The organism is Pseudorhodobacter sp. E13, assembly GCF_003991405.1.
GTDB lineage: Bacteria > Pseudomonadota > Alphaproteobacteria > Rhodobacterales > Rhodobacteraceae > Pseudorhodobacter.
The window spans coordinates 170,261-226,325 of record NZ_RPEN01000158.1 but is presented as its reverse complement, the minus strand read 5'-3'; the positions used below and the strand labels follow the sequence as shown (position 1 = coordinate 226,325).

The following is a 56,065-nucleotide window of genomic DNA, read 5'->3' as shown; positions in this document are numbered from 1 at the left end:
TCATGCTGCGACCTTGAACCTTGATCTGTGGTCCTCGGATACCGAGGCCTATCTGGTCGGGTTGTCGGCCAAGATCCCCAGCCTGATCGTCGTGATGCGAGAGGTGCCCAACAGCGCCTCGGGGATGCCGTTCGAACCCGTGATCGTCACCGCCTCGCCCTATGAGGGGCAGGATTATCTGGACAGCGGCGATGGGCTGATCGAATCCGTGCCGATGCCCTTGGGGCTGATTGGCTGGGTGCGCGATTTCGTGCAGGAGCATCACGTCGAAGAAGTGTTCATCAAGCGCAAGCGCGACAAGAAGCGCATGGATCTGGTGGAGGATGGCAAGGGCGATGCCCGTGTGCGGCAGCTTTCCGATGTCTATCGCGCGCCGCGCAGCACGCCGACTGAATCCGGGGGGGCGCTGTGATGCAGGGGGCCACTTCCTTCTGGGCGCGGCGCAAGGCGGCGGTGCAAGCCGAAGCTGCCGCCGAAGCTGCCGCCGTGGCCGCCGAAGCGCAGGCACGGGCAGAGGCCGCCGAGGCCGAGGCATTGGCTGCAGCCCAAGCCGAAAAGACCGATGCCGAGATTTTGGCCGATCTGGGCTTGCCGGACCCTGACAATCTGGCCATGGGCGATGATTTCAGCGGCTTCATGGCGCGCGCCGTGCCTGAACATCTGCGCCGCCGCGCGCTGCGCAAGCTGTGGGTCAGCAACCCGGTTCTGGCCAATCTGGATGGTTTGGTCGATCACGGCGAGGATTACACCGATGCCGCCACCGTCATTCCGGGGATGCAAACGGCCTATCAGGTCGGCAAGGGCATGATGCGCCATGTGATTGCGCTGGCCGAACAAGCCGCCGCGAAAGAGGCCGCCTTGGAGGAGGCCGAACAGATGCCGGATATGGCGCAGGATATGGCAGCGCCCGAGGCTGATATCGCAGAGGCGGATTGCACAGAGCCCACGATGGCGGCGCCGGAACTGGCGCCGACCGCGCATCGCCGCGCGGAACCCGAAGCCGATGCAGCACTACCGCCCCGCCGCCACATGCGCTTTGATTTTGCAAGTTAGGACGACCAGATGACCGATATCGCCACAGATCATCAGATTGCCGAAGAGGACGCGCTGCGCGCCGATCTTTACAGCTATCTGTCGGCCCTGCTTGCCAGCCCGCCCAACCGCGAGCTGATTGCGCGCACCGCCGCATTGACCAGCGATGACACCCCGCTTGGCAAATCCTTCGCGACCTTGGTCAAACTGGCCAAAGCCACCACCCCCGCCGCGGTGGAGCGGGAGTTCAACGCGCTGTTCATCGGTCTGGCTCGGGGGGAGTTGCTGCCCTATGCCAGCTATTACATGACCGGATTTCTGAACGAAAAGCCGCTGGCCCTGCTGCGTGCCGATATGGCCGCGCATGGGATATCGCGCGCGCCGAATGTGTATGAGCCGGAAGATAACATCGCCAGCCTGCTGGAAATGATGGCCGGCATGATCGAAGGCCGCTTTGGCCCGCCCGCCAGCCTTGAGGCGCAAAAGACCTTTTTCAACCGCCATCTGGCCCCTTGGGCGCAGCATTTCTTTACCGATCTCGAAGGGGCCAAGGGGTCTGTCTTTTATGCGCCGGTGGGGGCGATTGGCAAAATCTTCATGACGATTGAACGCGAGGCTTTCCGGCTGGGCGGGCAGTGACAAATCCGGCTGCGGGGCGCCCGTGGCCAAACCATCCGGCGCAGCGGCGCCAAAACACAAAAGGGAAACACAATGGTCAAGAAAACCGAAGCAGAGGCCGCAACCAACGAAGGCCGCCGGAATTTCCTGAAACTGGCAGGCACGGCGGCCCCTGCGGCTGTGGCTGCCGTCGCCCTGACGGGCAGCGCGACCGAGGCCGAGGCACAAGCCCCCGCCACCGGGTTGCAAGACACCGCGCATACCCGCGCCTATTTCGCCTCGGCCCGGTTCTAAGGCCATCTGATCTGGGGTCCGCATCACCGGACCCGCTTTGTGACACCCAAGGCCAGCCGGCCACCTGAGGGAGAGAGAGATGCTAAGAAAAAAGACAAACGGGATTGAACGGACGGGGCATCGCAGCCCGCTTCTGTCGGCCATGTCCAGCACCAGCGTGGATCGGCGCAGCTTTTTGCGTGGCTCGGGCCTTGCGGTGGGCGGCTTGGCGATGCTGGGGGCCACGGGTGGCACGGTAACAAAGGCCCATGCCCAAGCCGCCGTCGCCCGCGCCGTGGATACGGTGAAATCGGTTTGCACCCATTGCTCTGTCGGCTGCACCGTGGTGGCCGAGGTGGATAACGGTGTCTGGATCGGGCAGGAGCCGGGCTTTGACAGCCCGTTCAACCTTGGTGGCTATTGTGCCAAGGGGGCCTCGGTGCGCGAACATGCGCATGGCGAACGCCGCCTGAAATACCCGATGAAGAAAGAAGGCGGTGAGTGGAAGCGCATCTCGTGGGATCAGGCGATCACTGAGCTTGGCGACAAGATGATGGCCGTGCGCGACGAAAGCGGGCCGGATTCGGTCTATTGGCTGGGGTCGGCCAAGCATAACAACGAACAGGCCTATCTGTTCCGCAAGTTTGCCGCCTATTGGGGCACCAATAACGTCGACCACCAAGCCCGGATTTGCCATTCGACCACGGTGTCGGGTGTGGCGAATACCTGGGGCTATGGCGCCATGACCAACAGCTATAACGATATCCACAAATCTAAGGCGATCTTCCTGATCGGCGGCAACCCGGCCGAGGCGCATCCGGTGTCCTTGCTGCATATGCTGAAAGCCAAGGAAGAAAACAACGCGCCGCTGATCGTGGCCGACCCGCGCTTTACCCGCACGGCGGCCCATGCGGATGAATATATGCGCATCCGTCCCGGCACCGATGTTGCCGTGATCTGGGGCATGCTGTGGCACATCTTTGAAAACGGCTGGGAGGATAAAGAGTTCATCCGCACCCGCGTCTGGGGGATGGACCAGATCCGTGATGAGGTGAAGAAATGGACGCCAGAGGAAACCGAGCGCGTCACCGGCGTTCCCGGCAGCCAAATGGAACGCGTGGCCCGCACGCTGGTCAACAACCGCCCCGGCACGCTGATCTGGTGCATGGGGGGCACGCAGCACACCAATGGCAATAACAACACCCGCGCCTATTGCATCTTGCAACTGGCCTTGGGGAATATGGGCGTTGCCGGTGGCGGCACCAATATTTTCCGCGGCCATGACAACGTGCAGGGTGCCACCGATCTTGGCGTTCTCAGCCATGACCTTCCGGGCTATTACGGGCTTGCCCCCGGTGCCTGGGCGCATTGGGCGCGGGTCTGGGAGGAAGATCTGGATTGGCTCAAGGGGCGCTTTGTCACGCTGAAAGGGCCGGATGGTGCGCCCGTGCTGGACAAGGATGGCAATGAGCGCAGCCTGATGAATGAAAACGGCATTCCGGTGTCGCGCTGGATTGATGGCGTGTTGGAGGATAAGGCCAATATCGACCAGAATGACAATATCAAGGTCATGGTTCTGTGGGGCCACGCGCCCAACAGCCAGACGCGTATGACCGAGATGAAAACCGCGATGGAAAAGCTGGATACGCTGGTCGTGATTGACCCGTTCCCAACCGTTTCCGCCGTGCTGCATGACCGCACCGATGGCGTTTACCTGCTGCCTGCAACCACGCAGTTCGAAACGCGCGGCTCGGTCACGGCGTCAAACCGGTCGTTGCAATGGCGCGACAAGATCATGGAACCGCTGTTCGAAAGCAAAACGGACCATGAGATCATCACGCTCTTTGCCAAGAAGTTCGGTTTTGCCGACCGCCTGCTGCGCAATATCAGCATGGACAGCGAGAATGAGCCGAATGTCGAGGACATCACGCGCGAGTTCAACAAGGGCATGTGGACGGTAGGCTACACTGGCCAATCGCCGGAGCGGATCAAGCTTCACATGGCCAACCAGCACACCTTTGACAAGACGACCTTGCAGGCAATCGGTGGCCCTGCCGATGGCGATTACTACGGTCTGCCTTGGCCCTGCTGGGGCACGCCGGAAATGAACCATCCGGGCACGCCGAACCTCTATGATATGTCCATGCCAGTGTCCAAAGGTGGGCTGACCTTCCGCGCGCGTTTCGGGGTAGAGCGGGACGGCCAGAACCTGCTGGCCGAAGGCGTCTATTCCGTCAATTCGGAAATCAAGGACGGCTATCCTGAATTCACCATGCAGATGCTGATGGATCTGGGCTGGGACAAAGACCTGACCGATGCGGAACGCGCCGCGATTGACGCGGTGGGCGGCCCGACCGCTAACTGGAAAACCGACCTGTCGGGCGGCATCCAGCGCGTGGCGATCCTGCATGAATGTGCGCCTTACGGTAACGCCAAGGCCCGCACGGTTGTCTGGACCTTCCCCGACCCGGTGCCACTGCACCGCGAGCCGCTCTATACCAACCGCCGCGATCTGGTCGCCGATTATCCGACCTATAGCGACCGCAAACTTTACCGTTTGCCGACGCTCTATGCCTCGATCCAGTCCAAGGATTTCAGCAAGGATTACCCGATCATCCTGACCTCGGGGCGCTTGGTGGAATATGAAGGCGGCGGTGATGAAACCCGGTCGAACCCGTGGCTTGCGGAATTGCAGCAAGACATGTTCATCGAGATCAACCCGCGGGACGCCAATAACCTTGGCGTGCGTGACAAGTCGCAGGTCTGGGTGGAAGGCCCGGAAGGCGGCAAGGTCAAGGTGATGGCAATGGTGACAGAACGGGTGGGCGCGGGCGTGGCCTTCATGCCCTTCCACTTTGGCGGCCATTTCCAGGGTGAGGACCTGCGCAGCAAATACCCCGAAGGCGCCGATCCGGTTGTCTTGGGCGAAAGCACCAACACCGCGCAAACTTACGGCTATGACAGCGTGACCTTGATGCAGGAAACCAAGGCCACCCTTTGCAAAATCTCTGCGGCTTAAGGAGCAAACATCATGGCAAGAGCCAAATTTCTATGTGATGCCGAACGCTGCATCGAATGCAATGCCTGCGTAACGGCCTGTAAGAACGAACACGAGGTGCCATGGGGCATCAACCGCCGCCGGGTGGTCACGATCAATGACGGCAAGCCGGGCGAGCGTTCGATCTCGGTGGCCTGCATGCATTGTTCGGATGCGCCCTGCATGGCGGTTTGCCCGACCGATTGCTTTTACCAGACGGCGGATGGCATCGTTCTGCACTCCAAGGATCTGTGCATCGGCTGCGGCTATTGCTTCTATGCCTGCCCCTTTGGCGCGCCGCAATATCCGCAAGCGGGCAACTTCGGGTCGCGCGGCAAGATGGACAAATGCACCTTCTGCGCCGGTGGCCCCGAAGAAGACCATTCCACCGCCGAGTTTTCCAAATATGGCCGCAACCGGATTGCCGAGGGCAAATTGCCGATCTGCGCCGAGATGTGTTCGACCAAGGCGCTGCTGGCCGGGGATGGTGACACCGTTTCCGCCATCTACCGCGAGCGCGTTGTCGCGCGCGGCTTTGGTTCGGGCGCTTGGGGCTGGGGCACGGCCTATGAAAGCAAGGCAGGCTCTTTGTAAGGGCGGCGTGGTCCTTGCCGGACAGGGCAGGGGCCAATGCCTTTGATCGTCTGCCCGCAGTGTCCCCAGCGCTGCGGGCGGGCGTTTCCATTTCTTTAGAATTCAGGTGGCGGTGATGATCCCCAGACCCTTCTTCTTGCTGATCCTTGCCCTGCTGGCAGCCCCTTTCGCGCCGCTGGGCGTGCAGGCGCAAGAGGCCCCGGTGATCGACCGGTCAGCCACCGGCGGCGCCTCTACGCTAGAGGATATTCTGGCGCGGCAGGCCCAGCAAAAGCTGGATGACAGTTACCGCAGCGAGGATGTCGGCGACCCGGCACGCGCCGCGCCGGAAACCGCGCCCTTGGGCAGTCTGGGCGGCATTTCGCAAGCCGAGGATTGGCGCGCGCTGCGCTATAACAAGGCCGATGTAACGGTATCGTCGCGCAGCCCGGCGGCGGATGTGCTGATGCAGGATGGCGGCATGGCATGGCTGGCCTTTCGCGCAGGCCCCTTGATCACCTATGGCGGCTGGTTGCTGCTCGGCACTCTTGCGCTGCTGGCGCTGTTCTATGCGCTGCGGGGGCGGATTCGGACAGATGGCCCGTTGACGGGCCGGAAAGTGCTGCGTTTCCCCTCTATCGAACGCTTTGCGCATTGGCTTTTGGGCGGCTCGTTCATTCTGTTGGGGCTGACCGGTCTGTTCCAGCTTTTCGGGCGCAAATTCATCATTCCGTTGGTCGGGCATGAGGCCTTTGCCCCGCTGGCGGTTGGCGGCAAATGGGTTCACAACAATGTGGCCTGGGCCTTCATGCTGGGGCTGGTGATGGTGACGGTGTTCTGGCTGGTTCATAACATCCCCAACAAACACGATCTGAAATGGCTGGCCGTGGGCGGCGGATTGTTCAGCAAAGGCGTCCACCCGCCTGCCAAGAAGTTCAACGCCGGCCAGAAGATCATCTTCTGGGCGGTGCTGGTGCTGGGCATTTCCATCTCAGTCTCCGGGCTGTCGCTGCTGTTTCCGTTCGAATTGCCGATGTTTGCAGGCACGTTCGATCTGCTGAACGGCACCGGACTGCCGCAGGCGCTGGGGTTCGGCACCCTTCCCACCGCGCTGGCCCCGCATGAGGAAATGCAACTGGCGCAGCTGTGGCATGCCATCATTGCCTTTGTCTTTATCGCCATTATTCTGGCCCATATCTATCTCGGCTCTGTCGGGATGGAGGGGGCCTTTGATGCCATGGGCTCGGGCGAGGTCGATGAACAATGGGCCAAGGAACACCACGGGTTGTGGCTGGACGAGGTGAAGGCGAAAGCCGCCGATGCCAAGGCCGGTGCCAACAAAGCCGCGACCCCGGCGGAATAGGCCCTGCCTGTGCGCGGGCAAACCATTTCGGTGGCCATCCGGCTGCCCAAGGATAAAGGAATGATCTGAATGAAAAGCATGTATCTGGCTTTTCTGGCGATTGCTGTTGTGGCGGTTGTGGCCTATTTCGGGCTTGGCTATGCTGGGTTTTCCAGTCAAGAGGTCACAAGCAGCCCTGCTGTCCGGCTGAACTAGGCGCGGCCTTGTGCAGGGAATGACACGGGGCCGCCGGTGCTGTGACCGCTGTGATCCGAACCTGAAAGGCAAGCCGCGCTGATGACACCGGTTGAACACTCAGACCCCACCGCGGCCCCGGAACCGGCCGAGATTGACAGCATTCTGGCGCATATCTCGGTTCTGGTGGTGGATGATGAACCCGGCATGCGCAATTTTCTGCTGCGCATTCTGGGCCCGCGCTGCAAACGGGTGGAGGAGGCCGAGAATACCGAAGCCGCCACCAAACTGCTGGACGGCCATCACTTCGATCTGATCATTCTGGACAATGTGATGCCCGGAAAATCGGGGCTGGACTGGTTGTCCGAACAGCGCCGCGTCGGCCTGTTTGCCGATGCCATCCTGATGACAGCCTATGCCGATCTGGATACGGCCATCCATGCTTTGCGGGTGGGGGCGGCGGATTTCGTGCTGAAACCCTTCCGGTCCAACCAGATTTTGAACGCGGTCAGCCGCTGCATGGATCAACGCTATTTGCGGCGAGAGAATTTCTTGCTGAAATACGAATTGCGCGCCGATAGTCCGGGCGGGCGCGGACGGTTGATCGGCCATTCGCCGGGGCTGACGGCGGTGCGCAAAACGCTGGAGAAAGTGGCGCGGACGCCCACGGCGGTGCTGTTCACCGGCGACAGCGGCACAGGCAAGGAAATCGCGGCCCGCACGCTGCACGCCATGTCAGACCGCGCCGAAAAGCCCTTTGTGCCGATCAACTGCGCCGCCATCTCGCCCGACCGGATGGCCGCCGAATTGTTTGGCGATGTGGCCACCGGGCGAGAGGGGCTGTTGCTGCATGCCTCTGGCGGGACGCTGTTTCTGGATGAGGTGGGGGAACTGCCCTTGTCGGTGCAGGCGACCTTGCTGCGCGTGATCGAAGATAACCGCATCCGCCCCGGCGGGGCCGAACGTGAGGTGCCGCTGAACCTGCGTTTCGTCTTTGCCTCCAACGCTGATCTGGCGGCCAGCGTGGCGCGCGGCAGTTTCCGCAAGGATCTGTATCACCGCATCAATGTGCTGACGGTGCAGATGCCCAAATTGACCGAACGGATTGGCGATATAGCCGATCTGGCAGAGCATTTCATGGGGTTGTTTGCCCGCCAGCAGGCCCGCGCGCCCTTGCCCATCCCGGAATCGGTGCTGCTGCGCATGGCGCAATATGATTGGCCCGGCAATGTGCGCGAATTGCGCAACCTGATCGAACGCTCCATGATCCTTGGGGAATTCCCGCCCGAATTTTCGGGGGCCGAGGATGGCGCCCATGCCGAACCCGCGGAATCGCTGCACGCGGTAGAGCGGCGGCATATCCTGTCGATCCTTGAGGCTTGTGGCGGCAACCGGGCCGAGGCGGCGCGGCGGCTGGGGGTGTCGCGCAAGACGATTGATCGCAAATGTGCGCAGTGGAATGAATGAACCTGCCCGCAAACCTGATGTGACGCTTTGGGCCGCCGCGCGCCGCTCGGTCCGGGTGCGGATGCTGCTGATCGCGCTGTTGCCCTTGTTGATCGTGCTGCCCTTGCTGTTGGTCACAGCCGTCAAAAGCTGGACCACGCGCTTTAACGAGGTGTTGATCGCCAAGGTTCACACCGAATTGACGATTGCCAATCAGCATCTGGCAGGCTTGCTGGCCAACCGGGGCGCCGCGATTGAGGCGCTGGCCGCCTCTGCCGCGTTTCAGGCCACGCCTTTGGCCGAGCGGGAGATGTTTCTGGAAACCGCGCGCAAGAAGCTGGGTTTTGACTTTCTGTATTTCACCACAAAGGCAAAGGGGTGGCCCGTGATCGCCGGGGCCTTGGCCGGGCATACCCAAAGCGCGATTGATATTTTTGAGGCCGAGGACTTGGCCGCGATTTCACCGCTGCTGGCGGCACGGGCGCAAATCTCCTTGGTGGACACCAAAGCCGCCGTGGCCACCGACCGCTTGGGCGAAAGCCGGGGGATGCTGGTGCATGCGGCGGCACAGGCACCGGGGGGCGCGCTGGTGGGGGGCGTGCTTTTGAATCGCAACCTCGATTTCATCGACCAGATGAATGAACTGGTCTACCCCTCGGGCAGTTTGACCGAAGGCACCGCCACGCTGTTTCTGGAAGATGTGCGCATCAGCACCAATGTGCGCCTGTTTGAAGATGTGCGCGCCATTGGCACCCGCGTTTCGGCGGCGGTGCGCGCGCGGGTGCTGGACGAAGGGCGCATCTGGCTGGACCGCGCTTTTGTGGTGAATGACTGGTATGTTTCGGCCTATGAGCCGATTATCGACAGTTTCGGCAAGCGGGTCGGTATGCTCTATGTCGGGTTTCTGGAGGCGGGTTTCACCGAAACCAAGCGCCGCACGCTGTATCAGATTGCGCTGACCTTTCTGGTCGTGGTGTTGTTTTCGGCCCCGGTGCTGCTGCGGTGGGCGCGCGGCATCTTCAAACCGTTGGAGCGGATTGACGGTGTGATCCGCGCGGTGGAAAAGGGCGATCTGGGCGCGCGGGTGAACCTTGCGGCCAAGCAGGATGAGATCAGCCGCGTGGCGGCGCATCTGGATATTCTGCTGGATCAGTTGCAAGAGCGCGAAAAGCGGCTGCGCGATTGGGCGGATGTGTTGGAAAGCCGGGTGGCAGAGCGCACGGCAGACCTTGCGGCAGCCAATCTGCAACTGGAACAGACCACGCGGCAATTGATCCTGTCGGAAAAGCTGGCCGCGATTGGCGAGATCACAGCCGGCGTCGCGCATGAGATCAACAACCCGCTGGCGGTGATCCAAGGCAACTTCGACGTGGTGCGCGATGATCTGGGCCCGCGCGGCGACAGTCTGCGCACCGAATTCACCCTGATACAGGAGCAGATTCAGGCGATCCATATCCTTGTCACCAAATTGCTGCGCTTTGCCCGGCCCGAGGAATATGCCGATGCGGGCAGCGGGTTTGACCCCAACGCGCTGGTGCAGGAAACGCTGCCGCTGGTGCAGCATTTGCTGGGCGGGGCCGGGATTGATCTGGCGTTGGATTTGCAGGCGCGCGGCATGGTCGCGATGAACCAGACAGAGTTGCAGCAGGTGCTTGTCAACCTGATGGTCAATGCGATTCAGGCGATGCCAGAAGGGGGAAGCTTGCAAATCTCAACGCAGGATGCCGATGCCGCGACCGTGCGGATAGAGGTGCGCGACAGCGGGCGCGGCATCGCACCCGAGGTGTTGCCGCGGATTTTCGACCCGTTCTTCACCACCAAAAAGGCGCTTGGCACCGGGCTTGGCTTGTCGATCAGCAAAACCCTGATCACCCGGGCTGGGGGGCGGATAGAGGCGACAAGCGAACCAGGGCAGGGCAGTTGCTTTGTGATCGACCTGCCGATGATACAGGCCTGATCACGGGCTGACCTAGGCCGCCCAATCCGCACGATTGCCCAGATGCTGGATCAGGAAATCCATGAAAATCCGTGTCTTGGGTGTCAGCACATTCGACCTTGGATAAACGAGCCATAGCACCGCGCCATCGTTCATTTTCCACGTGGGCAACACCCGTTGCAACTGCCCCGAGGCAAGCTCTGCCGCGACATTCCACAGCGAATTGATCGACAGGCCCACCCCGGCAAGGCAGGCAACGCGCTGCGCATCACCATCGTCCAGTAAGGTGCGGCAGATCATCTGGGCCGGGTCCAGAACGGCAATTTGCCCATCGGGGCCGATCATTTCGCGCCTGTCCAGATTGGCCCAAGCGATCAGGCGGTGGCCGCGCAGGTCTGTCGGGGTGGTTGGGGTGCCTTGGCTGGCCAGATAGGCCGGGGCGGCGCATAGCACGCGCGAATCTGCGGATAGTTTACGCCCTTTCAGGCTGCTTTCCGTCAGCGGCGCAGAGCGCAGCGCCAGATCAAAACTGCCTTCAATCGCGTCAAACCGCGTGTCTGATAGCCGCAGGTCCAGCGTCAGATCGGGGAACTGCGCCTGAAACTGCGGCAGCAAGGGCATGATATGGCGCTGCGCAAAGCTGCTGGGTGCTGCAAAGCGCAGTGTGCCTTTGGCTCCGGCCTCTGCGCCGCCCAGAACCGCCTTGGCGGCATCGGCCTGTGCCAAAATCTCCCGCGCGTAGGGCAGGAAATCCGAGCCTTCGATGGATAGTGACACTTTGCGCGTGGTGCGGTGCAGCAGCTCTGCGCCCAGCTCTTGCTCCAGCTTCACAAGCCGCGCGCTGGCCACCGCAGGTGCCAGCCCCAGCGCTTGCCCCGCCGCCGAAATATTCAGCCGTTCGGCGGCCATGACGAAAAGGCGCAGATTGTCAGTGTCCATGGTGATTATATCGTAAACCCGAAAAATGAAATCCGAAAATCGCCAGTTTTATGGATTTTCGCAAGGGGTTAGGTGGGCAACAAGCGAAACTTTCTTGAGGATAGGCAAATGAAAGCGATTGGCTACAAAACCGCTGGGGCGGCTGATGTGTTGGACTGGATTGAGATGGACCGCCCCACCCTTGGCCCGCGTGATCTGTTGGTGGCGGTGAAAGGTGTGTCGGTCAATCCGGTGGATGTAAAGCTGCGGGCCGCCGTGACGCCCGAGGCAGGCGCGCGGATTCTGGGCTTTGATGCGGCGGGGATTGTGGTGGAAACCGGCGAAGCGGTGCAGCACTACAAGGTCGGTGACGCGGTGTTTTACGCCGGTGATCTGACCCGCGCCGGAACCAATGCCGAATTTCATGCGGTGGACGAGCGGATCGTGGGCCGCAAACCGCAACGCCTTGATTTCGCAGAGGCCGCGGGCCTGCCTCTGACGGCGATCACCGCTTGGGAAATGCTATTTGACTCATTCCGTCTGGTGGAAGGCGGCGGCGAAGGCCAAAGCCTGTTGGTGATTGGCGGGGCGGGGGGCGTGGGCTCTATCCTGATCCAATTGGCCAAGACCTTGACCAAGCTGACGGTTATCGCCACCGCCTCGCGCCCGGAAACGCAGGATTGGGTGCGCAAAATGGGGGCAGATCATGTGGTCGATCACCGGGGCGACCTTGTGGCGCAAATGGCCGATCTGGGCATCAGCCCGACCCATGTCGCGGCCCTGACGGCCACCGATCAGCATTGGTCCGCCATCATCGACATGATCGCACCGCGCGGTCAAATCGCCTTGATCGACGACCCGCAGGGGTTGAACATCGCCCCCGCAAAGCCCAAAGCGCTCAGCCTGCATTGGGAATTCATGTTCACCCGCTCCATGTTCGCAACTGACGATATCGCCGTGCAGCGCGACTTGCTGAACCGGGTATCCGCGATGATTGACGCAGGCGCGTTGCAATCGACCATGACCGAAAACGCGGGGCCCTTGGGGCTGGAGGCGCTGCGTGCCGCCCATATCCGGCAGGAAAGCGGCAGCGTGATTGGCAAGCAGGTGTTTGCGGGGCTATGACCCCCGCATACCCGCCAGAAGGGGGCAAGCGATGCAGGATGATCTGACATCCCAAGGCTTCCGGCCATTGAACCGGGCCTTCAATCAGGTGTTTCGTCCCGGGCGGTTAAGCTTGGGTCTGGTGCTGCCGCTGGAACGCTATGCCAGCAGTGCCGTGCCGGATATGGCCCACCATGTCGAGCGCGCGCAACTGGCCGAGCAATTGGGCTTTGCCGCGCTATGGTTACGCGATGTGCCGTTCAACGTGCCCTCTTTTGGCGATGCCGGTCAGGTGTTTGACCCCTTTGTCTATCTTGGCGCGCTGGCGGCGCTGACGCAGCAGATCGCGTTAGGCGTTGCCAGCGTGGTGCTGCCGTTGCGCCACCCCGCCCATGTGGCCAAGGCCGCGGCCTCGGCGGATGTGTTGTCGGGTGGGCGGTTGCTGTTGGGTGTGGCTTCGGGGGATCGGCCGGATGAATATCCGGCGCTGAACATGGGCTATGCGGACCGGGGTGCGCGGTTTCGCGACAGTTTCAGCTATATCCGCGCCATGGCCCAAAGCTTTCCGCGCGCTGACAGCGCGCAGGGCAGGCTTTCGGGGGGAATCGACATGTTGCCCAAACCGGTGGCGGGGCAATTGCCTTTGCTGATCACCGGGGGCAGCCAGCAAGCGCCGGACTGGTTGGCGCGGCATGGCGATGGCTGGATCACCTATCCGCGCGATCTGGCCGCGCAGGCCCGTGCGGTTGCCACCTATCGGCAGGGTATACAAGCAGCGGGGCTGGCGGACAGGCCCGTCATGCAATCGCTTTACGTTGATCTGGTGGCAGATCCAGAAGCGCCGCCCCGGCCCATTCACCTTGGGTTTCAATCCGGCACGGGGTATTTGCGGCGGTATCTGACCGGATTACAGGACATCGGAATAAACCATGTCGCATTGAACCTGCGATTCACCTCGGCCGAAATCTCGCCCAGCTTGCATCGTCTGGCCCAAGAGGTTTTGCCCGATTTCACGCGTTAGGACCAAAGCATGAGCAAGACAATTCTGATCACAGGTGCCACCGATGGTATCGGTTTGCTGACCGCCAAGACATTGGCGGCAGAGGGGCACAAGCTGCTGTTGCACGGGCGCAGCGCAGACAAGCTGGCGGCAGTGGCGGCGCAATTGGGCGGTGCGGTAGCACAGTTTCGCGCCGATTTGTCGCGCCTGACCGAGGTCAGGGCGATGGCCGCCGAAATCCGGGCGCAGGTGGATGTGCTGGATGTGTTGATCAACAATGCGGGCGTTTTGCGCACCGCACAGACCCGCACGCCTGAAGGTCTGGATATTCGCTTTGTTGTCAATACTTTGGCGCCCTATGTTCTGACGCAGCACCTGTTGCCGATCCTGCCCGCCGAAGGGCGTGTGGTGAACCTGTCTTCGGCGGCGCAGGCGCGGGTCGATCTGGTGGCGCTGCGCGGTGAGAGCCGGTTGGACGATATGGCCACCTATGCACAAAGCAAGCTTGCAATCACGATCTGGACGCAAGACATGGCGCGGGCGCATCCCGACGGGCCTGCTTTCATCGCGGTCAATCCAGGGTCATTGCTGGCCAGCAAGATGGTGCGCGAAGGGTTTGGCATTGCGGGCAATGATCTGGGTATCGGGGCCGATATACTGCGCAAAGCGGCGCTTTCCCCGGGTTTTGCCAAGGCCTCGGGCCGCTATTTCGATAATGATAGCGGGCAGTTCGCGGCGCCCCATGCCGCCGCCGCCGACCCGGACCACGTTGCGGCCGTGATGAAAACAATCCGCGCCCTTATTGCCGCGGGGGAGACTGCCTAAAGCGCTTGGCATTAAACCTGAGTCAGGAAACGCTGCCTGAAATCGAAGATTTCAACGCGTTTGCCGATGCGCGATGTCTCAAGTCAAACGCGAAACGCCGCAGGCGGGGTCAGCGCGCTTTGACCAGCGCGTCGATGGCTTTCAGGCTGGACAGCAGCGCGCCAAGTTCGGTCAATGGGACCATGTTCGGCCCGTCGGATGGCGCGCTGTCGGGGGTGTCGTGGGTTTCGATGAACACACCCGCCACCCCCACAGCCACCGCCGCGCGCGAAAGCACCGGCACGAATTCGCGCTGCCCGCCGCTGGACCCGCCCATGCCGCCGGGTTGCTGCACCGAATGGGTGGCATCAAAGATCACCGGTGCCCCGGTTTGCGCCATGATCGGCAAGCTGCGGAAATCGCTGACCAAAGTGTTATAGCCAAAGCTGGCCCCGCGTTCGGTCAGCATCACATTCGGGTTGCCCGACCCGGTGATCTTGGCCACCACATTGACCATATCCCAAGGCGCCAGAAACTGCCCCTTCTTGACATTGATCACCCGGCCGGTTTTGGCGGCTGCGATCAGCAAATCGGTCTGGCGGCACAGAAAGGCCGGGATTTGCAGGATGTCACAAACCTCGGCTGCCGGGGCGCAATGGCTGGCCTCATGCACATCGGTCAGCACGGGCATGCCAAAGCGGTCTTTCACTTCGGCGAACACTTCCATCGCGCGGGCCATGCCGATGCCGCGCGCGCCTGACAGGCTGGTGCGGTTGGCCTTGTCATAGCTGGCCTTGAACACGGCTTTCACGCCGACCGCGCGGGTGATTTCATCAATCGCTGCGGCCATGTCCAGCGCGTGATCGCGGCTTTCCATCTGGCAGGGGCCAAGGATGAAGGCCACAGGTGCGGCATTGTCAAAGGCCAGATTGCCGACGGTGACGGTTGTGTTGGCATCCATGCTTCTGGTCCTTGCTGCTGCTGCGCGTTTGTGCTGCGCCATTTACGACCCCGAGGGCCATCGGCGCAACCCCTGCCAGCGGTGCAGAGCTTGCCGACTATATTCGACGGAAACCCCCGCCCGGCGCGTATAAGAAGAAATAACCTTACAGGGACATTGTAATGCACCGATTCCTCTACCGCCGCCTTTTGCTCGCGACCGCCCTATGCGCCGCACCTTTCGCCGCCTTTGCCCATTCCGACGGCCATAGCCTTTCCGAGAACGCCTTGGTCCAACCCGCCGAAGTGGTGGATTGCACGCTGGAAAACGGCGATGCCGCCAAATGCAACGCCTACACGGTCAAATTCATCCCCGATGGGTTGGACATCGGGCCGTTTTGTCCGGCGACCTTGGATGATGTGGGCGGCGTCTGGGATTGGGACGGCGAGAAGGCGGGGCTTTACCGGATTGATCGCGCCTATCTGGAAATGCTCGCGGGGCTTGGCTATCAGTTCTATGATGACGATGGCGCGGTGAATGTCTTTGATATCCGCGTCGAGGGGCCAGAGGCCGATCACGAATGTATCGCCGGAACGCTGGAGACAGCGGCGGATATGTCGATCAGGGCCTTGATCCCGATTACCCCGGTGATGGCCGCCAGCCCGACCCCCTTGGGCACGGTTGCCAAGGTGGGGATGGCGCTGGACGGGGTGCCGATCTTCGCCGATGCACCCTCGGTGCTGGATACCGGGCATATGCCCGCGCTGGATACTTGCGGCGGCCATGTGGACCCCGGCGGCTGGTATCACTGGCATGCCACATCCACCGATATCAACACCGTCTTTTCCGCCGAGGATGTGGATGCCACTTGCGCCCATGTCCTTCAGGATGAAACCGCGCAATTCGGCTATGCTTTCGATGGGTTCGCGATGTTCGGCTCGGTCGAAGGGGACAGCGCTGCCCCTGTCGGGCTGGACGCCTGCGGTGGCCATGTCGGCCCCTTGCCGGATGGCTCGGGTGAGGCGTATCACTATCATTCCAGCGACAGCTTCCCGAACCTGCCGACCTGTCTGGTGGGGGTTGTGGCGCAAGACAACTTCTCGACCACAGCGGCGCAGGGGATCGGTTCAACGAGCGGTTTGGGTGGTCCCGGTGGTCCCGGCGGCGGGCGGCCTGATTTCTCGGCGGCAGCGGCGGCCCTTGGCATTGACGTGACCGCATTGCAAATGGCGATAGAGGCCGAAGGCGGGCGCGAGGCCGATCTGGCGCATGTTGCGGCGCGTTTGGGGATCAGCCTTGACGCGCTGCAAGCCGCGATGCCGCCGCGCCCCTAAGCGCGCAGAGCCCGACCATGATCGCCGCCCGGTCCTTGCTTGGGCCGGGCGTTTTCACATCCGGCCCATCTTCCTGATTGACCCGACTCAGGCTTTGCGCGTATGAATTGAACAAGTGTTCAATTCACGTCCGGGGAGGGATGCAAGATGTTCATGGGCTCCATGCGCTTTGATCTGGGGGAAGACATCGCCGCGCTGCAAGAGATGGTGCATCGCTGGGCGCAAGAGCGGGTGAAGCCGATGGCCGCCGCGATTGACAGCGCCAATACCTTCCCCCCGGAATTGTGGGAGGAGATGGGCGCGCTGGGTCTGCTGGGCATCACGGTGCCGGAAGCCGATGGCGGGGCAGGGATGGGATATCTTGCGCATGTCATCGCCACCGAGGAAATCGCGCGGGCCAGTGCCTCTGTCTCGCTGTCTTATGGCGCCCATTCCAACCTTTGCGTCAACCAGATCAAGCTGAACGGCACAGCGGCGCAAAAGGCGAAATACCTGCCGGGCTTGATTTCGGGCAAACATGTCGGCGCGTTGGCGATGTCCGAGGCGGGGGCGGGATCAGACGTGGTCAGCATGAAGCTGCGGGCCGAGAAAAAGAACGGCTATTACACCCTGAACGGCAATAAATACTGGATCACCAACGGCCCCGATGCCGATACACTGGTCGTCTATGCCAAGACCGACCCCGAAGCGGGCAGCAAAGGCATGACGGCCTTTATCGTTGAAAAATCCATGAAAGGCTTTTCCACCAGCAAGCATTTCGACAAGCTGGGGATGCGCGGTTCCAACACGGCCGAGTTGATCTTTGACAATGTCGAAGTGCCGTTTGAAAACGTGCTGGGGGTTGAGGGCAAAGGCGTGCGCGTGCTGATGTCGGGGCTGGATTATGAACGTGTCGTGCTGTCGGGTATCGGCACCGGCATCATGGCGGCCTGTTTGGATGAGGTGGTGCCTTATCTGCAAAGCCGCGAACAATTCGGCCAGCCGATCGGGAATTTTCAACTTATGCAGGGCAAACTGGCCGATATGTATACCGCGATGAATTCCGCCCGCGCCTATGTCTATGAGGTGGCGCGCGCCTGTGATCGCGGCCAAGTCACCCGCCAGGATGCCGCCGCCTGTGTGCTCTATGCGTCTGAACAAGCGATGGTGCAGGCGCATCAAGCGGTGCAAGCCCTTGGCGGGGCGGGCTTTCTGGCCGATAGCGCGGTCAGCCGCCTGTTCCGTGATGCCAAGCTGATGGAAATTGGCGCGGGAACCTCGGAAATCCGCCGTATGCTGATCGGGCGGGAGTTGATGGCGCAATGAAGCTGGCATTGGTTCTGGCGCTGATCGGCGGCGCGGCACAGGCGGAGGAGTTAGTTCCAAAGGTGAACGCCGCACAGGTGGACAGTTGTTTTGCCACCGCGTTGCGCGAGGGGATGGATGCCTCTTGCATCGGTGCGGCCTCGGGCATCTGCATGGAACAGCCCGGCGGCTTTACCACCCAAGGCATGAGCCAATGCACCAGCGCCGAAACCGAAGTGTGGGATGGCCATCTCAACCGCGCATACAAGGCGCGCATGGCCGAGATCACACCAGATCAGAAAACCGCCTTGCGCGAGGCGCAGCGCGCGTGGATCGCCTTTCGCGACGCCGATTGCGGGTTGCAATATCAGATGTTCATCGACGGCACGATGCGGTCCAACATCTACACCGGCTGCATGCTGGAGATGACGGCGCGGCGGGCGCTGGCCTTGCGCGATTTGGGGGGCATGTGATGCGGTTGAACTCTGGCTTTCTGCCCAACACCGATACCGCGCGCGCCAATCGCGCCGCCCATCTGGCGATGCTGGACCAGGTGGCCGAAGCAGCGGCGCTGGCCGCAGCAGGCGGCGGGGCCGCATCGCAAGCCCGCCACACCGCGCGCGGCAAGATGGCCCCGCGTGACCGGGTCGCTAATCTGCTGGATGCCGGCTCACCCTTCCTTGAAATCGGTGCCACGGCGGCGCATGGGCTTTACGGCAATGATGCCCCTTGTGCGGGCGTGATCGCAGGCATTGGCCGCGTGATGGGGGCCGAGGTGATGGTGGTCTGCAATGACGCCACCGTCAAAGGCGGCACCTATTACCCGATGACGGTGAAAAAACACCTGCGCGCGCAAGAGATTGCCGAGGAAAACCACCTGCCTTGCGTCTACCTTGTGGATAGCGGCGGCGCAAATCTGCCCAATCAGGATGAGGTTTTCCCCGACCGCGACCATTTCGGCCGCATTTTCTACAATCAGGCGCGTATGTCGGCCAAAGGCATCCCGCAGATTGCCGTGGTTATGGGCTCTTGCACCGCAGGCGGCGCCTATGTGCCCGCGATGTCCGATGTCACCATCATCGTGCGCGACCAAGGCACCATCTTTCTGGCAGGCCCCCCACTGGTCAAGGCCGCCACGGGCGAGGTGGTCAGCGCCGAAGATCTGGGCGGCGGCGATGTCCATACCCGCCTGTCGGGTGTCGCCGATTACCTGGCCGAGGATGACGCCCACGCCCTGGCTCTTGCCCGCCGCGCGGTAGGCAACCTCAATCGCGCGCGCCCCGCCACGGTCCAATGGCAGCCGCCCGAAGACCCGTCCTATGACCCCGAAGATATCCTCGGACTCGTCCCCCCCGATCTGCGCACCCCCTATGACATCCGCGAAGTCATCGCCCGCGTGGTCGACGGCTCCCGCTTCGACGAATTCAAGGCGCGCTTCGGCGAAACCCTTGTCACAGGCTTTGCCCATATCAATGGCTGCCCGGTGGGCATCGTCGCCAACAATGGCGTGCTGTTTTCCGAAGCCGCCGTCAAAGGCGCGCATTTCGTGGAACTCTGTTCGCAGCGCAACATCCCGCTGGTTTTCCTGCAAAATATCACCGGCTTCATGGTTGGCCGCAAATATGAAAACGAAGGTATCGCCCGGCACGGGGCCAAAATGGTCACCGCCGTCGCCACCACCAATGTCCCCAAGATCACCATGCTGGTCGGCGGCTCCTTTGGCGCAGGCAATTACGGCATGGCGGGCCGCGCCTATTCCCCGCGCTTCCTCTGGACATGGCCCAATTCCCGCATCTCGGTCATGGGCGGCCCACAAGCCGCAGGCGTGCTCGCCACTGTCAAACGCGATGGCATCGAACGCAAAGGCGGCACTTGGTCGGTTGAGGAAGAAGCCGCCTTCAAACAACCCACCATTGATATGTTCGAAGAACAATCCCACCCGCTCTACGCCGCCGCCCGCCTCTGGGATGATGGCATCATCGACCCGCGCAAAACCCGCGCCATCCTGTCACTTTCTTTGTCCGCCGCGCTGAACGCCCCGATAGAGCCTACGAGATTCGGCCTCTTCCGCATGTAACTTCATCTATTCAAAAATATCCCGGGGGTCCGGGGGCTGGCCCCCGGCGCTCTCCAACCCGCGAGACGTCCAATGTTTCAAAAAATCCTCATCGCCAACCGTGGCGAAATCGCCTGCCGGATCATCGAAACCGCCCGCAAACTGGGCGTGTCCACGGTCGCGGTCTATTCCGATGCCGATGCAGGGGCCAAACATGTGGCCATGGCGGATGAGGCGGTGCATATCGGCGGCCCCGCCCCGCGCGACAGCTATCTGCGTGGCGCGGCACTGATCGCGGCGGCGCAGACCACAGGGGCCGAAGCCATCCACCCCGGCTATGGCTTTCTGTCCGAAAACCCCGATTTCGTTGAGGCGGTCACGGCCGCAGGCCTGACCTTCATCGGCCCGTCCGCCGAAGCCATCCGGGCGATGGGGCTGAAAGACGCTGCCAAGAAACTGATGCAAGCCGCGGGGGTTCCGGTGGTTCCGGGCTATCTGGGTGAAAACCAAGACCCGGCCCATCTGGCCGCCGAGGCCGATAAAATCACCTACCCGGTTCTGATCAAGGCCGTGGCGGGCGGTGGCGGCAAGGGAATGCGCCGCGTCAACCGCCCGTCCGAATTTGCCGATGCCCTCGCCTCCGCCAAGGGCGAGGCGGCCACCGCTTTTGGCAATGACGCCGTGCTCATTGAAAAATACGTCGAAAAACCCCGCCATATCGAAGTGCAGGTCTTTGGCGATGGCACAGAGGCCGTCCACCTCTTTGAACGCGATTGCAGCTTGCAGCGCCGCCACCAGAAGGTGATCGAAGAGGCCCCCGCACCGGGCATGACGCCTGAAATGCGCGCCGCCATGGGCGATGCCGCCGTAAAAGCCGCCCGCGCCATCGGTTACAAAGGGGCAGGCACCATCGAATTCATTGTCGATGCCAGCGACGGGCTGCGCACCGATCGGTTCTGGTTCATGGAAATGAACACCCGCCTGCAAGTCGAACATCCCGTGACCGAGGCCATCACCGGGATCGACCTCGTCGAATGGCAACTTCGCGTGGCGAGCGGCGAACCCTTGCCCCTGCGGCAAGCGGCGATCACCCTTCACGGTCACGCGTTTGAGGCGCGGCTTTACGCCGAGGATGTGCCCGCAGGCTTTCTGCCCGCCACGGGGCGGCTGGACCATCTGGCCTTTCCCGCCACAGCCCGCGCCGATAGCGGGGTGCGCCCCGGTGACAGTATCTCGCCTTGGTATGACCCGATGATCGCCAAGATTATCACCCACGGCCCGACGCGGGCGGTGGCGCTGTCGCAATTGCGGCAGGCCTTGGCCCGGACCGAAGTGGCAGGCTCTGTCACCAATCTGGCCTTCCTTGGCGCATTGGCGCGGCACAAAGGCTTTGCGGCAGGGGATGTGGATACCGGCTTGATTGAGCGTGATCTGGCCGCTTTGGTGGCGCAGGTCCCGGCCTCCGATGCTGTGCAGGCGCTTGCAGCCCTTGCTGCCGCCGATCTGCCGGACGCGCCGCTGACAGGCTTTGCCCTTTGGGCGCCGCTGCGCCGCAGCCTTGCGCTGACCCATAAGGCAGAGCGTCTGGACGCCGTGATCGCCCTGACCGGCCCCAACAGCGCCGAGGTCACGATTGCGGATGCAACCTTGCACGCCCATCGCGCGCAAGGTGTCTGGCACATCGCGGGCCAGCCTGCGGCCTCGGTCGTGCGCGCAGGCGGGGCGATCCACGTCTTCGCGCCCGAGGGCAGCTTCAGCTTCCATCCGGTGGACCCGCTGGCGCGGGATGCGGGCGGTGCGGGGGCGGGCAATGCCACGCTGTCACCAATGCCGGGGCTGGTGAAGGCGGTGTTTGTCACCGCAGGGCAGGCGGTGGCCGCAGGTGACAGGCTGTGCGTGCTGGAAGCGATGAAGATGGAACACACGCTGACCGCCGCGCGCGATGGCGTGGTGGAGCAGGTTCTGGCCGAAGCAGGCCAACAGGTCGAAGCCGGGGCCGCGCTGATCTTGCTGGCCGAGGCGGCGGAATGATCCGCCTGCACCATATCGCGCAATCCCGGTCGTTTCGGGTTTTGTGGCTGCTGCATGAAACCGGCTTGCCCTTTGATCTTGTGCCGCATCGTTTTGACAAATCGCTGCGCGATCCGGCCTATCTGGCACTGTCGCCCGCAGGCCGCGTGCCCGCGCTGGAGGTGGATGGGCTGACCCTGTTCGAAAGCGGGGCAATTGCCGAATATCTGACCGAGGCGCACGCGCCACATCTGGCGCGCGCCGTGGCCAGCCCGGACCGCGCCGCCTATCTGGAATGGCTGCATTTCGGAGAAACCATCGGGCAGCATCTGGCCAATCTGACCCAGCACCATATTGCGCTGCGCGAAGATCACATGCGTTCCCCCACCGTCATGCGGCTGGAGGCGAAGCGGCTGGCGATTTGCCTTGAGGCCGTGGCGGGCAAAGCGGGCGATGGCTATCTGCTGCCCGGCGGGTTTTCGGCGGCAGATGTGCAATGCGGCTATGGCGTGCTGATCGGCCAACGCTTCACCACGCTGTCACCGCAAGCGGCGGCCTATCTGGGCCGTTTGCAGGCCCGCCCGGCCTTTCAGGCCGCCATGGCGCAGGATGGCCCGGCGCAAATTTATCTGCGCGAATTCTACGCCGCACCGGAAGGTTAAGATCATGCCAGAACCCGTTGAAATCTATGAGGTTGGTCCGCGTGACGGATTGCAGAACGAGGCGCGGTTGATCCCCTTGGCCGAAAAGCTGGCGCTGATTGATCTGTTGTCGCGCGCAGGGTTTCGGCGCATCGAGGTGGCCAGTTTCGTTTCGCCCAAATGGGTGCCGCAAATGGCCGACAGCGCCGCTGTCATGGCGCAGATGACCCGCGCGCCGGGCGTGATCTACGGCGCGTTGACGCCCAACATGAAAGGCTATGCGGCAGCTCGCGCGGCGGGCGCGGATGAGGTGGCGATCTTTGGCTCAGCGTCCGAGGGGTTTTCGCGGGCCAATCTGAATGCGTCCATTGCCGAAAGCCTTGAACGTTTTGCCCCGGTGGCACAGGCGGCGCTGCGCGACGGGTTGCGGCTGCGCGGCTATGTCTCTTGTGTGACCGATTGCCCCTATGACGGGCGGGTGGCCCCTGCGGCGGTGGCCCGCACGGTGGCAGCCCTGCGTGATCTGGGCTGCGCCGAGATCAGCCTTGGCGAAACCATCGGCCAAGGCATGCCCGACACCATCGCCGCCATGTTGCAAGCCGTGCTGGAGGAGATGCCCGCCGCGCGCCTTGCAGGCCATTACCACGATACCAATGGCCGCGCGCTGGACAATATCGGCGTCTCGCTGGATCACGGGCTGCGGGTGTTTGACGCGGCGGTGGGTGGTTTGGGCGGCTGCCCCTATGCACCGGGGGCGGCGGGCAATGTGGCAACCGAACGCGTCGCGCGCTTTGTTGAGGCGCGGGGCTTTACCACCGGGCTGAACCTTGCCTTGCTGGATGAGGCCGCCGCCATGGCCCGCAAGATGCGCGGGCAAGAAGGATCAAAACCATGACATATCAGACCATTAAACTCACAACCGATGCGCGCGGGGTTGCCACCCTGACGCTGAACCGCCCCGAAAAGCGCAACGCCATGTCGGCGCTGATGATCGCAGAGCTGACAACGGCGGCCGAGGCGCTGGCCGCGGATGCCGCCGTGCGCGTGGTCGTGCTTGCCGCGGCAGGCGACAGCTTTTGCGCGGGCGGGGATCTGGGCTGGATGCGCGAACAAATGGCCGCCGATGGCCCGACCCGCGCGGTCGAGGCGCGCAAACTGGCGATGATGCTGGCTGCGCTGAACTCCCTGCCAAAGCCCTTGATCGGACGCGTGCAGGGGCAGGCTTATGGCGGCGGTGTCGGGCTGATGTCGGTCTGCGATGTGGCGATTGGCGTGGCCGAAGCTCACTTTGGCCTGACAGAAACCCGGCTGGGGCTGATCCCTGCGACCATCGGCCCATATGTCGTGGCGCGGATGGGGGCGGCTGCGGCGCGGCAGGTCTTTGCCTCGGCCCGGCTGTTTGACGCCGAGGAGGCGCAGCGCCTGAACCTGCTGGCCCGCGTGGTCTGGCCCGACGATCTGGATGCTGCGATCGAGGCCGAGGTGAAACCCTATCTGTCCTGCGCCCCCGGTGCCGTGGCCGAGGCCAAAGCCCTGATCCGCAGCTTGGCCCCGATGCCCGATGCCGCCCAGATCGAGATCAGCATCAAGGCCCTTGTCACCCGCTGGGAAAGCCCGGAGGCGGCGCAGGGCATCGACGCGTTTTTCCAAAAACGCGCCCCGGATTGGGCGATTTGATCCCAAGCCCCGCCGCAACGCGGCAAGCTTTTCGACTTGCGACAATTTCCCCGGTGCAAAGCGCATGTTTCGGGTGTCCTTTGGTTGACCCCGGCAGGGGGGAGGAGTAAACGAAGCCAAGAGGTGCCTCTGCCCGAACCGGGGTAGAAGCCTGCATGTCGCCAGCGATAGGAGCATCTTGTGGACGGACTTCTTCGGGAATACCTGCCCATTATCATTTTCATGGTCATTGCGATCGGTCTTGGGCTTGTCCTGATTCTGGCTGCGGTTGTGCTTGCCGTGCGCAACCCGGACCCGGAAAAGGTTTCGGCCTATGAATGCGGGTTCAACGCATTCGACGATGCGCGGATGAAATTTGACGTGCGGTTTTACCTCGTCTCCATCCTTTTTATCATCTTTGATCTGGAAGTTGCCTTCCTGTTCCCATGGGCCGTGGCCTTTGGTGACATCAGCATGGCGGCCTTCTGGTCGATGATGGTGTTCTTGGCGGTTCTGACCGTTGGCTTTGCGTATGAATGGAAGAAGGGGGCGCTCGAATGGGAGTGATGGCCGGTGCAAACACTGCGGGGGCTGATCTTGAGGTTTCGACCCAAGCCCTGAACGCCGAATTGCAAGACAAGGGGTTCTTGCTGACCTCGACCGAAGATATCATCAACTGGGCGCGCACAGGCTCCTTGCACTGGATGACCTTTGGTCTGGCCTGCTGTGCGGTGGAAATGATGCATACCGCGATGCCGCGCTATGACGTGGAACGCTTTGGCTTTGCGCCGCGCGCCTCTCCGCGCCAGTCGGATGTGATGATCGTGGCGGGCACGCTGACCAACAAGATGGCCCCGGCCTTGCGCAAGGTCTATGACCAGATGCCGGAACCGCGCTATGTGATCTCCATGGGCTCTTGCGCCAATGGCGGCGGCTACTACCATTACAGCTATTCGGTGGTGCGCGGCTGTGACCGGATCGTCCCGGTTGATATCTATGTGCCGGGCTGCCCCCCCACAGCCGAGGCGCTGCTGTATGGCATCCTTCAGCTTCAACGTAAAATCCGCCGCACCGGCACGCTGGTTCGCTAAGGGGAGAGAGTGATGACCGAAGCCCTGACCGAACTGGCTGCCCAGCTTGACCTGCGCCACGCCGAAGCTGTCGTTTCAACCGAGATTGCGCATGGCGAATTGACAGTGACGGTGCAACCCCGTTTTCTGGTGCGGTTCGTGGAGCATCTGAAAACCGAGGCGACCTGCAAGTTTTCCAGCCTTGTCGACATCACCGCGATCGACCATCCGGCGCGCGCGGTGGCCCGTTTCGACGTGGTCTATCACTTTCTGTCGATGTATCAGAACCAGCGCATCCGCGTAAAAACCGCGGTGCGCGAGGATGAGATGGTGCCCTCGATCACCTCTGTCCACCCTTCGGCCAATTGGTTTGAGCGGGAAGTGTTCGATATGTTCGGCATCCTGTTTTCCGGCCACCCCGATCTGCGCCGCATCCTGACCGACTACGGCTTTCGCGGCTATCCGCTGCGCAAAGATTTCCCGACCACCGGTTACACCGAAGTGCGCTATGACGAGGCGCAAAAGCGCGTGATCTATGAGCCGGTGAAGCTGGTGCAGGAATACCGTCAGTTCGATTTCATGAGCCCGTGGGAAGGCGCGCAATATGTGCTGCCGGGTGATGACAAGGCCAAAGAGGGGGCTAAATGATGGCCCGCGAAGGTAAGGGAGCATTCTAATGGACGGTGATATCCGCAAGAACAGCTATGATGATGGCTCCTCGGATTTTGAGACGGGCGAACAGAAAATCCGCAATTTCAACCTGAACTTCGGCCCGCAACACCCTGCGGCGCATGGGGTTTTGCGTCTTGTGCTGGAACTGGACGGCGAGATTGTGGAACGCTGTGATCCGCATATCGGCTTGCTGCACCGTGGCACCGAAAAGCTGATGGAAAGCCGCACTTATCTGCAAAACCTGCCCTATTTCGACCGGCTGGATTATGTGGCCCCGATGAACCAGGAACATGCCTGGTGCCTGGCCATCGAAAAGCTGACCGGTGTTGCGGTGCCGCGTCGCGCGCAGTTGATCCGCGTTCTGTTCTGCGAGATTGGCCGCGTGTTGAACCACTTGCTGAACGTCACCACGCAGGCGATGGACGTGGGTGCGCTGACCCCGCCGCTCTGGGGTTTTGAGGAACGCGAAAAGCTGATGGTGTTCTATGAGCGGGCTTGTGGCGCGCGTCTGCACGCCGCCTATTTCCGCCCCGGTGGCGTCCACCAAGACCTGACGCCCGCGCTGATCGAAGATATCGACACTTGGGCGCAGGAATTCCCGAAAGTGCTGGACGATATCGACGGGCTGCTGACCGAAAACCGCATTTTCAAACAGCGCAATGCCGATATCGGCATCGTGACGGAGCAGGATATCCTCGATTGGGGTTTCTCGGGCGTCATGGTGCGTGGTTCTGGCCTTGCGTGGGATTTGCGCCGGGCGCAACCCTATGAATGTTATGATGAATTCGAGTTCCAGATTCCGGTAGGCAAGAACGGCGATTGCTATGATCGCTATCTCTGCCGGATGCAGGAAATGCGCGAGAGCACCTCGATCATCCGTCAGGCGCTGGCCAAGCTGCGCAAGGAACCCGGCGATGTGCTGGCGCGCGGCAAGATCACCCCGCCGAAACGCGGCGAGATGAAAACCTCGATGGAAGCACTGATCCATCACTTCAAACTTTATACCGAAGGTTTCCACGTTCCCGCAGGCGAAGTTTATGCCGCGGTCGAGGCCCCGAAGGGTGAGTTTGGCGTCTATCTCGTGGCCGATGGCACCAACAAACCTTACCGCGCCAAAATCCGCGCGCCAGGCTTTTTGCATCTGCAAGCGATGGATTACATCTGCAAAGGCCACCAACTGGCCGATGTGGCGGCGATTATCGGCACGATGGACGTTGTGTTCGGGGAAATTGACCGCTGATGCTGAATACGGCTGCATATGGTCTGGCTTGGGTTGCGGTGCTGGTCGTCGCGTCCATTGCGGCTGTCTGCATCCCGAACCCGCAGGCGGGGCTGCGCAAGCTTGACCACGCGGTTGAGGCGCTGCCGAATGTCATGCTGGGCCGCTATCTTGCCTTTACGGGTTTTACCGCCTTTGTCGCTTGGTTCGCTGATTTGCGGGTCATTGCGGCCTGGTCCGGGGCGCTGGCGTTCATGGCCTTTGCCGATACGTTTATCTATGCCCGTCTGGGCCGACCTTACTTGAAACATCTCTTGGCTGGGCTGGCTGCCTTGGCCATTCTGGCCGTTGTTTTGGCCGCCTTGATCTTGAACGGAGCCGCCTGATGCTACGCCGCCTTCACAAAGAACAGCCCAGCCATTTTGCCTTTACCCCGGCAAATCTTGAATGGGCGCAGGGACAGATTACCAAATACCCCGAGGGGCGGCAGGCCTCTGCCATCATCCCGCTGCTGTGGCGCGCGCAAGAGCAAGAGGGCTGGCTGTCGCGTCCCGCGATCGAATATGTCGCCGATATGCTGGGTATGGCCTATATTCGCGCGCTGGAAGTGGCGACTTTCTACTTCATGTTCCAGTTGCAACCCGTTGGGTCCATTGCCAATATCCAGATTTGTGGCACCACCTCCTGCATGATCTGCGGCGCCGAGGATCTGGTTGCGGTCTGCAAAGAGCTGATCAACGAAAAGCCGCATGCCCTGTCGGCGGATGGCAAGTTTTCTTGGGAAGAGGTGGAATGCCTTGGGGCCTGCACCAATGCGCCCATGGCCCAGATCGGCAAAGACTATTATGAGGATCTGACGCCGGAAAAACTGCGCGACCTGATTGCGCGGTTTTCCAAGGGTGAGGTGCCGGTTCCCGGCCCGCAAAACGGGCGCTATGCGTCCGAGCCGTTGGGCGGTCTGACCAGCCTGAAGGACTTTGAATCGGGTCGCAAACAATATAACGCCAGCGTGCAAGCGGCGGTGGACATTGGCGAAACCGTCAAGCGGATTGATGGGACCGAAGTGCCGATTCTGACGCCGTGGCTGGGCAAATCCGGCGCGAAACCTGCCAAACCTGGCGCTTCGGCCAAAACCGCTGCGAAGGCGGTGGAGCAAGCCGAGGACAAGGCACCGGCAACCCCGAAAGCGGCCACCAAGGCGCAGGAAAAGCCTGTCGTGACCAGCAAGGAAATGGCCGAGAAATCGGTTGGCAAGCCCGCAGCCAAGGCCCCGGCCAAAGCGGCAGAGGCGGCCAAAACGGCCGAGACTGGCAAAGCAGCAGTCAAAGCGGCAGAGACCGCCAGTGCAGGCGAAGGCAGCAAGCCCAAGGGCATCAAAGCCGCGCGCAAAGGTGTGGCCGATGATCTGAAAAAGATTGAAGGCATTGGGCCGGCGCTGGAAAAGCTGTGCCATTCGCTTGGTGTGTTCCATTATGACCAGATCGCCGCTTGGGGCCCTGCCGAAATCGCTTGGATGGACAGCAATCTCAAAGGCTTCAAAGGCCGTGTGACCCGTGACAAATGGGTGGCGCAGGCGAAACTGATTGGCGAGGTGGGGATGGAAGAATTCCTGATCCGCGCCAAGACGAATGACTACTGACGATGAAGAAAACGCCCACCCCTTCAGAGCTTCATCAGGCCAAACAGGCGCGGCTTGTCGCGATTGTTCTGGCCGCGACGATGATCTTGTGGATGGGCGCGCAATTTCTCGGCAGCAAACTGGGGTGGGAGGCGCGTTTCGTCTTTCTCTTCGATCTGGCGGCTTTGGCGGGCTTCGTCTTTGCGCTGGTGGTAACTTTTCGGATCTGGCGTCAGCGCAAGGCTGATGCGGACGGTAATTGAGGGCATGACATGCTGAAAGATCAAGATCGGATCTTTACCAATCTTTACGGGATGCATGACCGCACCCTTGCTGGCGCAAAGGCGCGCGGGCATTGGGAAGGGACTGCGGGTTTCATCAAGCAAGGGCGTGGCTGGTTGATTGACCAGATCAAGGCCTCGGGCCTGCGTGGGCGTGGTGGGGCGGGTTTCCCGACCGGTCTGAAATGGTCTTTCATGCCCAAGGAATCCGATGGTCGCCCGTCTTATCTGGTGATCAATGCCGATGAATCCGAACCCGGCACCTGCAAAGACCGCGAGATCATGCGCCATGACCCGCATACGCTGATCGAAGGCGCGCTGATCGCCTCTTTCGCGATGGGGGCAAATGCCTGCTACATCTATATTCGCGGCGAATATATCCGCGAGAAAGAGGCGCTTCAGGCTGCGATCGACGAATGTTATGACGCAGGGCTGCTGGGCAAGAATGCCGCGAAATCCGGTTGGGATTTTGATCTCTATCTGCACCACGGGGCAGGGGCCTATATCTGCGGCGAGGAAACCGCACTGCTGGAAAGCCTTGAGGGCAAGAAGGGCATGCCGCGCATGAAGCCGCCGTTCCCGGCAGGGGCGGGGCTTTATGGTTGCCCGACCACTGTGAACAACGTCGAATCCATTGCCGTGGTGCCGACCATTCTGCGCCGTGGGGCCGATTGGTTCGCCGGTTTTGGCCGCCCGAACAATGCGGGCACCAAGCTGTTCGGCATTTCCGGCCATGTGGTCAACCCTTGCGTGGTTGAGGAAGCGATGTCGATCAGCTTGCGCGAATTGCTGGACCGTCATTGCGGTGGCGTGCGCGGCGGCTGGAAGAACATCAAGGCTGTGATCCCCGGCGGGTCTTCGGTGCCGATGCTGAACGCGGCGCAATGTGATGATGCGATCATGGATTTCGACTGGCTGCGCGAACAACGCTCCGGCCTTGGCACGGCGGCGGTGATCGTGATGGACCAGTCCACCGATGTGATCAAGGCGATATGGCGCTTGTCGAAGTTTTACAAGCACGAGTCCTGCGGCCAATGCACCCCTTGCCGCGAAGGCACGGGCTGGATGATGCGCGTGATGGACCGCTTGGTAAAGGGCGAGGCCGAGGTTGAAGAGATTGACATGCTGCTGTCGGTGACAAAGCAGGTCGAAGGCCATACGATTTGTGCGCTTGGCGATGCGGCGGCTTGGCCGATCCAAGGTCTTGTGCGGCATTTCCGTGAGGAGATTGAGGACCGTATCAAGGCCAAGAAAACCGGACGCATGGGGGCGATGGCCGCAGAATGATGCATCCTGCCGTCCCCCTGACACTCGGCGCGCTGGCCCTTTCGGCCTGTGTATCCTCGCCCGCCCCGGTGGCGCGTGGCCCGATTGTGGTGGACGGTGTGGAATATGCAGTTTCCAAACGGCCTACGGGTGCGGTGGAAGTGTCGCGTATCGGGCGGCCCTTTGAAAACTGGGAAGGCGCCGAGGCGCGGCGCGCGGCAGATCAGTTCTGTGTTGGGCGCGCAAAAACCTCGATCCGTGACCGGTTTCAGGGTGCTGCTTGGCTGATCGTGGAGGGCTGCGCATGAAAATGCATCTGGCAGAGCTGAACGTCGGCCGCCTGTTGGCCCCCACCGATGACCCGCGCGTGGCAGATTTCATGGCCAATCTTGACCGCGTCAACGGGCTTGGCAAACGGATGCCGGGTTTCGTGTGGATGATGGAAGGCTCGGGCGAGCCGGGGCAGGGCAATACCGCCGCCAAGATCGGTGGCGATCCGCAATTCGTCTCAAACCTGACGGTTTGGGAAGATGTGGACAGCCTTGAAACCTTCGTCTGGAAAACGGTGCATAAACAGTTCTATGACCGCCGGGCTGAATGGTTCGAGGTTTTGGGAAAAATGCATTTCGTGATGTGGTGGGTGCCTGCGGGCCACCAGCCCACATTGGCAGAGGCGCTGGAAAAACTGGCGCATAAACAAGAACATGGTGATAGCGATGCGGCCTTTGGCTGGTCCTATCTGAAAGATGCAAACGCGTGGAAAACCCACGGTTGCGCGCAAGTGGCGGCGGAGTAAGAGCATGTCCAACCTGAAGAAGATCATTATTGACGGTATCGAGGTTGAGGTGGAAGGCGCGATGACGCTGATCCAGGCCGCCGAGGTGGCAGGCGTGGAAATCCCGCGCTTTTGCTATCACGAACGGCTGACGATTGCGGGCAACTGCCGCATGTGTCTGGTTGAGGTTGTGGGCGGCCCCCCCAAGCCTGCCGCAAGCTGCGCAATGCAGGTCAAAGACCTGCGCCCCGGCCCGGAAGGTCAGCCGCCTGTGGTGAAAACCAACTCGCCCATGGTGAAAAAGGCGCGCGAAGGCGTGATGGAGTTTCTGCTGATCAACCATCCCTTGGATTGCCCGATCTGCGATCAGGGCGGTGAGTGTGATCTGCAAGATCAGGCCATGGCTTACGGCGTTGATTTCAGCCGCTACCGCGAGCCCAAGCGCGCGTCCGAAGATCTGGATCTGGGGCCGCTGGTTGCCACCACGATGACGCGCTGCATTTCCTGCACCCGTTGCGTGCGGTTTACCTCGGAAGTGGCGGGGATTACCCAGATGGGCCAGACGGGCCGGGGTGAGGATGCCGAGATTACCAGCTATCTGAACCAGACGCTGAACAGCAACCTGCAAGGCAATATCATTGATCTTTGCCCGGTTGGCGCGCTGACATCGAAGCCCTATGCCTTTACCGCCCGCCCGTGGGAACTGACCAAGACCGAAACCATCGACGTGATGGATGCGCTTGGCTCCAACATCCGGGTGGATACCAAGGGCCGCGAAGTCATGCGCATTTTGCCGCGCAACCATGACGGCGTGAATGAGGAGTGGATTTCCGACAAGACGCGTTTCGTCTGGGACGGTTTGCGCCGCCAGCGGCTTGATACGCCCTATATCCGCGAAAACGGCAAGTTGCGCAAAGCCGGCTGGGGCGAGGCTTTGGCCGCCGCCGCCGCTGCGATGAAGGGCAAGAAGGTTGTCGGCCTTGTGGGCGATCTGGCCCCGGTCGAAGCGGTGTTCAGCCTCAAGACATTGGTCGAGGGCATGGGCGGCAAGGTTGAATGCCGCACAGACAAGGGCAAGCTGCCGGGTGGCAACCGCTCGGCCTATGTTGGCACGGCGACGATCGAAGATATCGACAGCGCCAAATATATCATGCTGATCGGCACCAACCCCCGCAATGAGGCCCCGGTGCTGAACGCCCGGATCCGCAAAGCGTGGTCGCTGGGGGCCAATGTGGATGTGATCGGCCCGGCGGTCGATCTGACCTATGACTATGCGCATAAGGGCACGGACCGTGCGGCCTTGGTCAAGCTGGCCAACACCAAATGCAGCGATGAGATCAAGAATAACCCTTCGGTTATCATCATCGGGCAGGGCGCGTTGACGGAGGCGGATGGCGAGGCGGTTCTGTCGCAAGCCATGAAGATCGCCGAAGAAAGCAATTCCGGCCTGCTGGTTCTGCACACGGCGGCCAGCCGCGTGGGGGCGATGGATGTGGGGGCCTATAGCGCCAACGGTCTGACCGATGCCTTGGACGGGGCCGAGGTGATCTATAACCTTGGCGCCGATGAGGTGGAAATCGCGCCCGGTGCCTTCGTGATCTATCAGGGCAGCCACGGCGACCGCGGTGCGCATCGCGCCGATATCATCCTTCCGGGGGCGGCCTATACCGAAGAACCGGGGCTGTTCGTGAACACCGAAGGTCGCCCGCAACTGGCCGCCCGCGCAGGCTTTGCGCCGGGTGAGGCCAAGGAAAACTGGGCCGTGCTGCGCGCGCTGTCCGGCGAATTGGGCGCGACCCTGCCGTGGGACAGCCTTGCCGCGTTGCGCAAGGCGATCACCAGTGCCGTGCCGCATCTGGCCGCGATTGACGAGGTGCCGGAAAACGACTGGCAGCGAATTGCCCTGCGCGATCCCGCCTCGGCCGATTTCCGCACCGCTGTGCGCGATTTCTATCTGACCAACCCGATTGCGCGGGCCTCGCAGCTGATGGGCGAATTGTCGGCGCAGGCCAAGGCTTTGGCCGAAAAACCGATGGCAGCGGAGTAAGCGATGATCCGGTTCGCCCCTCTTTCCCTCTCTGCGCTGGCCTTGGCCGGCCTGTCGGCCTGCGCGCCGACAGAGGGCGGGGATGTGGCGGGGCGGGCCGATTTCAACCCCAGCTATGGCGGCATTCAAACCCTGCTGCTGGATGGGGATCTGGTGAATTTCCATGTCACCATGAAAGGTGCGCGTGACCGGGCCGATGTGGATGCCTATGCCCGCTGTGCGGCGGCGCAATATGCGCTGATCCGTGGCTTTGGTTTTGCACGCCATGTGCGCACCTCGATTGCAAAAACGGGTGGTAATTGGCGCGGCGATGCGGTTTACACCATCTCGCAAGCGCTGCCCGCCGGTTCGGCCACCATCGACGCCGAAGTGACCGTCCGCGATTGCGGCGCGCAAGGAATACCGACGATATGACGACCAAGACGACGAACAATAAGGCTGAGGGATAAGAGGCGATATGTCTGAATTTCTGCAAACGGGCTTGGGGATCACGCTGCTGATCGTAGCGCAGAGCCTTCTGGTCATCGCCTTTGTGATGATCTCTCTGCTGTTTTTGGTGTATGGCGACCGCAAGGTCTGGGCCGCCGTGCAGATGCGGCGCGGGCCGAACGTGGTGGGCGCTTGGGGTCTGCTGCAATCGGTGGCCGATGCGCTGAAATATGTGGTCAAGGAAATCGTGGTGCCCGCAGGGGCCGACCGTCCGGTGTTCTTCCTTGCGCCGATGTTGTCTTTCGTTCTGGCGATTCTGGCTTGGGCGGTGATCCCGTTCAACGACGGCTGGGTTCTGTCGGATATCAACGTGGCCATCCTGTTCGTTTTCGCCGTCTCCTCGCTGGAAGTTTATGGCGTGATCATGGGGGGCTGGGCCTCCAACTCCAAATACCCGTTCTTGGGCTCGTTGCGCTCTGCGGCGCAGATGATTTCCTATGAGGTGTCATTGGGCCTGATCATCATCGGCATCATCATCTCCACCGGATCAATGAACTTCGGGGCGATCGTGGCGGCGCAGGATGGTGATTACGGCTTGCTGAACTGGTATTGGCTGCCGCATTTCCCGATGGTTTTCCTGTTCTTCATCAGCGCCTTGGCGGAAACCAACCGCCCGCCCTTCGATCTGCCCGAGGCGGAATCGGAACTGGTCGCGGGCTTCATGGTGGAATATAGCTCCACCCCGTATCTGCTCTTCATGGCGGGCGAATATATCGCGATCTTCCTGATGTGCGCGCTGATGTCCTTGCTGTTCTTTGGCGGCTGGCTGTCGCCCGTTCCGGGGCTGCCGGATGGCGTGCTGTGGATGGTGGGCAAGATGGCCTTCTTCTTCATCATGTTCGCCATGGTGAAGGCGATTGTGCCGCGCTACCGCTATGACCAGTTGATGCGCATCGGTTGGAAAGTGTTCCTGCCCTTGTCGCTGGGCTGGGTTGTGCTGGTGTCTTTCCTTGCGAAATTCGAAATTCTCGGCGGCTTCTGGGCCCGCTGGGCGATTGGAGGCTGATCATGGGTCAAAACCGCGCCATCGACTGGAACCGCGCCACCAAGTATTTCCTGCTGGTGGATTTCATCAAAGGCTTTGGCCTTGGGTTCAAATATTTCTTTGCCCCCAAATCCACGCTGAACTATCCGCATGAAAAAGGCCCGCTAAGCCCGCGCTTCCGGGGTGAACACGCGCTGCGTCGCTATGCCAATGGCGAAGAACGCTGCATCGCCTGCAAGCTGTGTGAGGCCGTTTGCCCCGCGCAGGCTATCACCATCGACGCTGAACCGCGCGACGATGGCAGCCGCCGCACCACGCGCTATGACATTGACATGACGAAATGCATTTATTGCGGTTTCTGCCAAGAGGCCTGCCCCGTGGATGCCATCGTCGAAGGCCCGAACTTCGAGTTTTCCACCGAGACGCGCGAAGAACTGTTCTATGACAAGGACCGTCTGCTTTCGAACGGCGACCGCTGGGAGGCAGAGATTGCCCGCAACCTCGAACTGGATGCGCCTTACCGATGAATGATGATTTCGCCAAGATGTTTGCAGCCATGATGGCGCAGGGGCAGGAAATGGCCAAGGCCTTTGCCCCGGCCATGGAAGGCATGGATGTGAAGGGCTTTGAAAAGCTGTTTCCCGCCATGTCGCCCGACATGCTTGAAATGTGGTTTGGCAAAACCTTCAACCCCGATGGGCTTGATGCGCGCACCCGGCTTTTGGTGACCATTGCCGCGCTGACCGTTCTGGGCGCGCAGGCCGAACCGCAGATGCGCCTGACGATCCGGCAGGCCATGGCCGCCGGGGCAACAAAACGCCATATCGCCGAGGTGATCTGGCAGATGAGCATGTTCGGCGGCTTGCCCGCCATGCAAAAGGCACTGGAAATTGCCCAGTCTGTCTTTGCTGAGGATGAGGAGACAAAGAAATGACCGTCGCCGATCTGGCTTTTTATGCCTTTGCCCTGACGGCCGTGACGGCCGGGGTTCTGGTTACTGTCTCACGCAACCCGGTGCATTCGGTGCTGTGGCTGATCCTTGCGTTTCTGTCCTCGGCGGGGCTGTTTGTGCTGCTGGGCGCGGAATTCGTCGCGATGCTGTTGATCATCGTCTATGTCGGCGCGGTGGCGGTGCTGTTCCTGTTCGTCGTGATGATGCTGGACGTGGATTTCGCCGAGCTGAAGGGCGAGATGGCAAAGTATATGCCGATTGCCTTGCTGATCGGGGTGATCCTGCTGATGCAACTAGGTATCGGTGTCGGCGCTTGGGTCACAGCCGAAGGGGCGATGGGGCTGCGCAAGGCGGTCACGCCGGATATGGCGCAGGTGGAAAACACCCGTGCGATTGGCCTGCTGCTCTATGACAAATATCTGATGCTGTTCCAATTGGCGGGGATGATCCTGCTGGTTGCGATGATCGGGGCCATCGTGCTGACGCTGCGCCACCGTAAGGATGTGAAACGCCAGAACGTGCTGCATCAGATGTGGCGCGACCCGGCGAAAGCCATGGAACTGAAAGACGTGAAACCGGGGCAGGGGCTGTAGTTCAGGCAGCATCGCCAGAACAGCAACCGGCCCATGGCCAAGACGACGCAAAGACAATCGGGCAAATGACCCGGAGGGACGAAAATGGTAGGACTAGAGCATTATCTCGCGGTGGCGGCGGCGCTGTTCGTGATCGGCATCTTTGGCATCTTCCTGAACCGGAAGAACGTCATCGTGATCTTGATGTCGATTGAACTGATGCTGCTGTCGGTGAACATCAACTTCGTCGCCTTCTCGTCGTTTCACGGCGATCTGGTTGGCCAGATCTTCACCATGTTCGTCCTGACCGTCGCGGCGGCGGAGGCCGCGATTGGCCTTGCGATCCTTGTGGTCTTCTTCCGGACCCGTGGCACCATCGACGTCGAAGACGTCAACGTGATGAAAGGCTAAGCTGATGGCAACGATCATCCTATTTGCGCCCCTGATCGGCGCCCTGATCTGCGGCTTTGGCTGGCGCGTGATCGGCGAGTTTGCGGGCCAGGTCATCACCACGGGGCTTGTGTTGCTGGCGGCCTTCCTGTCCTGGATCATCTTTCTGGGCCATATTGATGAAACCCAGCACATCGTTGTTCTGCGCTGGATCGAAAGCGGCAGCCTGTCGACGGAATGGGGCATCCGCCTTGACCGCCTGACGGCGATCATGCTGGTCGTGATCACGTCGGTTTCGGCTTTGGTGCATCTTTATAGCTTTGGCTATATGGCGCATGACGATAACTGGACCCATCACGAGCATTACAAGGCACGTTTCTTCGCCTATCTGTCCTTCTTCACCTTTGCGATGTTGATGCTGGTGACGGCGGATAACCTTGTGCAGATGTTCTTTGGCTGGGAAGGGGTGGGCGTTGCGTCTTATCTGCTGATCGGCTTTTACTATCGCAAGCCAAGCGCCAATGCGGCAGCGATCAAGGCCTTTGTGGTCAACCGTGTGGGTGACTTTGGCTTTGCGCTGGGGATTTTCGCGCTTTTCTTCCTGACCGACAGCATCCGTATGGATGATGTCTTTGCGGCGGGCCCAATGCTGGCCGAAACCAATCTGCATTTCCTGTGGACCGAATGGAACGCGGCCAACCTGATCGCGGTGTTGCTGTTCATCGGCGCGATGGGGAAATCGGCGCAGTTGTTCCTGCACACATGGTTGCCGGATGCGATGGAAGGCCCGACCCCGGTGTCGGCGCTGATCCACGCGGCGACCATGGTGACGGCGGGGGTGTTCCTTGTCTGCCGCATGTCGCCGATCATGGAATATGCGCCGCAGGCTTTGGCTTTCGTCACCGTTCTGGGCGCACTGACCGCCTTTGTCGCGGCCACCATTGGTCTTGTGCAGAACGACATCAAGCGCGTGATCGCCTATTCGACCATGTCGCAGCTTGGCTATATGTTTGTGGCAGCAGGCGTTGGGGCCTATCCGGTGGCGATGTTCCACCTGTTCACACACGCATTCTTCAAGGCGATGCTGTTCCTTGGCGCAGGCTCGGTGATCCATGCCATGCACCATGAACAAGACATGCGGAACTATGGCGGCTTGCGCAAAAAGATCCCGATGACCTTTGCCGCCATGATGGTGGGCACGCTGGCCATCACCGGGGTCGGCATTCCGCTGACGCATATCGGTTTTGCGGGCTTCCTGTCCAAGGATGCGGTGATTGAAAGCGCTTATGTCGGCTCTCACTTCGCGTTCTGGATGCTGGTTGTGGCGGCGCTGATGACCAGTTTCTATAGCTGGCGCCTGATGTTCATGACCTTTTACGGCAAGCCGCGCGGCGATCATCATGCGCATGACCACGCGCATGAAAGCCCGAAGGTCATGCTGATCCCCTTGGGCGTGCTGGCGCTTGGCGCGGTGTTCTCGGGGATGGTGTGGTATAACTCCTTCTTCGGTGATCTGGACAAGATCCATAGCTGGTTTGGCATGGAAGTGGCCCAGCATGAGGCCGAGGGCGCAGGCCATGGTGCCGCGACCGAAGGTCATGCTGCCACCGAAGCCACAGCAGAGGCCGCAACCGCAACCGAAGGCCATGCCGCCATGGCGCATGGCACCGCCCCGAAAGGCGCGATCTTCTTTGGGCCGGACAATCACACGATCCATTCCGCGCATGAAGTGCCGAAATGGGTGAAGGTATCGCCCTTCTTTGCGATGCTGATCGGTTTCGCGCTGGCGTGGAAATTCTACATCCAAAGCCCAGAGCTTCCGGGCAAACTGGCCGCACAGCAGCGTCCGCTTTACCTGTTCCTGCTGAACAAATGGTATTTCGACGAGCTTTACGACCTGATCTTCGTGCGTCCGGCCAAATGGCTTGGGGCCTTCCTGTGGAAGCGCGGCGATGGCAATGTCATTGACGGGTCCATCAACGGGGTGGCTATGGGCATCATCCCCATGCTGACCCGCCTCGCAGGTCGCGTGCAATCCGGTTACATCTTTCACTACGCATTCGCCATGGTCCTGGGCATCGTTGCCCTTGTCACCTGGATGACGCTCTCGGGGGGCGCGCACTAATGGATAATCTGCTTTCCATCATCACATTCATCCCGGCAGTCGCCGCTGGTATTCTGGCGTTGTTCCTGCGCGGCGATGATGCGGCGGCGCGCAATAATGCCAAATGGGTGGCGCTGGTCGCAACCTCGACCACCTTTCTGGTTTCGGTCTTTGTGCTGGCCGGGTTTGACCCGGCCAATACCGGCTTTCAGTTCGTCGAGGAATATGACTGGATCCTTGGCCTGAAATACAAGATGGGCGTCGATGGCATTTCGGTGCTGTTCGTGATGCTGACCACATTCCTGATGCCGATCACGATTGCGTCCTGCTGGTCCGTGGAAACGCGGGTCAAGGAATACATGATCGCCTTCCTGCTGTTGGAAACGCTGATGCTGGGCGTGTTCTGCGCGCTTGATCTGGTGCTGTTCTACCTGTTCTTCGAGGCAGGTCTGATCCCGATGTTCCTGATCATCGGCATCTGGGGCGGCAAGGCGCGGATTTATGCGGCGTTCAAGTTTTTCCTTTATACCTTCCTCGGCTCGGTGCTGATGCTGGTGGCGATGATCGCGATGTATGTCGATGCGGGCAGCACCGATATCCCCACGCTTCTGGCCCATAACTTCGGGTCCGAGACGATGGAGATTGCGGGCTTCCAGATCGTTGGCGGCTTGCAGACCTTGCTGTTCCTTGCCTTCTTTGCCAGCTTTGCGGTGAAAATGCCGATGTGGCCGGTGCATACCTGGTTGCCGGATGCCCACGTTCAGGCCCCGACCGCGGGTTCTGTGGTGCTGGCGGCGATCTTGCTGAAAATGGGCGGATATGGCTTCTTGCGCTTCAGCCTGCCGATGTTCCCGATTGGGGCGGATCTGCTGTCGCCGTTGGTGCTGTGGATGTCAGCGATTGCGATTGTCTACACCTCGCTGGTCGCCTTGGCCCAAGAGGATATGAAAAAGCTGATCGCCTATTCCTCGGTCGCGCATATGGGCTATGTGACGATGGGGATTTTTGCGGCGAACCAGCAAGGCGTCGATGGCGCGATTTTCCAGATGATCAGCCACGGTTTCATCTCGGGCGCGCTGTTCCTTTGCGTCGGCGTGATCTATGACCGTATGCACACCCGCGACATCGACGCTTATGGCGGGCTGGTGAACCGGATGCCGCATTACGCGCTGATCTTCATGTTCTTCACCATGGCGAACGTGGGCCTGCCGGGCACGTCTGGTTTCGTGGGCGAGTTCCTGACACTGGTTGGCATTTTCCAGGTCAACACCTGGGTCGCCGCTGTCGCCACTTCGGGCGTGATCCTGTCGGCCTCATACGGGCTTTGGCTTTATCGCCGGGTGGTGTTTGGCGATCTGATCAAGGAAAGCCTGAAATCCATCACCGATATGACCACCCGCGAGCGCGCGATCTTTGCACCGCTGGTGGCGATGACCATCCTTTTGGGCGTCTACCCGAGCCTTGTGACCGATATCATCGGCCCCTCGGTTTCCGCGCTCGTGACTGACTACCATGCCGCCATCCCCGCTTCGGGCGATGTGCAAATGGCCAAGCATTGAGGGACGACAGATGAACCCGACTGATTTTTCAACCGTCCTTCCGGAAATCACGCTGGCGCTTGTGACCATGGCCGCCCTTCTGGGGGTGGTCTATACGGGCAAGGATGCGCTTGCCTCTGCGCTCAACTGGGCCATGGCCGGGCTGTTCCTTGTGCTTGCCTTCTGGATCGGTGTCGGCGGTGGCGGCGAGCGGACGGCCTTTGACGGCATGTTCACCGATGATCCCTTTGCGCGGTTTGCCAAGGTCACGATTTTGCTGTCCGCGGCGGCGGTGCTGGTGATCAGCCATGATTTCATGACCCGCCGCAACATGCTGCGCTTTGAATATCCCATCCTTGTGGCGCTGTCGGTGCTGGGGATGATGTTCATGGTCTCCGCCGGGGATCTGATCGCGCTTTATATGGGGTTGGAGCTGCAATCGCTGGCCCTTTACGTCGTCGCCAGTTTTCGGCGTGACAGCGTCAAATCTTCGGAAGCGGGGTTGAAGTATTTCGTGCTTGGCTCTCTGTCCTCGGGGATTTTGCTCTATGGCGCATCCTTGACCTATGGCTACGCCGGGACCACCGATTTCGACGGTATCCTTGCAACCTTGGGGCAGGGCGATGTGCCCGTGGGCCTGCTGTTCGGTCTGGTGATGATGATCACGGGTCTGGCCTTCAAGGTGTCCGCCGTTCCCTTCCATATGTGGACGCCGGATGTTTACGAAGGCTCGCCCACCCCAGTCACCGCGTTTTTTGCCACCGCGCCGAAAGTGGCGGCAATGGCGCTGTTGGCGCGGCTGATGTATGACGCCTTTGGCGCGATCCCCGGCCAATGGGGGCAGGTGATTGCAGTGTTGTCGGTGGCCTCGATGTTCGTCGGCGCGATTGCTGCGATCGGGCAGCGCGACATCAAGCGGCTGATGGCCTATTCCTCGATCTCGCATATGGGTTTTGCGCTGATCGGCCTTGCTTCTGGCACGGTGGGCGGTGTGCAGGCCATGCTGATCTATATGGCGATCTACGTCACCATGAACATCGGCACCTTTGCCTTCATCCTGTCGATGGAACGTGATGGCCATGCCGTGACCACGATTGACAGCCTGAACATGCTGTCGAAAAAGGCGCCGCTGCCGGCGCTTGCGATGCTTGTGCTGCTGTTCAGCCTTGCTGGCGTGCCGCCGATGGTGGGCTTTTTCGGCAAGTTCTATGTGCTGCAAGCCGCAGTTTCCGGCCAGATGGCATGGCTGGCGATTGCCGGTGCTGTCGCCTCGGTGATCGGGGCCTTCTATTACCTGCGGATCGTGTTTTACATGTATTTCGGCAAGGAAGGCGAAGGCATTGATGGCCGGATGGGCGCTGTGCAATGGGCTGCACTGATGGGCTCTGCCCTCATCATGGTGTTGGGCGTGATCAACCTCTTTGGGGTGGAAAGCATCGCGCTGACGGCGGCGGAAACGCTTGTCCGCTGAGGCGCTGCCGCAGGGCTGGCCCCAAGGGGTCGCCCGCATCTTGCTGGACCGGGTGGACAGCACCAATGCCTATGCCGCAGGGCTGGGTGCAACGGGGCCGACCTGGATCATGGCGGCGGAACAGACCGGGGGGCGGGGCCGCAGGGGCCGCCCTTGGTCCAGCCCGCGCGGAAACTTCTACGCCACGCTGTCCTTGCGCCCGACCGAAACCGCTGACCGCGTGGCGCTACGCTCCTTCGCGGCGGCTTTGGCCCTGCGGGAGGCGTGCGCCGGGCTGATGGGCACGGGGGCGGGGCTGGCGTTGAAATGGCCGAACGACGTGCTGCTGAATGGGGGCAAGCTGGCGGGCATTTTGCTGGAAAGCACGGGCGCGGGCGGCCAGATCGCCCAACTGTCCATCGGTATCGGCGTGAACCTGATCGCGGCCCCAACGCCGGACCAAGTGGAATCTGGCGCGGTGGCCCCCGTCAGCCTGCTGGCGGAAACTGGCATTCGCGTCACGCCCGAAACCTTCCTCACCGCTTTGGCCCGCGCCTATCATGCTTGGGAATCCCGCTTTCAGGCCGAAGGCTTTGCGCCCTTGCGTGCCGAATGGCTGGCCCATGCCGCGCGCCTTGGGGAAACCATTACCGCCCGCACCGGGCAAAGCAGCCATCAAGGCCGGTTTGACGGCATTGATGAGAGCGGCGCGCTTATCCTGACCACCCCGCAGGGACGCCAAACCATCCCCGCGGCCGAGATTTTCTTTTGACCCGAAAGGCAGAACCCATGCTTTTGGCGATTGATTGCGGCAATACCAATACCGTGTTTTCCATCTGGGATGGGGCGCGGTTCATCGCGACATGGCGCTGCTCTACCGATCACAAGCGCACGGCGGATGAGTATTTTGTCTGGCTCAACACGCTGATGAGCCTCAATAAAGTAGAGGCCACGATCACCGAGGCCATCATCTCCTCGACCGTGCCGCGCGTGGTGTTCAATTTGCGGGTGCTGACAGACCGGTATTTCAACTGCCGCCCCTTGGTGGTGGGCAAGCCGGAATGCAAGCTGCCCGTGCCGCCGCGCGTGGATTATGGCACCACCGTGGGGCCGGACCGCCTGGTCAATACCGTGGCAGGGTTTGACCGGCATGGCGGCGATCTGATCGTGGTGGATTTTGGCACAGCGACCACCTTTGACGTGGTCGATCAGGACGGGGCCTATATCGGCGGGGTGATTTCGCCGGGGGTAAACCTGAGCCTGCAAGCCTTGTCCATGGCCGCGGCGGCGCTACCTCATGTCGATGTCAGCCGACCGATATCGGCAATTGGAAAGAATACGGTGGCCTGTATGCAATCGGGCGTGTATTGGGGCTATATCGGCCTTGTCGAAGGCATTTGCCGCCAGATCCGTCTGGAGCATCCGCGCCCGATGAAGATCATTGCCACCGGGGGGCTTGCCCCGTTGTTCCAGCAGGGAACGGAAATTTTTGACGCAATCGAGGATGATCTGACCATGCATGGTCTTGTCCTCATCAATGAACTGAACAAGGAACGGGACACCGCATGAAAGCGAACCGGCTAATCTATCTTCCCCTCGGCGGCGCGGGGGAGATCGGGATGAATGCTTACGTATATGGCTATGGGCCGGAAGACAAAGAACGTTTGATCCTCGTCGATCTGGGCGTGACCTTCCCGGATATGGATACCACCCCCGGCGTGGACCTGATCATGCCCGATATTTCCTGGCTGGAGGAACGCAAGGACCGGCTTGAGGCGATCTTCATCACCCATGCGCATGAGGATCATATCGGCGCGGTGGCGCATTTCTGGGGCAAGTTCAAATGCCCGGTCTATGCGCGCAAGTTTACCGCGACCATCGGGCGGCTGAAGTTTGATGAACACGGCCACCCCAAGGATGCGATCACCGTGGTAGAGCCGCGCCCTGCCGTGGTGAAGGCCGGGCCTTTCGATGTGCAATTCGTGCCCGTCAGCCATTCCATTCCCGAAAGCTCGGGCCTTGTGATTGATACCGAAGCCGGGCGCATCGTGCATTCCGGTGACTTCAAGCTGGATGAAAACCCGCTGGTGGGCGAGCCGTGGGACGCCAATATGTTTCAGGAAATCGCGCGGGAACGCCCGATCAAGGCGCTGATGTGTGACAGCACGAATGTGTTTTCGCTGCATCCGGGGCGGTCGGAATCCACCCTGCGCGACCCGATCCGCGATATGATCAAGGCACAGCGCGGCATGGTTGTCGCCACGACCTTTGCGTCGAATGTCGCGCGCCTGAAAACGCTGGCCGATGCTGCCGTGGCAGCTGATCGCACCGTCTGTTTCCTTGGCCGGTCCATGCGGCGGATGGTTTCGGCGGCCGAGACGGCAGGCGTGCTGAAAGGCCTGCCGCGCACCGTGTCACCCGAAGAGGCACTGGAAGTGCCGCGCGGCAATCTGATGCTGATCGTGACCGGCAGCCAAGGCGAACGCCGGGCGGCCTCGGCGCAGCTGTCACGCGGGAAATACCTGGGGTTGGAGATGAAAGAAGGCGATACCTTCCTGTTTTCATCGAAAACCATTCCGGGCAATGAGCGTGGCGTGATTTCGGTGATGAACGCGTTTTCGGAAATGGGCGTCAATGTCGTGGATGACAGCGGCGGGCTTTACCATGTGTCGGGCCATGCCAACCGCCCCGATCTGGAAACCGTCCACCGCGTTCTGAACCCTGCCATCGTGATCCCGATGCACGGCGAACATCGCCACCTGCGCGAACATGCCCGCATCGCCATGGCGGCGGGGCGGATGTCGGATGTGGTGACAAATGGCATGTTGATCGACCTGACCGGCGATCAGCCAGAGGTGGCCGAGTATATCGAAGCCGGGCGCACCTATCTGGATGGCTCTGTGATGATCGGGTCGCGCGATGGGGTGGTGCGTGACCGTATCCGCATGGCGCTGAACGGGCATGTCATGGCCACGCTGCTTTTGGATGAGGCGGATGAACCGCTGGGCGATGTCTGGGTGGAGATCAAGGGCCTGCCGGAAAAGGGCCGCACCGGCGCCATTCTGGCCGATACGCTGGAGGCGGATCTGACCGAATTTGTCGATGGCGCGGGCAAGAAAGTGCTGCGCGACGATGATAAGCTGGATGAGGCGGTGCGCCGCGTGATCCGTCAGGTCTGCATGGAAGAAATTGGCAAAAAGCCCGAAGTGACTGTGGTTGTCAGCCGCCTGTCCGAAGGCTGAGAGTGATCTGGCCGCCTGCGTGTTGCGCGGGCGGCCAAGGCCATGAAAAAGGCGCGCCGGGTTGCCCCGCCGCGCCTTTTTCGTATTGTGCAGAAAGGCTTAGCTTTCTGCGCTATCCTGTTCGGCGGCGTCATCGCTTGCGCTGTCGCTGTCATCCTCGGTCACGCTGTCGATGCGGAAGCTGCGCAGAATGAAGTCCGGCACATGGTCGCCCATGCCGACCACGCGGTCATTCCCGCGCCGATCATCACGCCTGTCATCCCGGCGATCTTCACGGCGGTCACCATTGCGGCCGCGATCCCCATTGCGATCCCCATTGCGGTCGCCGTTCCGGTCCCCGTTCCTGTCTGGGCGGCGATCCCGTCCGCCGCGATCTTCGCGGGCAGGGCGGGTTTCTTCAGCGGCGGGGGCAGGGGCCTCCACCACCACTTCGGCGGCGACGGGGGCTGCGGCTTCTGCCTCAGGTTTGGCGGCGGGCTGTTCGGTTTTTTCCACCTTATCGGCCTTTGGCGTGCGGGTCCGGCTGCGGCCACGGCTGCGGGCGGGCTTTTCACCCTCATCCCCTTCGGCCTTTTCGCTGGCTTTGGCGGGACGTTCGGCTTTCACCTCAATCCCCTCGGGCAATTCGCCGCGCGGGATCGGCTTGCCGACCAATTGCTCAATCGCGGCCAGATATTTGGCATCCGACGGGGCCGACAGGGTAAAGGCCTTGCCTTCGCGCCCGGCACGGCCTGTGCGGCCAATGCGGTGCACATAATCTTCGGGATGGCTGGGCACGTCAAAGTTGAACACATGGCTGACAGCCGGAATATCCAAGCCGCGCGCCGCCACGTCAGAGGCCACGAGCAGATGCACCGACCCATCGCGGAACCCGTCCAGCGTGCGGGTGCGCACCGACTGATCCAGATCGCCGTGAATGGGGCTTGCGTTAAACCCGTGTTGTTTCAACGACTTCGCCACCACATCCACATCCATCTTGCGGTTGCAGAAGATGATGGCATTGGTGCAGCTTTCGCCTTCTGCCCGGATGATCGCGCGCAGAACCGCACGCTTTTCGGCAAAGGTGCGATCCTTGCGGGTCGGCTTCACCTCGATCAGCTTTTGCGTGATCGTGTCCGAGGTGGAGTTTTGCCGCGCCACTTCGATCTTGACGGCCGCCGAGAGGAAAGTGTTGGTGATCCGCTCAATTTCCGGTGCCATGGTGGCCGAATAAAAGAAGGTCTGGCGGGTGAAAGGGGTCAGGCTGAAAATCTTTTCGATATCGGGGATGAACCCCATATCAAGCATGCGGTCCGCCTCATCCACCACCATGATCTGCACGCCTTGCAGCAGCAGTTTGCCACGCTCGAAATGGTCGAGCAGGCGGCCCGGTGTGGCGATCAGCACGTCAACGCCGCGGTCGATCAGCTTGTCTTGTTCGCCAAAGGCCACGCCACCGATCAGCAGCGCCTTGGTCAGCTTGGTATGCTTGGCATAGATGTCGAAATTCTCGGCCACCTGAGCGGCCAGTTCGCGCGTGGGCGCCAGCACAAGGCTGCGCGGCATCCGGGCGCGGGCGCGGCCTTTGCCCAACAGGGTAATCATCGGCAGCGTGAAGCTGGCGGTTTTGCCGGTGCCGGTTTGGGCAATACCCAAGACATCGCGGCCTTCGAGGGCATGCGGGATCGCCTGCGCCTGAATCGGGGTGGGGGTTTCGTAGCCAGCTTCGGCTACGGCCTTCAACACGCGGGGGTCCAGCGCGAGATCAGAAAATTTGGTCATGTGCGTCCTGTGTATGCGGTATCGGACCGCAAAAATGGAATGGGACGCATGCTTTCCGGGCGCCCCGGCGTCTGTGCCCTAGGGCCTGCTTGCCAGTATCTGGAAAATCCGGTCAGGTCAAGTTGCAGCCTTCGCAGTCGCTTTGGCCTTGCTGGTTTTCACCGTTCTTTTCGTGCTCGGCGTTTTGGGCTTTGCTGATGTCACGGCAGGTTTCGGCTTGGCCGCTGGTTTGGCGCGTTCGGCCTTGACCTTGCGGTGATCCATCGCGTTGGGATTATCCTTGCAAAACTTGCGGAACGCGCGCATCTGCGGATCTTGCAGCATGGTGTAATAGCGCGCCAGATGGGTATAGATCGCGGTTTCGCGCAGCTCCATCAAACGCCCGTTCGAGGCTTCGTCCAAGGCCTCCATCCGTGCCTTGACCCGCGCCAGCCAAGGCTGCATGGAATCGTCAATCTCAAAATTCGTGTTGCGCATTTTCCAATAGCGGTGCCCGATGGGGCGATTGGCCTGATGCGCCGAACCGCGCGCCGATTTCAGCATGAAACTGGCCAGATCGCGCACGATATAATGGTTGATCTGGGCATAATCGCAGCCGCCCGGATCGGTGGAATTGTAATTCTTCAGCTTATACTCCGCCGCCGGAAGGCCGCTGCCGTTGGAATAGCGGATGTCTTCTGCGGGGATCGTCGGCAGATAGGGGCGGTGTATGCCGGGGCGTTTGAACAGGGCAGGGCGGAACAGGCATTTATAGGCACCGAAATGGTCGTCTTTGCCCAATTGGTAATTCGCCATGGTAAAGCGTTCGGTGACAAGCTGATCGGTCAGCGCCTCATAGCCCGAATTGCCGAACAGCCGCCAGTTCAGATGCAGGCAATCGCTTTCGGGCACGGCTTTCATCAGGTCGGTCAAGGTGCCATTTCCGGCTTTGACGACCAGAAACTCATCCATATCCAGCGCCATCGCCCAATCACATTGCTTGAATTCCTCCAGCGCGCCGGCACGTTCATAGGCGCGCACCTGATGGCGGCCAGCGCCTGCGCGGTTATAGAAATACTGGATCGCGCCGATTTTGCGCAGCGCCGACAGGGTTTCATGCGTCAGATCATCGCTATCGTTTTGAAAAACAACGATATCGGTAAAACCCACCTCCATGTGATGCGCGACCCATTCCAGAAAATAGGGGGCTTCGTTCTTGGCGGTCGTCACCAGAAATGCACGTTTCACAGCCATGGTCCTTGCCTCTTTTCTGTCGTTCAGTCGGCTTTGCGCGCGGCAATCCGGGCGCGTTTCTTGGCCCGCATCGCCCCAATCCGGCGGAACAGGCCGCCGGGATCATCATTCAACCGCGCCAGCAAAGTGCAGGCCAGCGGGCCCATGACCGGCTCTGCCTGCGCGCGCTGCCAGATCGGGGCCAGAAGGTTGATATCCAAGCCCCCCGTGGCCAGCGAGAACGGCGTCATTCCCAGCGGCAATTCCGCATCCACCTTGCGCAGGCCGAACGCCTCTTCCGGGCGTTTGCCGGAAAACAGTCTTTCAAACTCGTAAAGTTTCATCAAGGAAAACAGCATGCCCAATTCGCGCCCCAGCGCCTGTTCGGATGCCGTTTTACCATGTTCGCCAAAGGTGATGACCGCCGAAATCAACCAGCGTGTCGACAGGTTGGACAGCAGGAATTCGCCCTGCTCCTGCCAGATTTTATAAAATAAAGCAGGGGCATGGGCGGGAAAGGCGCGTTTGCGAAGATGCGCAACGACCAGCCCGTGCAGCAGCACAAGCGCGCTCTCGCCGCCCAGTTCGCTTTGCAACTCATGCTCTTTGGCGGCGTGGCGGCTGGAATATTGCGGCAGGGGCGGCGGGGCCTTGGGCAGGATTTGCGTGCGCAATGCCGCCAGATCGGTGCTCAGCGGGGCAAGGCCTTCGCCATCCACAGGGCGCATCGGCGCGCGCCGCTTTTCCCAGTGGGCAATCAGCGCATCCGGCGCATCGGGATAGGTGGGGCCGCTCATGCTTTTGCCTTCCGCGGTTTTTTCACAGGTTTGGCCGCGGGCAGCAAAGGGGCCAGCGCGGCCAGCGCGGTTTCCACCACGGTATCCATTTCGGGCGCGGCATCAATGTCGATCACCACACAGCCCCGCGCCCGCCGCGCCGCGACAAAACGATCCAGCATGTCGCCATAGCGCGCGAATTTGGCCAAAGCCTCGGTATCCGTGTCGCCCTTCAGCGGTGAGGGGATGCCTTTCTTGCGGTCCTTGGTGCGCTGATAGGCGTGTTCGGTCGGCAATGTCAGGTTCAGCGTCACGAAATCCGGCGGGATCAACTGGCTGATCTCGGCAATCTCCGGCCCATCACCGAGAGCGGTGAAATTCCACGCCAGCCGCTGCAAGAAGCCTTCGTCATTCATCACGATCAGGTCTTTGTCGCCATGTTCCTGCAAAATGCCCACTTGCGACAGCGCCTCCATCCCCCAGGTCAGGGCGACGAAATCGGTGTGGCTCAGGCGGAACATCCACTGGAACAACTCGGGGTTCTTATGCGCAAAGACGAGACAGCCATAAAGGCTGACCCGTTCCCCGCGCCGCCGCAGAAAGCCGATCTTGTCCTGCTTGGCCGTGATCGCGGCTTTCGCGGCATTTCGCATCCCCTGCGCCCGATGCCCTTCGGCGGTCAGGCGTTTTTCCAGCGCAGAGGCAAGCGTAGATTTGCCGCAACCGGGGAGTCCGACCAACTCCACCTGCATCGCTTAGATCTTTTCGCAGAGGATGTGATAGATCTCTCCGATCTCAGGCTCGGACAGCACAAGCCGCCGATCCTTGACCTTCAAACCGTGTTCTTTCAACAGCTTATCCACCCCGGCCTTGGACAGATTGCCGCCCATCACCTCATCATCATCCGGGGTGCGCCCGGTGGTGAAATTGTTGCCAAGCTGGATGATCGCGTATTTCGAGGTGACGCGCGCCATTTCGGCCAGCATCTTCTTGGCCATGCCAAAGGTCACGATATCGCGCAGAAAGCGGGTGCTGACCACAAGGTCAAAGGCGCCGTCCTTGTAGGGCAGGTCCATCGCATCGCCAACGGTGCAGCTGCATTTGTCATAAAGCGCACCCAGCGCCTCACGCGCGGCACCGATCATGTCGGCCGAGGCATCAAGCCCCGCGATCGTATAGCCGAATTTGTCGTAAAACGGCACGAAACGCCCGGTGCCAAAGGGAATATCGACCACGGAAAGATCGCGCGGCAGGGTTTCCAGCAGCGCCTCCATTTCCTTTTGTTCGACGTGCCACCATTCCTGTTTCAGCCGCTTTTTGTTGTAGTTCTGGGCGCGGCCCTTGTAATAACTATCGCCCTTGGGCTTCGTCTGCTTCAACATTTACTGCCTCGTTTGTTCTTTATTGGGAAACAATCTGGCGGTAAATTCGGGTTTTGTCTACGGCATCTCTTTGATTTTAGCGAAGTCGTGGGCGGGGTCGTGGCCCGAAGGTCACGCCCCTTGCACCTGTCGCGGTTATTCTGACAAGGATTGCCCGGTCCGGCTTAAACCATCATCTCTTTGGTCGCGGTCAGCTTCAACTCCGGGTAGTCGCGGGTGATCCGGTCGATATCCCATTGCAGGCGGGTCAGGAACACGGTGTCGCCATCGCTGTCGCTTGCGATATGGCCCTTGTTGATGCTGATGAACTTGTCCATCTCGGCCTTTGGCCCCCGCACCCAACGCGCCGAGGTGAATTGCGACGGCTCAAACCGCACGGGCAGGGAATATTCCTGTTCGATCCGGCTGGCCAGCACGTCAAATTGCAAGGCCCCCACAACACCGACGATATAGCCCGAGCCGATCATCGGCTTGAACACTTTGGCGGCGCCTTCTTCGGCAAATTGCAGCAGCGCCTTTTCAAGATGCTTGGCCTTCATCGGGTCGCCCGCGCGCACGCCTTGCAACAGTTCCGGCGCAAAGGAGGGGATGCCGGTAAAGCGCAATTCCTCGCCTTCGGTCAGCGCATCGCCGATACGCAATTGCCCGTGGTTCGGGATGCCGATGATATCGCCGGCCCATGCCTCTTCGGCCAATTCGCGGTCGGCGGCCAGAAACAGCACCGGGCTGGAAATCGCCATCACCTTCTTGCTGCGCACATGGTTCAGCTTCATGCCGCGTTCAAAATGCCCCGAGGCAAGGCGCACAAAGGCTACGCGGTCGCGGTGTTTCGGGTCCATATTGGCCTGCACCTTGAACACAACGCCGGTGACAGCGGTTTCCTCGGGCGCGACTTTGCGGCTGGCGGTGGGCTGCGGCTGCGGTTCGGGGCCGAATTTGCCGATACCGTCCATCAATTCCTTCACGCCAAAAGAGTTGATGGCAGAGCCGAACCAGATCGGCGTCATGGAGCCATTGAGCAGCGCCTCGCGGTTCAGCGCGGGCAGAAGTTCGCGCGCCATTTCCAGTTCTTCGCGCAGCTTTGCCAGCATGTCAGCGGGGATGTGCTTGGCCAGCTTCGGGTCGTCCAGGCCCTTCATCTCAATGGTTTCGGCGACGCGGTTGCGGTCGGCACGGTCCATCAGTTCCAGCCGGTCGTTCAGAATGTCATAGCAGCCCAGAAAATCACGCCCCGACCCGATAGGCCAGCTTGCGGGACTGACATCAATCGCCAGATTTTCCTGAATTTCGTCAATGATCTCGAACGTGTCGCGCGCCTCGCGGTCCATCTTGTTACAGAAGGTCAGGATCGGCAGGTCGCGCAAACGGCACACTTCGAACAGCTTGCGGGTCTGGCTTTCCACGCCTTTCGCGCCGTCAATCACCATCACGGCGGCATCCACGGCGGTCAGCGTGCGATAGGTATCCTCGGAAAAATCCGAGTGGCCGGGCGTGTCGACCAGATTGAAGCGATATTCGCGAAAATCAAAGGACATCGCAGAGGCGGAAACCGAGATGCCCCGGTCCTGTTCCATCTTGATGAAATCCGACCGCGTGCGCCGCGCCTCACCCTTGGCGCGCACCTGGCCTGCCATTTGAATAGCCCCACCAAACAGCAGGAACTTTTCGGTCAGCGTGGTTTTGCCGGCATCCGGGTGAGCGATGATCGCAAAGGTCCGGCGGCGGGCGATTTCGGGCGGAAGGGGGGGGCGATTGTCCAACATGCAGGGCACATAGCGCCAATTTCGACGCTTCGCAACTGGTGGCGCGCGTGCGTGTCAGGCCGGGCCTTCGCGACTGCCGCGCGGGCTGCGCTTGGCACGCTCCAGCCCGATGGCCTCCAGCACCTGCGCCGTGGCCTCGACCCCGAAATGTTGGTTCTGGCTTAGCCCCGGAAAGCGCTGCTTCACCTCATCCGCAAGCTCTGGCGGCAGGCGTGCCAGCGTGGCCTCACTGACCATCAGGCTTTCGGCGGGGATACCTTCGGCATAGATGATTTCGTGATCGGCAAAGACGAGGCTGAAGTAATCGACAAAGCCTCCTTCGCGCAGGAAAATCCGTTCGCCATCGACCAGATGTTTGGCCTGCACCAGCAGTTCCGATTGTGGCACCCCCCCGGCCTTGCGGCGTTGATACAGGAACATGCGGTGATGCTGGCTGACCACCAGATCGCCTGCATTGCCCATCACGCCCGCAGGAATGATCACCGGGGCATAGGCCCCCACCGCGCGCAATGTCACCTGCCCGACCCAGGCCAGCGCTTGCGGGCCATGATCGCGGGTCAGCACCTTGTCACCGGGGGTCAGCGCCTCAATCGGGCATTGCTTGCCATTGCCCAGCGTGATCATCGTGCCGCGCGCAAAGGAAATGCACAGCAGATCCATCAGCCGTTCTTCGGGTTGCGGCTCTTCCATTTTCAGCAACGTGTATTCTATCTGCGCCCCGATGGGTGACAGCGGCAGAATGAACAGCGCAGGTGCCCCTGCCACCTCCAGCGCCAGCAACTCGACGCGGTCGCCGTCCGGGGCCATCATCGTGTAGCGCGCTGCCAGCCGCACCGCCGCACCCGGCGCCCCGGCCTCTGACCCCGGTGCGATCACCTGTCGGTCGCCATCGCGTTCCAGCATCAGTTTCAGCGGTGCTGCCCCTGCGTCCAGCTCATAGATATCGCCAAGGCACACATCTTCCAGCCCGGCCATGCCTTCGCCATGGTTCACGCCGACGGTGACAAACACCGCCTCGGCAGCGAAAACCTGACACAATTGTCCGGGGCGATTGGGGGGAAGGGGGCCTTCGGTCACAGGTAAATCCAGTCTTTGGTTCGGCCGGGCACGATCTGCGGCAACTCTTTATCCTGAAAGCTTAGCAAACCCTTATCCGGCGCGCCAGTTCCTTAGGTTTTTCAGCTTTTTAGCGGAAACAAGCTGTCAGGGTTGTGCGGATCGTTTCCAATTCAAGCAGAAACGCAAAGCGGAACGAATCGCAGGCTGCTCTTTTCCTTGGCCGCGCTGGCTGCTAGCTGTTTGACAAAGCATGAAATCGGAGGATGACAGATGGATTTGGGCATCAAAGGCAAAAAGGCACTGGTATGTGCGGCATCCAAGGGGCTTGGTCGTGGCTGCGCCGAGGCGTTGGCCGAAGCGGGGGTGAACCTTGTGATCAATGCCCGCGGGGCCGAGGCGCTGGAAGCAACCGCCGCCCATCTGCGCGCCAGCTATGGCGTGGATGTGGTGACTGTGGCGGCCGATGTCACCACCGAGGCCGGGCGCGCGCAGGTTCTGGCGGCGGCGCAGGACGTGGATATTCTGGTCACGAATGCCGGCGGCCCGCCCCCCGGCCTGTGGTCGGACTGGAGTCGGGATGATTTCATCAAGGCGCTGGATGGCAACATGCTGACGCCCATCGCGCTGATGCAGGCCATTCTGCCGGGGATGATCGCGCGCAAATGGGGCCGGGTGGTCAATATCACCTCCGGCTCGGTCAAGGCCCCGATCCCGCAGCTTGGCCTGTCCAACGCCGCCCGCACCGGGTTGACCGGCTTTGTCGCAGGCACCGCGCGGCAGGTGGCCGAACATGGGGTGACGATCAACAACCTTCTGCCCGGTATTCACGCGACCGACCGTGCCAACAGTCTGGATGATGGCGTGGCCAAGGCGCAAGGGATCGACCGCGCCACCGCGACCAAGCAGCGCCAGGCCACCATCCCCGCGCGCCGCTATGGCACCGCCGAAGAATTTGGCGCCGCCTGCGCCTTCCTGTGTTCCAACAAGGCGGGCTTCATCGTCGGGCAGAACCTGCTGCTGGATGGTGGGGCCATCAATGCCACGATCTGACGCACCAGAGTGGCAATGCGTGATGGTTCTGTGGGGCGACAAATACGATGTCGCCGTCGTGAACCGCTTGATCTGCGCCATTGCCACCCATACGAAGCGCCAACCGCGCTTCGTGCTGCTGTCAGATCGGGCGCGCCCGGGGCTTGACCCGCGCGCGGACTTGCGCGCGATCCCGGCGTTCTGGTTGCAAGAGGTGTTTCGCCGTTCGGGCTGCCAAACCAAGCTGTCGATGTTCGAGGCGGGTGTGTTGCAAGATGATCTGCCCGCGCTTTACATCGACCTTGATACGATCGTGACCGGCGATCTGACCATCCTGCTGGACAGGCTGCCGCGTCCCGATGGCTTGATGCTGTTGCAAAGCGCCATTCTGCCCTTGGGCCCCATCGGTCGGTTTTTCTGGCGGATGACCAAAGGCCGGAAATATGCGCGGGGCAATTCGTCGCTCGTGGTGTTTCACCCCCGTTATCATCATAACATCGCCGCGCAATTTGTTGATTTATGGGCAAAAGAACCCTCTTTCTGGTTCCGCCCCATGATCGCGGACGAGCGGTTCATAAGCTGGGCCAGCCAAGCTGTCGTCTCGGCCATTCCCAACAGTCTTGCGGTCAAACTACCAGCCGAATTCATGTCGCGGCTTACCGTGCTCAGCTATGTCTGGGCGCTGCTGCCCATGGTGCGGGCGCGGCGCGGGCGGCTGATCGCGGTGACCCTGTGCGGGCTGGATTTGAAGCCGGAGCGGCTTTTGGCGCTGCCGGAAGGGGGGCGGGTGACGGATGCAAAAGGCCGAACCTTGATCTGGTCGGATTTTGTGCTGGGCAAGACGCGGCAGGCCATCATTTCCTTTTACAGCAGCCCAATCCTATGACCCAGCGCATCCTGTATTTGTCGCACCCAGAGGTGAAGATCGACCCGCAAACACCTGTTCCGGATTGGGAAATCTCGGATCAGGGATGTCGCCGCCTGCGCGCTGCGATCAAGCGTGGCTGGCCGGGGCGTGGCTGGCGCATCGTCACCTCGCCCGAGGTGAAGGCCCAGCAGACGGCCGAGGCGCTTGCCAATGGTTTTGCGCTGCCCTTGCACATTCACCCTGATATGGGCGAGGTGGATCGCAGCGCGACCGGCTATTTGCCGCAGGACCAGCATGAGGCGCTTGCCGATGCGCTGTTCGCCTATCCCGCAACCGGCCCGCAAGGCTGGGAAAGCGCAGAGGCCGCCACCGCGCGGATTGTCAAAGCCTATCAAGAGGTTCTGGCCGAAGTTTCAGACAATATACTGTTTGTCGGTCATGGCGCGGTGGGCAGTTTTCTGTGGTGCGCGCTGACCCGCACGCCGATCAGCCGCGCGCAGGATCAAAAACGGGGCGGCAGTTTTTGGGCCGGTCGCATCGGCCCTGCGGGCTTTGCCCCCGACCATGCGTGGCGCGCGCTGGAAACGGCTGCGGCAACGTGACGGGCGCTGGCTCTTGCCCCATCGGCCTTGCCCTGCTAACCCATTCCCGATTGAATTGATAAGGTAAGGCCGCGCCACCCCATGACCAAAGCACCGCCCAGACTGGAAGTCACACAGCTTTCGCGCCAGTTCGGCAGCCGGGCTGTTGTGTCCGATCTGTCGCTGACCGTGGCGGCGGGGCAGGTGACTTGCTTGCTGGGGCCATCGGGTTGCGGAAAATCCACCACCTTGCGGATGATCGCGGGGGTAGAGACCCCCGACAGCGGCAGCATCCGCATCGAAGGCCAGACCGTCTGCGATGACCGCATCCACCTGCCGCCCGAGGCGCGCGGGGTTGGCATGATGTTTCAGGATTTCGCGCTGTTTCCGCATCTGAGCGTGGCCAAGAACGTAGCGTTTGGCCTGCATGGCGATGCCCGCAGCAAGGACGCGCGGGTGGGGGAGTTGCTGGAGCGCGTCAACCTGTCAGGCTTTGCGCATAAACACCCGCATGAGCTGTCGGGCGGCGAACAGCAGCGCGTGGCCTTGGCCCGCGCCCTTGCGCCGCGCCCCCGGATCATGCTGATGGATGAGCCGTTCTCGGGCCTTGATAACCGTCTGCGCGACGGCATCCGCGACACCACGCTGGAGGTGCTGAAAGACGAAGGCGCCGCCGTTTTGCTGGTCACGCATGAACCGGATGAGGCGCTGCGCATGGCCGATGAGATTGCGCTGATGCGCAACGGCAAAATCGTGCAGCGCGGC

57 protein-coding genes (2 of these 57 cut by a window edge) are annotated in these 56,065 nt (G+C 61.2%); 48 read left to right on the top strand and 9 right to left on the bottom strand.

The window, feature by feature from the left end; all coding sequences use genetic code 11:
* The 10 genes from EGN72_RS14865 to EGN72_RS14825 form a co-directional block, all read left to right on the top strand.
* Positions 1-412 carry the 3' portion of a DUF3305 domain-containing protein gene (locus tag EGN72_RS14865; RefSeq protein ID WP_127048927.1) on the top strand. Its footprint begins 161 nt before the window's first position, so the window shows 412 of its 573 coding nt (coding positions 162-573); its start codon lies beyond the left edge, outside the window; it ends in the stop codon at positions 410-412.
* Positions 412-1,053, top strand: coding sequence for a DUF3306 domain-containing protein (locus tag EGN72_RS14860; RefSeq protein WP_127048926.1), 642 nt, complete (start codon positions 412-414; stop codon positions 1,051-1,053). Before EGN72_RS14865 ends, EGN72_RS14860 begins: the two co-directional genes overlap by 1 nt.
* 9 nt (positions 1,054-1,062) lie before the next feature.
* The gene (locus EGN72_RS14855) at positions 1,063-1,671 is read left to right on the top strand and encodes a molecular chaperone (RefSeq protein ID WP_127048925.1); all 609 of its coding nucleotides are present in this window, start codon (positions 1,063-1,065) and stop codon (positions 1,669-1,671) included.
* Between the two features lie 72 nt (positions 1,672-1,743).
* The gene (locus tag EGN72_RS14850; RefSeq protein WP_127048923.1) at positions 1,744-1,944 is read left to right on the top strand and encodes a twin-arginine translocation pathway signal protein; all 201 of its coding nucleotides are present in this window, start codon (positions 1,744-1,746) and stop codon (positions 1,942-1,944) included.
* A 79-nt stretch (positions 1,945-2,023) separates the two neighbouring features.
* Positions 2,024-4,942, top strand: coding sequence for a formate dehydrogenase subunit alpha (locus EGN72_RS14845; protein ID WP_127048921.1), 2,919 nt, complete (start codon positions 2,024-2,026; stop codon positions 4,940-4,942).
* A gap of 12 nt (positions 4,943-4,954) precedes the next feature.
* Positions 4,955-5,554, top strand: a complete 600-nt coding sequence (gene fdh3B, locus EGN72_RS14840) for a formate dehydrogenase FDH3 subunit beta (RefSeq protein WP_127048919.1) — start codon at positions 4,955-4,957, stop codon at positions 5,552-5,554.
* A gap of 115 nt (positions 5,555-5,669) precedes the next feature.
* Positions 5,670-6,896, top strand: a complete 1,227-nt coding sequence (locus EGN72_RS14835) for a formate dehydrogenase subunit gamma (protein WP_127048917.1) — start codon at positions 5,670-5,672, stop codon at positions 6,894-6,896.
* A 69-nt stretch (positions 6,897-6,965) separates the two neighbouring features.
* Positions 6,966-7,091 (top strand): hypothetical protein, encoded by a 126-nt coding sequence (locus EGN72_RS19600; RefSeq protein WP_255417438.1) that lies wholly within the window; start codon positions 6,966-6,968, stop codon positions 7,089-7,091.
* Positions 7,092-7,172: 81 nt separating this feature from the next.
* A complete protein-coding gene (locus EGN72_RS14830) occupies positions 7,173-8,537 on the top strand; it encodes a sigma-54 dependent transcriptional regulator (RefSeq protein ID WP_127048915.1) in 1,365 nt (454 codons plus the stop codon).
* Positions 8,530-10,473, top strand: coding sequence for an ATP-binding protein (locus EGN72_RS14825; RefSeq protein ID WP_199743756.1), 1,944 nt, complete (start codon positions 8,530-8,532; stop codon positions 10,471-10,473). Before EGN72_RS14830 ends, EGN72_RS14825 begins: the two co-directional genes overlap by 8 nt.
* 12 nt (positions 10,474-10,485) lie before the next feature.
* Here EGN72_RS14825 and EGN72_RS14820 read toward each other — a convergent pair whose 3' ends face one another.
* Positions 10,486-11,391, bottom strand: coding sequence for a LysR family transcriptional regulator (locus EGN72_RS14820; RefSeq protein ID WP_127048913.1), 906 nt, complete (start codon positions 11,389-11,391; stop codon positions 10,486-10,488).
* Between the two features lie 108 nt (positions 11,392-11,499).
* Here EGN72_RS14820 and EGN72_RS14815 point away from each other — a divergent pair, with 108 nt between their 5' ends.
* The 3 genes from EGN72_RS14815 to EGN72_RS14805 are packed head-to-tail and all read left to right on the top strand — an operon-like array spanning position 11,500 to position 14,299.
* Complete coding sequence (locus tag EGN72_RS14815; protein WP_127048911.1) at positions 11,500-12,495, top strand: zinc-binding alcohol dehydrogenase family protein; 996 nt, start codon at positions 11,500-11,502, stop codon at positions 12,493-12,495.
* A 31-nt stretch (positions 12,496-12,526) separates the two neighbouring features.
* Positions 12,527-13,495, top strand: coding sequence for an LLM class oxidoreductase (locus EGN72_RS14810; RefSeq protein ID WP_127048909.1), 969 nt, complete (start codon positions 12,527-12,529; stop codon positions 13,493-13,495).
* Between the two features lie 9 nt (positions 13,496-13,504).
* The gene (locus tag EGN72_RS14805) at positions 13,505-14,299 is read left to right on the top strand and encodes an SDR family NAD(P)-dependent oxidoreductase (protein WP_127048907.1); all 795 of its coding nucleotides are present in this window, start codon (positions 13,505-13,507) and stop codon (positions 14,297-14,299) included.
* A gap of 109 nt (positions 14,300-14,408) precedes the next feature.
* On the opposite strand, the gene kdsA is transcribed toward EGN72_RS14805, so the two are convergent.
* Positions 14,409-15,239, bottom strand: a complete 831-nt coding sequence (kdsA, locus tag EGN72_RS14800) for a 3-deoxy-8-phosphooctulonate synthase (RefSeq protein WP_127048905.1) — start codon at positions 15,237-15,239, stop codon at positions 14,409-14,411.
* 161 nt (positions 15,240-15,400) lie between these two features.
* On the opposite strand from kdsA, the gene EGN72_RS14795 reads away from it, so the two are divergent.
* The 31 genes from EGN72_RS14795 (at position 15,401) to EGN72_RS14645 (ending at position 44,869) form a co-directional block, all read left to right on the top strand.
* Positions 15,401-16,552, top strand: a complete 1,152-nt coding sequence (locus EGN72_RS14795) for a YHYH protein (protein WP_127048903.1) — start codon at positions 15,401-15,403, stop codon at positions 16,550-16,552.
* A 147-nt stretch (positions 16,553-16,699) separates the two neighbouring features.
* Positions 16,700-17,857 (top strand): isovaleryl-CoA dehydrogenase, encoded by a 1,158-nt coding sequence (locus tag EGN72_RS14790; protein WP_127048901.1) that lies wholly within the window; start codon positions 16,700-16,702, stop codon positions 17,855-17,857.
* Positions 17,854-18,309, top strand: a complete 456-nt coding sequence (locus tag EGN72_RS14785; protein WP_199743755.1) for a lysozyme inhibitor LprI family protein — start codon at positions 17,854-17,856, stop codon at positions 18,307-18,309. The genes EGN72_RS14790 and EGN72_RS14785 overlap by 4 nt, the downstream gene beginning before the upstream one ends.
* The gene (locus EGN72_RS14780; RefSeq protein ID WP_127048899.1) at positions 18,309-19,913 is read left to right on the top strand and encodes a carboxyl transferase domain-containing protein; all 1,605 of its coding nucleotides are present in this window, start codon (positions 18,309-18,311) and stop codon (positions 19,911-19,913) included. Before EGN72_RS14785 ends, EGN72_RS14780 begins: the two co-directional genes overlap by 1 nt.
* Before the next feature lie 72 nt (positions 19,914-19,985).
* The gene (locus tag EGN72_RS14775; protein WP_127048897.1) at positions 19,986-21,923 is read left to right on the top strand and encodes an acetyl/propionyl/methylcrotonyl-CoA carboxylase subunit alpha; all 1,938 of its coding nucleotides are present in this window, start codon (positions 19,986-19,988) and stop codon (positions 21,921-21,923) included.
* Positions 21,920-22,564, top strand: coding sequence for a glutathione S-transferase family protein (locus EGN72_RS14770; RefSeq protein ID WP_127048895.1), 645 nt, complete (start codon positions 21,920-21,922; stop codon positions 22,562-22,564). The genes EGN72_RS14775 and EGN72_RS14770 overlap by 4 nt, the downstream gene beginning before the upstream one ends.
* A 4-nt stretch (positions 22,565-22,568) precedes the next feature.
* On the top strand, positions 22,569-23,438 hold the full coding sequence (locus EGN72_RS14765) for a hydroxymethylglutaryl-CoA lyase (protein WP_127048893.1): 870 nt from the start codon (positions 22,569-22,571) through the stop codon (positions 23,436-23,438).
* On the top strand, positions 23,435-24,220 hold the full coding sequence (locus EGN72_RS14760; RefSeq protein WP_127048891.1) for a crotonase/enoyl-CoA hydratase family protein: 786 nt from the start codon (positions 23,435-23,437) through the stop codon (positions 24,218-24,220). Before EGN72_RS14765 ends, EGN72_RS14760 begins: the two co-directional genes overlap by 4 nt.
* A 180-nt stretch (positions 24,221-24,400) precedes the next feature.
* Positions 24,401-24,766, top strand: coding sequence for an NADH-quinone oxidoreductase subunit A (locus EGN72_RS14755; RefSeq protein ID WP_127048889.1), 366 nt, complete (start codon positions 24,401-24,403; stop codon positions 24,764-24,766).
* Complete coding sequence (locus EGN72_RS14750; RefSeq protein ID WP_033419488.1) at positions 24,757-25,290, top strand: NADH-quinone oxidoreductase subunit B family protein; 534 nt, start codon at positions 24,757-24,759, stop codon at positions 25,288-25,290. The genes EGN72_RS14755 and EGN72_RS14750 overlap by 10 nt, the downstream gene beginning before the upstream one ends.
* Before the next feature lie 12 nt (positions 25,291-25,302).
* Complete coding sequence (locus EGN72_RS14745) at positions 25,303-25,917, top strand: NADH-quinone oxidoreductase subunit C (protein ID WP_127048887.1); 615 nt, start codon at positions 25,303-25,305, stop codon at positions 25,915-25,917.
* Positions 25,918-25,945: 28 nt separating this feature from the next.
* Entirely contained in the window at positions 25,946-27,181 is a 1,236-nt protein-coding gene (locus tag EGN72_RS14740) for an NADH-quinone oxidoreductase subunit D (RefSeq protein ID WP_127048885.1), read from the top strand.
* The gene (locus EGN72_RS14735) at positions 27,181-27,546 is read left to right on the top strand and encodes a hypothetical protein (protein WP_127048883.1); all 366 of its coding nucleotides are present in this window, start codon (positions 27,181-27,183) and stop codon (positions 27,544-27,546) included. The genes EGN72_RS14740 and EGN72_RS14735 overlap by 1 nt, the downstream gene beginning before the upstream one ends.
* A complete protein-coding gene (locus tag EGN72_RS14730; RefSeq protein ID WP_127048881.1) occupies positions 27,546-28,799 on the top strand; it encodes an NADH-quinone oxidoreductase subunit E in 1,254 nt (417 codons plus the stop codon). Before EGN72_RS14735 ends, EGN72_RS14730 begins: the two co-directional genes overlap by 1 nt.
* 2 nt (positions 28,800-28,801) lie before the next feature.
* Positions 28,802-29,041, top strand: coding sequence for a DUF5337 domain-containing protein (locus EGN72_RS14725; RefSeq protein ID WP_127048879.1), 240 nt, complete (start codon positions 28,802-28,804; stop codon positions 29,039-29,041).
* A gap of 9 nt (positions 29,042-29,050) precedes the next feature.
* Positions 29,051-30,346: an NADH-quinone oxidoreductase subunit NuoF gene (nuoF, locus tag EGN72_RS14720; RefSeq protein WP_127048877.1), complete on the top strand. Its 1,296-nt coding sequence runs from the start codon at positions 29,051-29,053 to the stop codon at positions 30,344-30,346.
* Complete coding sequence (locus EGN72_RS14715) at positions 30,343-30,633, top strand: hypothetical protein (protein ID WP_127048875.1); 291 nt, start codon at positions 30,343-30,345, stop codon at positions 30,631-30,633. Before nuoF ends, EGN72_RS14715 begins: the two co-directional genes overlap by 4 nt.
* Complete coding sequence (locus tag EGN72_RS14710) at positions 30,630-31,121, top strand: DUF3291 domain-containing protein (RefSeq protein WP_127048873.1); 492 nt, start codon at positions 30,630-30,632, stop codon at positions 31,119-31,121. The genes EGN72_RS14715 and EGN72_RS14710 overlap by 4 nt, the downstream gene beginning before the upstream one ends.
* Positions 31,122-31,125: 4 nt before the next feature.
* The gene (gene nuoG / locus EGN72_RS14705; RefSeq protein ID WP_127048871.1) at positions 31,126-33,147 is read left to right on the top strand and encodes an NADH-quinone oxidoreductase subunit NuoG; all 2,022 of its coding nucleotides are present in this window, start codon (positions 31,126-31,128) and stop codon (positions 33,145-33,147) included.
* A gap of 3 nt (positions 33,148-33,150) precedes the next feature.
* Positions 33,151-33,561 carry a hypothetical protein gene (locus EGN72_RS14700; protein WP_127048869.1) on the top strand — a complete coding sequence of 137 codons (411 nt, stop codon included), beginning with the start codon at positions 33,151-33,153 and terminating at the stop codon, positions 33,559-33,561.
* Between the two features lie 43 nt (positions 33,562-33,604).
* Entirely contained in the window at positions 33,605-34,642 is a 1,038-nt protein-coding gene (nuoH, locus tag EGN72_RS14695) for an NADH-quinone oxidoreductase subunit NuoH (protein WP_127048867.1), read from the top strand.
* A gap of 2 nt (positions 34,643-34,644) precedes the next feature.
* Positions 34,645-35,148 carry an NADH-quinone oxidoreductase subunit NuoI gene (nuoI, locus tag EGN72_RS14690; RefSeq protein ID WP_127048865.1) on the top strand — a complete coding sequence of 168 codons (504 nt, stop codon included), beginning with the start codon at positions 34,645-34,647 and terminating at the stop codon, positions 35,146-35,148.
* Positions 35,145-35,555 (top strand): carboxymuconolactone decarboxylase family protein, encoded by a 411-nt coding sequence (locus EGN72_RS14685; protein WP_127048863.1) that lies wholly within the window; start codon positions 35,145-35,147, stop codon positions 35,553-35,555. The genes nuoI and EGN72_RS14685 overlap by 4 nt, the downstream gene beginning before the upstream one ends.
* Positions 35,552-36,166 carry an NADH-quinone oxidoreductase subunit J gene (locus EGN72_RS14680; RefSeq protein WP_127048862.1) on the top strand — a complete coding sequence of 205 codons (615 nt, stop codon included), beginning with the start codon at positions 35,552-35,554 and terminating at the stop codon, positions 36,164-36,166. Before EGN72_RS14685 ends, EGN72_RS14680 begins: the two co-directional genes overlap by 4 nt.
* An 84-nt stretch (positions 36,167-36,250) precedes the next feature.
* The gene (gene nuoK / locus EGN72_RS14675; RefSeq protein ID WP_127048860.1) at positions 36,251-36,556 is read left to right on the top strand and encodes an NADH-quinone oxidoreductase subunit NuoK; all 306 of its coding nucleotides are present in this window, start codon (positions 36,251-36,253) and stop codon (positions 36,554-36,556) included.
* A 4-nt stretch (positions 36,557-36,560) separates the two neighbouring features.
* Positions 36,561-38,660: an NADH-quinone oxidoreductase subunit L gene (gene nuoL / locus EGN72_RS14670; RefSeq protein WP_127048858.1), complete on the top strand. Its 2,100-nt coding sequence runs from the start codon at positions 36,561-36,563 to the stop codon at positions 38,658-38,660.
* Positions 38,660-40,198, top strand: a complete 1,539-nt coding sequence (locus tag EGN72_RS14665; RefSeq protein ID WP_127048856.1) for an NADH-quinone oxidoreductase subunit M — start codon at positions 38,660-38,662, stop codon at positions 40,196-40,198. Before nuoL ends, EGN72_RS14665 begins: the two co-directional genes overlap by 1 nt.
* Positions 40,199-40,208: 10 nt before the next feature.
* A complete protein-coding gene (gene nuoN, locus EGN72_RS14660; RefSeq protein ID WP_127048854.1) occupies positions 40,209-41,648 on the top strand; it encodes an NADH-quinone oxidoreductase subunit NuoN in 1,440 nt (479 codons plus the stop codon).
* Positions 41,638-42,399, top strand: a complete 762-nt coding sequence (locus tag EGN72_RS14655) for a biotin--[acetyl-CoA-carboxylase] ligase (RefSeq protein ID WP_127048852.1) — start codon at positions 41,638-41,640, stop codon at positions 42,397-42,399. The genes nuoN and EGN72_RS14655 overlap by 11 nt, the downstream gene beginning before the upstream one ends.
* Positions 42,400-42,416: 17 nt before the next feature.
* On the top strand, positions 42,417-43,196 hold the full coding sequence (locus EGN72_RS14650; RefSeq protein WP_127048850.1) for a type III pantothenate kinase: 780 nt from the start codon (positions 42,417-42,419) through the stop codon (positions 43,194-43,196).
* Complete coding sequence (locus EGN72_RS14645) at positions 43,193-44,869, top strand: ribonuclease J (protein WP_127048848.1); 1,677 nt, start codon at positions 43,193-43,195, stop codon at positions 44,867-44,869. The genes EGN72_RS14650 and EGN72_RS14645 overlap by 4 nt, the downstream gene beginning before the upstream one ends.
* A gap of 99 nt (positions 44,870-44,968) precedes the next feature.
* Here EGN72_RS14645 and EGN72_RS14640 read toward each other — a convergent pair whose 3' ends face one another.
* The 7 genes from EGN72_RS14640 to EGN72_RS14610 form a co-directional block, all read right to left on the bottom strand.
* Positions 44,969-46,630, bottom strand: coding sequence for a DEAD/DEAH box helicase (locus EGN72_RS14640; RefSeq protein WP_127048846.1), 1,662 nt, complete (start codon positions 46,628-46,630; stop codon positions 44,969-44,971).
* Positions 46,631-46,747: 117 nt separating this feature from the next.
* Positions 46,748-47,863, bottom strand: a complete 1,116-nt coding sequence (locus EGN72_RS14635; protein ID WP_127048844.1) for a glycosyltransferase family 2 protein — start codon at positions 47,861-47,863, stop codon at positions 46,748-46,750.
* Positions 47,864-47,886: 23 nt separating this feature from the next.
* Positions 47,887-48,639 (bottom strand): hypothetical protein, encoded by a 753-nt coding sequence (locus tag EGN72_RS14630; protein WP_127048842.1) that lies wholly within the window; start codon positions 48,637-48,639, stop codon positions 47,887-47,889.
* Complete coding sequence (locus tag EGN72_RS14625; protein ID WP_127048840.1) at positions 48,636-49,370, bottom strand: hypothetical protein; 735 nt, start codon at positions 49,368-49,370, stop codon at positions 48,636-48,638. The genes EGN72_RS14630 and EGN72_RS14625 overlap by 4 nt, the downstream gene beginning before the upstream one ends.
* 3 nt (positions 49,371-49,373) lie before the next feature.
* Positions 49,374-50,000, bottom strand: a complete 627-nt coding sequence (locus tag EGN72_RS14620; protein WP_127048838.1) for a class I SAM-dependent methyltransferase — start codon at positions 49,998-50,000, stop codon at positions 49,374-49,376.
* Between the two features lie 164 nt (positions 50,001-50,164).
* Positions 50,165-51,763 (bottom strand): peptide chain release factor 3, encoded by a 1,599-nt coding sequence (locus EGN72_RS14615; protein ID WP_127048836.1) that lies wholly within the window; start codon positions 51,761-51,763, stop codon positions 50,165-50,167.
* 54 nt (positions 51,764-51,817) lie between these two features.
* On the bottom strand, positions 51,818-52,840 hold the full coding sequence (locus tag EGN72_RS14610; RefSeq protein ID WP_233587154.1) for a Hint domain-containing protein: 1,023 nt from the start codon (positions 52,838-52,840) through the stop codon (positions 51,818-51,820).
* A gap of 252 nt (positions 52,841-53,092) precedes the next feature.
* On the opposite strand from EGN72_RS14610, the gene EGN72_RS14605 reads away from it, so the two are divergent.
* The 4 genes from EGN72_RS14605 to EGN72_RS14590 form a co-directional block, all read left to right on the top strand.
* Positions 53,093-53,872, top strand: a complete 780-nt coding sequence (locus tag EGN72_RS14605) for an SDR family oxidoreductase (RefSeq protein WP_127048834.1) — start codon at positions 53,093-53,095, stop codon at positions 53,870-53,872.
* A complete protein-coding gene (locus tag EGN72_RS14600) occupies positions 53,859-54,737 on the top strand; it encodes a hypothetical protein (RefSeq protein ID WP_127048832.1) in 879 nt (292 codons plus the stop codon). Before EGN72_RS14605 ends, EGN72_RS14600 begins: the two co-directional genes overlap by 14 nt.
* The gene (locus EGN72_RS14595) at positions 54,734-55,321 is read left to right on the top strand and encodes a histidine phosphatase family protein (RefSeq protein ID WP_127048830.1); all 588 of its coding nucleotides are present in this window, start codon (positions 54,734-54,736) and stop codon (positions 55,319-55,321) included. The genes EGN72_RS14600 and EGN72_RS14595 overlap by 4 nt, the downstream gene beginning before the upstream one ends.
* Before the next feature lie 81 nt (positions 55,322-55,402).
* Positions 55,403-56,065, top strand: partial view of an ABC transporter ATP-binding protein gene (locus tag EGN72_RS14590; RefSeq protein WP_127048828.1) — the 5' portion only. 417 nt of this gene lie beyond the right edge of the window; the window shows 663 of its 1,080 coding nt (coding positions 1-663); its start codon is at positions 55,403-55,405; its stop codon lies off the right edge, out of view.

Excerpts from the sequence above, each read along its gene's own strand:
- EGN72_RS14860 (WP_127048926.1), top strand. The coding sequence starts at position 412 with ATGCAGGGGGCCACTTCCTTCTGGGCGCGGCGCAAGGCGGCGGTGCAA.
- EGN72_RS14855 (WP_127048925.1), top strand. The coding sequence starts at position 1,063 with ATGACCGATATCGCCACAGATCATCAGATTGCCGAAGAGGACGCGCTG.
- EGN72_RS14850 (WP_127048923.1), top strand. The coding sequence starts at position 1,744 with ATGGTCAAGAAAACCGAAGCAGAGGCCGCAACCAACGAAGGCCGCCGG.
- EGN72_RS14845 (WP_127048921.1), top strand. The coding sequence starts at position 2,024 with ATGCTAAGAAAAAAGACAAACGGGATTGAACGGACGGGGCATCGCAGC.
- fdh3B (WP_127048919.1), top strand. The coding sequence starts at position 4,955 with ATGGCAAGAGCCAAATTTCTATGTGATGCCGAACGCTGCATCGAATGC.
- EGN72_RS14835 (WP_127048917.1), top strand. The coding sequence starts at position 5,670 with ATGATCCCCAGACCCTTCTTCTTGCTGATCCTTGCCCTGCTGGCAGCC.
- EGN72_RS19600 (WP_255417438.1), top strand. The coding sequence starts at position 6,966 with ATGAAAAGCATGTATCTGGCTTTTCTGGCGATTGCTGTTGTGGCGGTT.
- EGN72_RS14830 (WP_127048915.1), top strand. The coding sequence starts at position 7,173 with ATGACACCGGTTGAACACTCAGACCCCACCGCGGCCCCGGAACCGGCC.
- EGN72_RS14825 (WP_199743756.1), top strand. The coding sequence starts at position 8,530 with ATGAATGAACCTGCCCGCAAACCTGATGTGACGCTTTGGGCCGCCGCG.
- EGN72_RS14820 (WP_127048913.1), bottom strand. The coding sequence starts at position 11,391 with ATGGACACTGACAATCTGCGCCTTTTCGTCATGGCCGCCGAACGGCTG.
- EGN72_RS14815 (WP_127048911.1), top strand. The coding sequence starts at position 11,500 with ATGAAAGCGATTGGCTACAAAACCGCTGGGGCGGCTGATGTGTTGGAC.
- EGN72_RS14810 (WP_127048909.1), top strand. The coding sequence starts at position 12,527 with ATGCAGGATGATCTGACATCCCAAGGCTTCCGGCCATTGAACCGGGCC.
- EGN72_RS14805 (WP_127048907.1), top strand. The coding sequence starts at position 13,505 with ATGAGCAAGACAATTCTGATCACAGGTGCCACCGATGGTATCGGTTTG.
- kdsA (WP_127048905.1), bottom strand. The coding sequence starts at position 15,239 with ATGGATGCCAACACAACCGTCACCGTCGGCAATCTGGCCTTTGACAAT.
- EGN72_RS14795 (WP_127048903.1), top strand. The coding sequence starts at position 15,401 with ATGCACCGATTCCTCTACCGCCGCCTTTTGCTCGCGACCGCCCTATGC.
- EGN72_RS14790 (WP_127048901.1), top strand. The coding sequence starts at position 16,700 with ATGTTCATGGGCTCCATGCGCTTTGATCTGGGGGAAGACATCGCCGCG.
- EGN72_RS14785 (WP_199743755.1), top strand. The coding sequence starts at position 17,854 with ATGAAGCTGGCATTGGTTCTGGCGCTGATCGGCGGCGCGGCACAGGCG.
- EGN72_RS14780 (WP_127048899.1), top strand. The coding sequence starts at position 18,309 with ATGCGGTTGAACTCTGGCTTTCTGCCCAACACCGATACCGCGCGCGCC.
- EGN72_RS14775 (WP_127048897.1), top strand. The coding sequence starts at position 19,986 with ATGTTTCAAAAAATCCTCATCGCCAACCGTGGCGAAATCGCCTGCCGG.
- EGN72_RS14770 (WP_127048895.1), top strand. The coding sequence starts at position 21,920 with ATGATCCGCCTGCACCATATCGCGCAATCCCGGTCGTTTCGGGTTTTG.
- EGN72_RS14765 (WP_127048893.1), top strand. The coding sequence starts at position 22,569 with ATGCCAGAACCCGTTGAAATCTATGAGGTTGGTCCGCGTGACGGATTG.
- EGN72_RS14760 (WP_127048891.1), top strand. The coding sequence starts at position 23,435 with ATGACATATCAGACCATTAAACTCACAACCGATGCGCGCGGGGTTGCC.
- EGN72_RS14750 (WP_033419488.1), top strand. The coding sequence starts at position 24,757 with ATGGGAGTGATGGCCGGTGCAAACACTGCGGGGGCTGATCTTGAGGTT.
- EGN72_RS14745 (WP_127048887.1), top strand. The coding sequence starts at position 25,303 with ATGACCGAAGCCCTGACCGAACTGGCTGCCCAGCTTGACCTGCGCCAC.
- EGN72_RS14740 (WP_127048885.1), top strand. The coding sequence starts at position 25,946 with ATGGACGGTGATATCCGCAAGAACAGCTATGATGATGGCTCCTCGGAT.
- EGN72_RS14735 (WP_127048883.1), top strand. The coding sequence starts at position 27,181 with ATGCTGAATACGGCTGCATATGGTCTGGCTTGGGTTGCGGTGCTGGTC.
- EGN72_RS14730 (WP_127048881.1), top strand. The coding sequence starts at position 27,546 with ATGCTACGCCGCCTTCACAAAGAACAGCCCAGCCATTTTGCCTTTACC.
- EGN72_RS14725 (WP_127048879.1), top strand. The coding sequence starts at position 28,802 with ATGAAGAAAACGCCCACCCCTTCAGAGCTTCATCAGGCCAAACAGGCG.
- nuoF (WP_127048877.1), top strand. The coding sequence starts at position 29,051 with ATGCTGAAAGATCAAGATCGGATCTTTACCAATCTTTACGGGATGCAT.
- EGN72_RS14715 (WP_127048875.1), top strand. The coding sequence starts at position 30,343 with ATGATGCATCCTGCCGTCCCCCTGACACTCGGCGCGCTGGCCCTTTCG.
- EGN72_RS14710 (WP_127048873.1), top strand. The coding sequence starts at position 30,630 with ATGAAAATGCATCTGGCAGAGCTGAACGTCGGCCGCCTGTTGGCCCCC.
- nuoG (WP_127048871.1), top strand. The coding sequence starts at position 31,126 with ATGTCCAACCTGAAGAAGATCATTATTGACGGTATCGAGGTTGAGGTG.
- EGN72_RS14700 (WP_127048869.1), top strand. The coding sequence starts at position 33,151 with ATGATCCGGTTCGCCCCTCTTTCCCTCTCTGCGCTGGCCTTGGCCGGC.
- nuoH (WP_127048867.1), top strand. The coding sequence starts at position 33,605 with ATGTCTGAATTTCTGCAAACGGGCTTGGGGATCACGCTGCTGATCGTA.
- nuoI (WP_127048865.1), top strand. The coding sequence starts at position 34,645 with ATGGGTCAAAACCGCGCCATCGACTGGAACCGCGCCACCAAGTATTTC.
- EGN72_RS14685 (WP_127048863.1), top strand. The coding sequence starts at position 35,145 with ATGAATGATGATTTCGCCAAGATGTTTGCAGCCATGATGGCGCAGGGG.
- EGN72_RS14680 (WP_127048862.1), top strand. The coding sequence starts at position 35,552 with ATGACCGTCGCCGATCTGGCTTTTTATGCCTTTGCCCTGACGGCCGTG.
- nuoK (WP_127048860.1), top strand. The coding sequence starts at position 36,251 with ATGGTAGGACTAGAGCATTATCTCGCGGTGGCGGCGGCGCTGTTCGTG.
- nuoL (WP_127048858.1), top strand. The coding sequence starts at position 36,561 with ATGGCAACGATCATCCTATTTGCGCCCCTGATCGGCGCCCTGATCTGC.
- EGN72_RS14665 (WP_127048856.1), top strand. The coding sequence starts at position 38,660 with ATGGATAATCTGCTTTCCATCATCACATTCATCCCGGCAGTCGCCGCT.
- nuoN (WP_127048854.1), top strand. The coding sequence starts at position 40,209 with ATGAACCCGACTGATTTTTCAACCGTCCTTCCGGAAATCACGCTGGCG.
- EGN72_RS14650 (WP_127048850.1), top strand. The coding sequence starts at position 42,417 with ATGCTTTTGGCGATTGATTGCGGCAATACCAATACCGTGTTTTCCATC.
- EGN72_RS14645 (WP_127048848.1), top strand. The coding sequence starts at position 43,193 with ATGAAAGCGAACCGGCTAATCTATCTTCCCCTCGGCGGCGCGGGGGAG.
- EGN72_RS14640 (WP_127048846.1), bottom strand. The coding sequence starts at position 46,630 with ATGACCAAATTTTCTGATCTCGCGCTGGACCCCCGCGTGTTGAAGGCC.
- EGN72_RS14635 (WP_127048844.1), bottom strand. The coding sequence starts at position 47,863 with ATGGCTGTGAAACGTGCATTTCTGGTGACGACCGCCAAGAACGAAGCC.
- EGN72_RS14630 (WP_127048842.1), bottom strand. The coding sequence starts at position 48,639 with ATGAGCGGCCCCACCTATCCCGATGCGCCGGATGCGCTGATTGCCCAC.
- EGN72_RS14625 (WP_127048840.1), bottom strand. The coding sequence starts at position 49,370 with ATGCAGGTGGAGTTGGTCGGACTCCCCGGTTGCGGCAAATCTACGCTT.
- EGN72_RS14620 (WP_127048838.1), bottom strand. The coding sequence starts at position 50,000 with ATGTTGAAGCAGACGAAGCCCAAGGGCGATAGTTATTACAAGGGCCGC.
- EGN72_RS14615 (WP_127048836.1), bottom strand. The coding sequence starts at position 51,763 with ATGTTGGACAATCGCCCCCCCCTTCCGCCCGAAATCGCCCGCCGCCGG.
- EGN72_RS14605 (WP_127048834.1), top strand. The coding sequence starts at position 53,093 with ATGGATTTGGGCATCAAAGGCAAAAAGGCACTGGTATGTGCGGCATCC.
- EGN72_RS14600 (WP_127048832.1), top strand. The coding sequence starts at position 53,859 with ATGCCACGATCTGACGCACCAGAGTGGCAATGCGTGATGGTTCTGTGG.
- EGN72_RS14595 (WP_127048830.1), top strand. The coding sequence starts at position 54,734 with ATGACCCAGCGCATCCTGTATTTGTCGCACCCAGAGGTGAAGATCGAC.